Raw genomic sequence first — 55,032 nt, forward strand, 5'->3', positions numbered from 1 at the left:
CCAACCACATATTACACAAAAGACCCCTCCCACACCTCTCTCCCCTCTCGGCTCCCCCCCCCCCCCCCCCTCCCCCGCGGCTGCGCGCTAGCCGAAGTTCACGTCACTGCACCACATGTACGTCTGGTCCTGGTGTGACGCCTGCCAGATCGTGAACACGACGTGGTGCCCCTTGTACGCGCCTGAGGTCTGGACAGTGAAGTTGATGTCCTTGGCCGGGGCGTACCTGCCGGTCTGGGTGATGAAGTCGAGGTTGCCCCAGCCGAGGCGCTGGGTGGTGGGGTCGAACCCGTTCTTGCTGATGTAGACCCGCAGGTAGTCGGCACCGTGGCTGGCCTGGTCGTACAGGTGCATCGAGAAGCTGCTGCCGAGGCTGGTGGTCTTCCACGGGCCGGGGGTGTTGAGGGAGTTGTTGCGTGACAGGTTGTTGCTGCAGAGCTGACCGTCGGGGGTGGCGCCCTGGAAGTTGCCGCCGAGCCCGTCCCGCAGCGCGCTCATCCAGTTCCACATGGTGTCGGCGTTGGCCTGGAAAGCCTGCCAGCACATGGGGTCCTGCTGCTGCATGGCCGGGTTCGTGTGCTGGCTGCCCCAATCCTGCCAGCACTGGTAGGCGCGGGTGGCGGGGCCGACGATGGTGCCGTGCGCCGAAGCTGCCGGCACCCACAGGAACATTCCGGCCAGAGCGGCGACGAGCACCGCGAGGACGCTTCGCCGCCGGGCGGTGGAAGTGGTCCGTGTACGCATGAATGGGCCTCCATTCGTGATGAGTGGTGGTGATCCATTGGGAGCGCTCCCAGCGTGGGTGACAGAGTAGCGGGCATCCGGTAAAAGTTCAACGAACCGGACGAAATGACGGTGGCCCGATCCCGGCCGCGGCCCGGTTGCGGTCGTCGAGGTCCGTGACAGACTTCGCCCATGGACGATCGCGCCGCGCGGGACCTGATCGCCCGGGCCCGCGCCGAGACCGCACGGCTGGCCGAGGCGCTCACCCGGCAGCGGGACGGGATCGTGGCGGCGTCGGAGTTCACCAGCAACGACGACGAGCACGACCCGGAAGGTGTCACGATCGCGTTCGAACGGGCCCAGGTCCAGGCTCTCCTGCGCCAAGCCCAGGACGACCTCACGGACCTCGACCGCGCCGCCGACCGGGTGCGCGCCGGGACTTACGAAACTTGTGAACGCTGCGGCGGGCCGATCGCCGAAGGCCGGCTCGTCGCGCTCCCGGCGACGCGGATCTGCATCACGTGTGCGAGCAAGGCGCGCTGACGGCTTGAAACGTTTTACGAAACCCCGGTTTGCTCGCGGCCTGCCGTGACGCCAGGAATGAGTCATTCACTGCGTCGGGCGAGGTGAATGACTCATTCACTGCATCGCGGCCCGAATTCGCGGCACTGGCCGGCTCGGAACTCGTAACTTCCGGAGCCCACCCGGTACCGCGCATAACCGCCCTGCGTCCCTTCCCACGCCGCCCCGGCCGGAGCCGCCACCTTGCCGCCCCGCCCGACCGGCACGAACACCTCACCCGTCGCACCGACAGGCACGCTGACCCGCAACGTGAAGCCGTTGCGGTCCCGGGTCCACGCCGCCCGCACCTGACCGAGCGGAGACTGGACCTCGGCCGAAGCATTCCGCAGATCCCCCACCGGGAAGGGCTGGATCTTGACCTTCGTGTAGCCGGGCGCCGCGGGCTCGATGCCGGCGACGTTCCGGTACAGCCAGTCGTCGACCGTGCCCATGAACGCGTGCTGGTGGGAGCGGGACCCGGCGGGCCACTCCTCCCACATCGTCGTGGCGCCCAGGGTCTGGAACCAGTAACCCCAGCCGGGGTACGACGGGTTCGTCGCGACGCTGTACGCGAGCTCCGGATTCCCCGTGCCGGTGAGCACCGGGAGGATGAGCTTCGTGCCCAGCGCACCGGTGTTCAGGTGGACGCCCCGGCCCTTGATGTCGCCGACGAGGTTCGCGACGACGCCGGCGCGGGCCGCTTCCGGCACGATGCCGAGGCTCAGCGGCAGCAGGTTGCTGGTCTGGCGGTACCCCGCCGCGGGATCGTCGAAGTACGCGCCCTTGGCCGCGTCGTAGAACGTGGCGTTGAAGGCCTTGGCGATCGTGCCGGCGAGGCTGTCGAAGCGTGCCGCGTCATCGGTGTGCCCGAGGGCGCGGGCGATCGCCGCCATCGTCGTGGTGGTCTTGTGGATGTACGCGGTACCGGCCAGCCGCGCGCCCTCGGGCGGCTGGGCGAAACCGGGGGCGAGCCAGTCGGCGTAGCTGCCGCCCGTGTAGATGTAGCCGGTCCGGGCGATGTTCTTCTCGAAGAACCCGAGCCACGCCTTCATCGCCGCGTAGTTGTCCGCGAGCGGCCGGACGTCGCCGTAGTACCAGTAGAGATCCCAGTCGACGAGCACGAAACTCGCGGACCAGACCGGGTCGATCACCTGCTTGGCGCCCACGGTTCCCGGCACCGTCTGGCCGATGTTCCCTTCCGGGGTCTGGTCGTCCCGGTGGTCGCGCATCCAGTTCTCGTAGAAGTCCCGCATGTCGAAGCTGGCGATGGCGGAGTCGGCGGCCAGGAAGGCGTCCGCGGTGTAGGGCCGCTTTTCGTACATCGGGGTGTCGGTCGGCACCGAGTGCAGGTTGTTGAGGATCGTGTTCGCCTGCGCGTCGTGGTAGCGGTTGAGCAGGTCGCTCGAGCTGCTGAAGTTCCCGGTCCTGGCGACCGCCGTGTGGACGCGCTGCGCCGTCACCGATTCGACGGTGACGCCCGTCGGCGCGACGACCTGGACGTATCGGAACCCGGCGTAGGAGTAGCTCGGCGTGAACGTCTCCGGTCCGCTTCCCTTCAGCACGTACGTGTACTTCTGCAGCTGCATCCCGAAACCGCCGATGTTGTCGACGGTTCCGTCGGCTTTCAGCTTCTCGCCGTAGGTGATCGTCACGGCGGCGCCGGCCGGTCCGCGCACGGCGACGCTGGCCCAGCCCGCGGTCGGGGTGCCGTAGTCGTGCACCGTCGTTCCGGGAGCGGGGGTGGTCACCTTCCCGGGCTCGAGCGTGTCGGTCACCTTGATCGGCGGGAACGACTGCGCCCGCAGCGCACCCGCGGGCGCCGGGACGACGCGGGCCGGGCGCCAGCCGGAGTCGTCGAACCCGGTGTCGTTCCAGCCCGGCTGCTCGAGCCGGGCGTCGTAGGTTTCGCCGAACCACAGCGATTCGGACGTCGTGGGGCCGTCGGCGAGCGTCCAGCTGCCGTCGCTGACGACGCGCCCGCTCGTGCCGTCCGCGTAGGTGATGTCGAGCTCGAGCTTCAGCTTCGGCTCACCGTGCCAGGGCGAGCTGTTCCACTCGTCGGGGTTCGTCATCGCGTAGTAGCCGCGTCCCAGGCTCACGCCGATCGCGTTGTCGCCGGAGCGCAGCGCCTGGGTCACGTCGTAGGTCGCGTAGAGGTCCGTCTTGTCGTACACCGTGAACGCCGGGTCGAGCTCGTGGTCGCCGACCCGCCGGCCGTTGAGGTAGAGCTTGTAGTAGCCGAGACCGGCGATGTAGGCGCGGGCGGACCTGATCCGCTTCTTCGCCGTGAAGTCCTTGCGCAGCAGTGGTTCCGGCTGCGGCGTCGTCGTGACCGAGTTTCCCCACGGGCCGGATCCGTAGGCGGCGGCCACGAGCGCCGCCGGCCACGCCGAGTCGTCGAAGCCCGGCTGCTGCCAGCCGGCGGTGTCGGTGTCGGACGACTTCCAGGTGGTGTCGGTGACGATGTCGACCGGGTTCGCGTTCGCCATCTCGATGTGCAGCTTGCCGACGAGCCCCGACGGTCCGGGCTGGGCGTTGGCGGCCTGGATCGCGAGGACGTTCCGCCCGGCACGCAGGTCGGCCGTGAGGTCGACGTCGACGGCGGTCCGCCACGAGTCGGTGACCTGGGGCGAGGCGGCGACCTGCTTTCCGTTGACGTGCAGCACGAAGTTGTCGTCGGCGGTCAGCTGGAAGCGGGCCGCCGTGACCTGGGCGTCGGCGGGCAGGTCGACCGTCCGCCGGAAGTACCGGGTGCCGACCGGCGCGGAGTCCGCCGGATTCCCCTGCGGGTACCAGATCCAGCTCGCGCCTTGCAGCGAGGTGGCGGCCGGCTCCGCGCGCGCCCCGATCCAGTCGCCCCGGAAGTCCTTGCCGTCCAGGAACGCGGTCTCGAACCACGCGGCTTCGCTCCACGCCGACGCCCGCCGGTCGGCGTCCCAGACGCGGACCCGCCAGGAGTACCGGGTGCGCGGACGCAGGGCGGCTCCGGCGTACTCGACGTCGAACGACTTCGCCGACGTCACCCGGCCGCTGTCCCACACGTCGCCCGCCCGGCCCGGCGCCGACGACACCTGCACCTGGTACGCCGACTGCCGGGCCCCCGGCCGGTCCGAGTCCAGTATCCAGCCGAGCCGGGGCCGGGCGACGTCGATCCCGAGCGGATCCTCCTGGTACTCGACCGTCAGCGGCCCGACCCGCAGCCCCCTCGCCCCGGCGACGGTGCCCGGGTCGGCCAGCACCGGAGCTGTCCCCAGGACGGGCATGGCCAGCATGACCACCAGCGCGGCCGAGATTCCCGCCATCCGCGATCTCATCGCACTTTCCTCCGTCGTCGCAGGGGAGCGTTCGGGCTTGAATCGTTTCAATCCGTCGCGATGGAGAAACGATATAGCGCTTCTCCCGACGTGACAATGGCCCGTTGCCCTTGCCAGTTGTTTGACATCTGTCTATAAAGTTCAAGTGAGCATCGACACCACTGACGGGCGCGAACTCCGGGCCGTGCGTTCCCGGGCGGTGTTGTTCGCGGCCGCCGTGGAGCTGGTGTCCGGACGCGGGAGCGCGAACATCCCGGTCACGGACCTCGCCGAGGCCGCCGGGGTCAGCCGCCAGCTCGTCTACCTGCACTTCGGTGACCGGGACACGCTGCTGGTCGCCGCCGCGATCGACCTCGCACGGCGTGAACTGGCGCTCGGCGAGCAGTCCGGCCGCGCCGCGGTCCTGGCCACCGCCCGGCACTTCGCCGCCCATCGCGCGTTCTACCGCGCGCTGCTCACCGGCCCGTGCGCGTTCACGCTGACCACTGCCCTCACCGACCTGATCGCGCCGGCCAACCGCCACGTGGTGCTCGGGCTCTTCGGCGACCGGGTACGAGCCGGAACCGTCGACGACCTGGCGGTGTTCCTCACCGGCGGCGCCGGCGCGCTCATCAACGCCTGGCTGCTCGGCGACGAGGAGTCACTCGATCCCGAGGAACTGACCGACCGCCTGGTCCGGCTCCTCCACACCCTCGGCGGGCTCCCGGAAGAGGACCGATGACCCACCCCGAACTCACGATGGAACTGGTGGCCCGGCTGGAAGTCCTGATCGCCGAGCCGATCGACGCCGGGGTGACCCCGGCCGGGCACCGCCGGGTCATCAACGACGCCGTCTTGTCGGCACGCTCGTCCCGCGGCCGGCCGGTGCCCGGCCGCCCGGCGTCTCGCTCGAGTTCCACCAGATCCGCGTGAAGTGAGGTCGTTCGTGTCGATCCTGTCGAATCCGTTCGTCGCTGATGGTGTGGCCCGTTTGATGGCCGCGGCCGCCGCCCGCGCGATCAAGCCACGCCCGTTGTTTCCCGAAATTCCCGGCCGCAGCAAGGAAATCACGGTCCCGACCCGGCATGGGCCGATGCCCGCCACGCTCTACCGCCCGCCGGAGGGCACTCCGGCGAACGGTGTCTACGTCAACGCGCACGGCGGCGGGTTCGTGGTGGGCGGCGCGATCGGGGACGACCCGCTGTGCCGGTACCTCGCCGAGCACGCCGGGGTGTTCGTGGTCAACATCGACTACGCGCTGGCGCCGGTGAAGCGGTTTCCCGTGCCGTGCGAACAGGTTCACGACGCGCTCAAGTGGGCGGCCGCACCCGAACGTGAGTGGGCGGGCGCGCGGCTGTGCGTCGGCGGGCAGAGCGCCGGCGGTGCGCTCGCGGCCGCGGCGTCCCGGCTCGCGCTGCGCGAGGGCGGGCCCGGGATCGCGTTGCAGGTCCTGCACTATCCGCCACTGGACCTGGTCACCCCGGCCGCGGCCAAGCCGGCGCCGCCCGGCCGGCGGGTGGTGATCCGGCCGTGGATGGGGGAGGTCTTCGACACCGCCTACATCCCCGACGCCGCCCGCCGCGGCGACCCGCTGGCGTCCCCGGCGTGGGGCAGCAACGGCGACGGCCTGGCGGGGATCGCACCCGCGCTGGTGCTCACCTGCGAGCACGACCGGCTGCGCGCCGAAGCCGTCGCCTACGCCGGCAAGCTCGAGGCGGCCGGCGCGCTGGTCGAGCACTACGACATCAGGGGCGTCGACCACGGGTACGACCTGATGGGCGGGGACCCGGAGCTGGTCCGGCGGGTGTACGCGTTCCTGGCGCTGCACGTCGAACGCGCGGTGACCGCCTGACCGCGCGTCAGCGTCAGCGCCAGGGCATGTGCTGCAGGCACCAGGTGTTGCCGTCCGGGTCGGCGAAGTAGGCGTAAAGCACGCCGCCCATGTCTTCGACGGGACCGACCTCGACCCCGCGGTCGACGAGCTGGGCGCGTGCCTGCTCGATGTCGGCGACCACCAGGTGCAGCCCGCGCATGGCACCCGGCGGCAGGGCGAGGGGCTGGACTCCCTCGGTGAGGGAGATCGAGCAGGCCGAGCCGGGCGGGGTGAGCTGGACGATGCGGACGCCCTCGGCCGGGCGGACGTCGACGTCGAGGGCGAAGCCGGCCTGATCCCGGTAGAAGGCGATGGCCCGGTCGAGGTCCGCGACCGGCACGGGGACGAGCTCCAGGAGGAACGCGCCGGCGGGCACGGGCGGGTTGCCGGGGTCGTTGGTGACCTCGGAGGCGTGGGGGATCTTGGTGGTGGGGTCGTTCATGAGTGGTCTCGTTTCTCTTGGTCGAGCAGGTCGAGCAGGGAGGCGAGGCGGTCGTAGGCCTCTCCGGCGCCGCGTCGCATCGGGGTGCGCACGACCTGGTCGCGGATTTCCGGTGACGGGTACCGCACGGTGACGGTCATGGTGGTGTGGCCGCCGGTCTCGGCCAAGACGGTGGTGACGAGCGCGGCGCTTTCGGGCCAGCCGCGGTGGATTTCGGTCTGCACGAGCCGTACGGGCGGCTCGACTTCGCGGAACTCGCCGGACATCTCCATTTCCGCGCCGCCGGGACCGCGGGAGACGAACCGCCAGGCGCCCCCGGGGCGCAGGTCGACTTCGCAGCCGGTCAGGTGCCAGCCGTGGGCGCCGTGCCAGCGGCGCAGCAGCTCGGGCCGGGTGAGCGCGGCGAACACGAGGGGAGCGGGCGCGGCGAAGTCCCGGGTGAGCACGAGCCCGGTGGCGCCCGCCTCGGTGACCTGGAGTCCCGGGCTCCGCAGCGGCGGCGTCACGGTTGCAGGTCCTTCAGCAGATCGTCGAGCTGCCGGTAGCTGGCTTCCCAGTAGTCGCGGTAGCCGGCCAGCCAGGCCGTGGCCGCCTTGAGCGGTTCGGCGACCAGGTGACACGGCCGCCGCTGGGCGTCCCGGCCGCGGCGCACCAGCCCGGCCCGCTCGAGCACGCGGAGGTGTTTCGACACGGCGGGCTGGCTCATCGCGAAGGGCGCGGCGAGCTCGGTGACGGTGGCGTCGCCGGTCGCGAGCCGCGCGAGGATGGCCCGCCGGGTGGGGTCCGCGAGTGCGGCGAAGGTCGCGTCCAGGGTGCTGCTCGTGCCCATTGATAACCTTTCGGTTTTGAAACCGATTGGTTTATATAGGCTGTTCAGGGCGGTGTCAAGCGATGCTGGGACACGAGAGCGCCGCCCTGCCCGGGGTGGGCAGAGCGGCGCCGGGTTCGCGTACCTCAGGAGGCGCTGCAGCTGACGCTGGGCCAGTTCCAGTTCCCGTTGTGCTGGATGGTGACGCCCCAGTTGTTGCCGTTTCCGTTGGGCGTCGCGACGAGGACCTGGCTGCTGGGCCACGTCCCGCTGATGTTCCAGGTGGCGCTGATCCTCGCGGGGCTCGGCACGGTCATGGTGACCGTCCACGAACTGGAGCCGCTGACCGAGACGTTCAGGTTGTACCGGTCGCTCCAGCTCTGTCCGGCCGAAAGCGTCGCGGAACAGCTGCCCCCGCCCGGGGTGGTGGGCGTGGTGGTCGGTGTCGTGGTGCCCGTGCCCGTCGGGGTCGTCGTCGGTGTGGTGGTCGTCCCTCCGGAGTTGAGGACGTTCAGCACCGAGTTGTACGCGGCCTTCTTGTTCCCGCTGCCGTCGAACAGAAGGGGACTCTCGTTGGAGCGCCAGGAATCGCTGTCCCGCACGCCCCACACGGTGATGCCGACGCAGCGCGCGACGTTCATGCACGCCTGGGTCAGCGCCGCGTACTGCGAGGTGTTCGAGTTGGTGACGTCGACCTCGGTGAGCGCCACGTCGACGCCGAGCGCCGCGAAGCTGGAGATCGTGGTCTGGAGGTTGCTCGGGACCGAGCTGCCGCCGGTGAAGTGGGCCTGCAGGCCGACGCAGTCGATCGGCACGCCGCGGGACTTGAAGTCCCGCACCATGTTGTACACGCCCTGGGTCTTGGCGTAGTTCCAGTTGTCGATGTTGTAGTCGTTGTAGCAGAGCTTCGTCGACGAGTCGGCCGCGCGGGCGGTCTTGAACGCGACCTCGATCCAGTCGTTGCCCGTGCTCTGCAGGTTCGACGACCGGCGGCTGCCGTCTTCGTTGAAGGCTTCGTTGACCACGTCCCAGTAGGCGAGTTTGCCTTGGTAGTGGGCCATCACCTTCTGGATGTGGTTGATCATGGCGTTGCGCAGCGAACTGCCGCCCATGTTCTGCATCCAGCCCGGCTGCTGGGCGTGCCAGGCGAGGGTGTGGCCGCGGACCTTGGCGCCGTGGCCGACCGCCCAGTTGTAGATCTGGTCGCCGGCGGAGAAGTTGAACTGGTTCTGGTTCGGCTCGGTCGCGTCGGGCTTCATCTCGTTTTCGGCCGTCACCATGTTGAACTCGCGCGACGCGATGGTGGTGTAGGTGGAATCACCGAGCCTGCTGCCGGCGATCGCGGTGCCGAAGTACCGGCCGGACTGCGCGGCCGCGGCTCCCAGTGTGCCGGCCGCGGCATCGGCGCCCGGGGCGGTCACCAGGACAGCGGCGGTCGCGGCGACGGTGGCCGCTGCCGCCAGCACGCGACTCGCCGACGACTGCCACCACCGTCTGCCGCTCCGGTCCGACGAACTTCTTGCCATCCGTGGTCTCCTTCCAGGCGCACGCCCAGGAAAGCCCGCCGGCGACGACTTCCGGGCAGAGCCGGGAAACCTGGTCGCCGGTGACCTGGACGATCCGATGATGTTCACTTGCTGTGAGCAGCAGAGCACGGAGCTTCCACGCCAGGCAAAGAGTTTCGAACGACTTTCGGACTCCAGTCCGAAACTCGCGCCCGTCCGTGCGACCCGGGAAGTGCCGCTCTTAGCGGTGGCGCGCGTCGTCCAGGCGGCGGGCTTCGGCGGCCTGCTCGAACGGCGTGTCGCCCGCCGGGTGGCGGTCGCCCAGGCCGGCGAACAGCTCGGCCACCTTCACCGAGTCGTGGTGGGTGGCGAACTCGGCCAGCGCGGGGTCGGTGGCGGCCAGCAGCTGCCGGAACCGGAGCTCGGCGAGCGGGCCGAGGCGGTCGTAGATCTGCAGGAACACCTTCTGCGCCCGGTCGCGCGCCCAGTCGGCCGGCAGCAGCTCGGCGGGCAGGTCGGGGTCGGTCTCCGGGAACCGGCGCCAGTCCACCCGCAGCTCGGTGCGGGTGCGCAGCGCCTGCGCCGGGCTGATCAAGCCGGCGTCCAGGCCGGTGAGCACCTGCTCGTAGCGCTCGACGAACTGCTCGTACTCCCGGGCGAGGGGCTCGAGGTCGAACGCCGCGACGGCCGCGCCCGAACCGGGCACCTCGGTGGCGCGGAAGACCGTCGCGCTGCGGAGATCGAGCTCGCGCAGCGCCGTGAGCGCGGGGCCGGTCAGGTCGTGCGGGCTGACCCACACCCCGTCGTAGAGGGCGGCGAACCGCAGGACCCGCAGCCGCGACCGCAGCGCCGTGCGCAGCCCGCGGTCCTGCTCCGGTACCGAGAACGTGACGACGGTCCACTGCCCGTCCCACTCGGGCGCGGTGGTGCCGAAGGTCAGCATCCGGTGCGTGCGCTCGATGATCACTTCGGACGTGCGCGCGGGGATCCCGTACGCCGTCGTCCGCCCGCTGCGCGACACGGTGAGCAGGCCGCGGGCGGCGAGCCGGCGGATCGCGGCCCGCGCGCTCGCCGGGCTGATGTCGAACTCGCCGAGCAGCTCCACCAGGGCGGCCGAGGGGATGTGCTCGTCGCGCCAGTACCAGAAGTCGCCGAGCAGGGATGTGAGCAGCAGCTGGGGTTCGGCTCCCTGCTGGGAGCGGGGCAGCGGCCCCGAGGACGTTGCTGTCATCGCGCGCTCGCCTCTTCCGGGGTTCGCTCCGGCGGCCGGCCGGGGGCGCCCGCCGCGGGTGTCCATGGTGGCAGTGCCGTCCGGGTGAGCGCACCGAGGGGTTGAATCACGCGACACATCATGCGACGATCGGCGCCCAGATAGCAACCAATCGATCCTTCAGGTTCCCGCGCCGCCCGCTGGGGTGGCCTTCCGCAGGAAGAAAACGACATGGGTTCCTCACTTCGTCAATGGCGTCGAAGCACGCTCGCCGCGGTCGCCGCGGGACTCGCGCTGGCCGGGTGCACGGTCGACGACGGCGCCGCCACGGCCCCCACGGCCGCGGCTCTCACGACCGACCAAGCGCTGCACGACCAGCTTCCGCAAGCGGTCAAGGACGCCGGCGTCCTCCGGTTCGCCGGGGACTCCCACCCGCCGTACCGCACCGTCGGCCCGGACGGCAAGACCGTCACCGGCATCGACCACGACTTCCAGGAGGCGCTCGGGCAGCTCTTGGGCGTGCGCACGGAGACCACCATCGTCAGTGGTCTGCCGGCCGCGCTGCAGGGCATGCTCAGCGGCCGCTACGAGGCCTTCAACGGGCCGGTCAAGGCGACCGCCGAACGCGAGAAGCAGTTCGACACCGTCACGTGGATGACCACCCGGACCTCCTACGTGATCCCCACCGGCTCGGCCGCGGGCATCAAGCAGACCGCCGACCTGTGCGGCAAGCGCGTCGCGGTGGTCACCGCGAGCGTCGTGGAGGACCAGCTCGCCAAGCTGTCCGCCTTCTGTGAACGTTCGCAGCGCCCGGCCGTGCAGGTGGTCGGGCTCGACGACACGAACGCCACCCTGCTGGCCGCCAAGTCCGGCCGCGCCGACGCCGCCGGGATGACCCAGGCCGCCGCGATCGACGTGACCACCCAGCAGAAGGGGCAGTACGACTACGTGACGCAGACCGAGGAACAGGGCGCCACGAAGGACAACCTCGCGCTCTACACCCCGAAGGCCGGCAAGCTCGGCCCGGTGCTGCAGAAGGCCTTCGAAGAGCTGTTCCGCAACGGCACCTACACGCGGATCATGCAGAAGTGGGGCCTCACCGACGTCACGGTCCCGCAGCCCCTGTTCGACGCGGCGTCCGCGAAATGACCGCGATGTCCACTGTGGAGGAGACTTCGGCGGCCCACGACGACGTCGCCGAAGCCCGCGGCCGGTTCCGCCCGTGGCGCTGGCTGTTCGTGCTCGTGCTGGCGGTGCTGGCCGCGCAGCTGGCCGTCTTCCTGGCCGGCAACGACCGGTTCCAGTGGGACGTCGTGGCGAAGTACCTGTTCGAGAAGAGCGTCATGGCCGGGCTGGGCACCACGGTGCTGCTCGCGGTCGCGGCGATGGTCCTCGGGTCGCTCGCCGGCGGCGTGGTCGCCGCCATGCAGCTGAGCGGGTTCGGCCCGGCCCGGTGGGTGGCGACGCTGTGGGTGGGCCTGTTCCGCGGCATCCCGCCGCTGGTGCAGCTGATCTTCTGGTTCAACCTCGCCTACCTGCTCCCCGAATTGTCCCTCGGCATCCCGTTCGGCCCGGTCTTCGGCACCTGGGACGCCAACACGGTCATCACGCCGTTGACGGCCGCGGTGATCGGCCTGTCGCTCGTGGAGTCGGCCTACCTGGCGGAGATCTTCCGCGCCGGGGTGACCTCGGTCGACCCCGGCCAGCGCGACGCCGCGCGGGCGATGGGCTACCCGCCGGGGCAGACGCTGCTGAGGATCGTGCTGCCGCAGGCGATGCGCGTGATCATCCCGCCGGCGGGCAGCCAGTTCATCAACGTGCTCAAGGGTACCGCCCTGGTTTCGGTCATCGCGATGTCGGACCTGCTGCACGCGGTGCAGATGATCTACAACCGCACCTACGAGATCGTGCCGATGCTGCTGGTCGCCTGCTTCTGGTACCTCGTCGTGGTCACCGTCCTGACGGGCCTGCAGCGCCGGCTGGAGCGCCGGTTCTCCCGCGGCCACCTCGTCGTGGGGCGGGCCCGATGACCGCGCCGGTGCTGCGGATCAGCGAGGTCCGCAAGGAGTTCGGGTCGGTGACCGCGCTCGCGGGCGTCAGCCTTGACGTGCGCGAAGGGGAAGCGGTCGTCGTGATCGGGCCGTCGGGCTCGGGCAAGTCGACGCTCGTCCGCTGCGCCCACCAGCTGGAGCCCATCGACGGCGGGGCGATGTACCTCGACGGCGAGCTGCTGGGCCACCGGCGGTCACCGCGCGGCCTGCGCCCGCTGACCGAGCGGGGGATCGCCGCCCAGCGCCGCCGGATGAGCATGGTCTTCCAGCAGTTCAACCTGTTCCCGCAGTTCACCGTGCTGCGCAACGTGACCGACGCGGCGATCCGCGTCCACGGGCGTGACCGGTCCACTGTGGAGCGTGAAGCGCGTGAACTGCTGGAGCGCATCGGCCTGGCCGGCCGGGAGGACCACTACCCGCGCCAGCTCTCGGGCGGGCAACAGCAGCGCGTCGCCATCGCCCGGGCCGTGCTGGTCCGGCCGCGGATCATGCTGTTCGACGAGCCGACCAGCGCGCTCGACCCGGAGCTGGTCGACGAGGTCCTGGCCGTGCTGCGGACCCTCGCCGCGGCGGGGACCACGATGGTCGTGGTCACCCACGAGATGGCCTTCGCGCGGGAAGTCGCCGATCGGTGCGTGTTCATGGAGGCGGGCCGGATCATCGAGGAAGGCCCGCCGGGTGAGCTGTTCACCCGGCCCCGGACGGATCGGCTGCGTGCCTTCCTGTCCCGTCATCTGTCCGAAAAGGAGGGTGCTTCGTGATCACTGTCGGCGCCGTCGGCGACCTCATCCTGGACGAGCCGGACCCGGAGTCGTTCCTCGCCCCGGCCGCGCCCGTGCTGCGCGGGATGGACCTGGCGATCGGGCACGTCGAAGTGCCGCATTCGACCACGGCGGTGCAGCACAGCACCGACGTCCCCGCGCCGCCGGCGGACCCCGAGGCGCTGAAAGCGGTGGCCGGAGCCGGGTTCGACGTCGTCACGCTGGCGGGCAACCACGTGCTCGACGCCGGGGACGGCGGGCTGGCCGACACCTTGGCGTACTCCCGGGCGGCGGGCATGGTGACGGCCGGTGCCGGGGCGAACCTCGCCGAGGCCCGGCGCCCGGCGGTCGTCGAACGCGGCGGCCTGCGCATCGGCGTGCTGTCGTACAACTGCGTCGGCCCGCGCGAATCCTGGGCGGCTTCCCGCAAGCCCGGCTGCGCGTACGTGCACGTGCTCACCCACTACGAGCTCGACCACGCGAGCCCGGGCGGGCCGCCGAAGATCTACACCTTCGCCGATCCCGACAGCCTCGAGGCGATGGCCGACGACGTCCGCCGCCTGCGCGCGGAGGCCGACGTCGTGCTCGTGGCGCTGCACAAGGGCGTCGGGCACACCCCGGTCACCGTCGCGATGTACGAAAGCCCGGTCGCCCGCGCGGCGATCGACGCCGGTGCCGACGCCGTGTTCGCCCACCACGCCCACATCATGCGCGGCATCGAAGTCCACAGAGGACGGCCGATCTTCCACGGGCTCGGCAACTTCGCCACCGTCACCCACGCCCTCACACCGGGAGCGGGCGTCGGCGCGGACGAGCTGCGCGCGTGGGCCGAGCGGAGGACGAAGCTCTACGGCTTCGCGCCCGACCCGGACCTGCCGTTCTTCCCGTTCCACCCCGAAAGCCGCAACACCGCCATCGCCTTCTGCCGCTTCGACGAAACCGGGCTGCGCGAAGCCGGCTTCGTCCCGTGCCGGATCGACGACCACGGCCGTCCGGTCCCGGTCGGCGGGACGCCGGAAGGCGAGGCCGTGACGAAATACGTCGAGGACATCACCCGCGGGGCCCGCCTCAACGGCCGGTTCACCACCCGCGGCACCGAAGTGCTCGTCGATCTCTCCGAAGGGGTTTCCGCATGACCGACCAGCCGCTGGCCGGCCGCACCGTCATCGACCTGACCACCGCGCTCGCCGGGCCGTACGCGACGCTGCTGCTCGCCGGGCTCGGGGCCACCGTGATCAAGGTCGAAAACCCCGCCACCGGCGGGGATTCGTCCCGCAACAACGCACCCTACGTCGGCCGCGACGGGCTCAACCTCGCCCGGCGGCACGACGACGACCTGTCCGTGTCGATGCTGCTGCGCGGCCGCAACAAGCTCAGCGTCACCCTGGACCTGAAGAACCCGCGGTCCCGTGCGGTGTTCACCGACCTCGTCCGCGACGCCGACGTGCTGGTCGAGAACTACAGCCCGGGGGTCACCGACCGGCTCGGCATCTCCTACGCGCAGGTCCGGGAGATCAACCCCCGGCTCGTCTACACCTCGATCAGCGGGTTCGGCGCCCAGGGCGGCCCGGGGTCGGGCAAGGCGATGGACTCGATCATCCAGGCACTCAGCGGCGTGATGATGACCGCCGGTGAGCCCGACGAGGGCCCGGTCCGGTTCGGCCTGCCGATCGGCGACCTCCTCGCCCCGCTGTTCGCGGTGGTCGGCACGGTGTCCGCGCTGCTGCAGGCCGAGCACACCGGCGAGGGCCAGCGCGTCGACGTGTCGATGCTCGGCGCGCTCACCTCGCTCGTTGCGTGCGAGCCGTTCGACGCCTTCGACGCGGTCGGCCTGCCCCAGCGCACCGGGTCGATGGTGCCGCGGCTGGCGCCTTTCGGAATCCTGCCCGCCTCCGACGGCTACCTCGCGCTGTGCGCGCCGACCGACGCGTTCGCGCACGGCGTGCTGCGGGCGATCGGCCGGCCGGAGCTGGCCGAGGACGACCGCTACCGCACCCGCGACCAGCGGGTCCGGGCCGCCGACGAGCTGCACGACCTCATCCGGGAGTGGTGCCGGGTCCGGCCACTGGCCGAGATCCTTGCCGCGTTCACCGCCGAAGGCGTGCCCGCCGCCGAGGTCCGCGAGCCGCGTGAGGCCGTCCGCGACCCGCTGGTGCTGGCGCGCGAGGAAGTCGTCCCCTTGACGCACCCGAAGCACGGCGCCGTGGCCGACCTCGCGGGGACCGGCGTGCCGATCCGCTTCTCCGCCGCCCGAGTCTCCCTCGACCGGCCCGCGCCGGGGCTGGGGGAGCACAACGAGCACGTCTACCGCGAACTGCTCGGCTACACCGAAGAGCAGGTCGCGGAACTGGTGGCGGAGGCCGTGATTTGAGCGCCGTCGGGTACGTCGGCGCGGACGTGCCGGTCGAACTGATCACCGCGGCGGGCCTGCGACCCCTGCGGCTGACCGGGAACCCCGGCCGGGACAGCGCGCTCGGCGACCGCTACCTCGGCCGAGGGGTGGACCCGGTCGCCCGGTCGATCCTGACGCGGATCCTCACCGGCGACTACGGCCCGCTCGAGGCCATCGTCGTCTCGCGCGACTGCGAGGCGTCCTTGCGCCTGTTCTACGCCTTGCGGGAGCTGCACCGCGTCGAACCGGCGCTGGGGCTGCCGCCGGTGCGGCTGGTGGACGTGCTGCACCTGCCGCACCACACGACCACCCGGTACGTCCACGCGAAGATCGCCCAGCTGCGCGAATGGCTGGGACGCTGGCGGCCCATCGGCGACGACGACCTCGCCGCGGCCATCACCGCGCACGACACCCTGCGCCGGTCGCTCGGCCGGCTCGCCGCCCTGCGCCGCGCGAACCGGCTGAGCGGCACGCGGTTCCTCGGAACCGTCGCCGCGACCACCGGGGTGCCGGTCACGGAGGCCATCGCGCTCGTCGAGCGGCTGCTCGCGGAAGACCTGCCCGAGGTCGAAGGGACCCGGCTGTTCCTCACCGGCAGTTCCCACGACCACCCGGCGGTGTACGAAACGGTGGAGCGCAACGGTTTTCTCGTCGTGGGGGAGGACCACGACTGGGGCGAGCTGCTCTTCGCCCGCACCTGCGCGGCGCCGACGGAACTCGCGCTGGCCGAGCGGTACCAGCACAACGGCCCGTCCGCACCCCGCGCGTCCATCCGGCAGCGCGCGGCGCACACCGCCGCGGCCGCCCGGGCTTGCGGCGCCGAGGTCCTGCTGTCCTACGCGCGGATTCACGACGACGCGCCGCCGTGGGACTTCCCGGAGCAGCGGGCCGCCACCGGGCTGCGGGCCGTCCTGGCCGAGCGGCAGCCGTACGGCGAGCTGACTCCCGAAGCGCTGGCGGCGCTGGTCCCGGCCGGAGCGGCGGCATGACGGCCCGGCTGGCGTCGGCCACCACCGCGACCGCCTACCAGCGCGCATGGTTCGCCGGGGTGCGTGCCGAGGGCGGCCCCCTGGCACTGGTCAACGCGGACGCGCCGCAGGAGATCTTCCGCACGATGGGCATCCCGTACGTCGTCAACCAGTGGTGGGCCTCGATCGTCGCGGCGAAGCGCCAGACCCAGCGCTACCTCGGCCTGCTGCGCGAACGCGGGTACCCCGACTACATCGAGCAGTACAGCGCCACTTCGCTCGCGTCGGCGTTCGAGACCGACCCGGACCAGGCGCCGTGGGGTGGCCTGCCGAAGCCGTCGATCGTGCTCGGCGAGACCACCGGCGACGCGTCCCGCAAGATCTTCGACGTCTGGGACGCCCAGCCCGGCGTCACCTACTACCCCCTGGAAAGCGCGGCGGAGGACGCGGTGCCCGAGCGGTGGTGGGAGCTCATGCCGCACCGCTGGGAGGAGGCCATCGGGAGCGACCGGCTCGACCTGCTGACCGGCGAGCTGACCGGCCTCATCCGGTACCTCGAGCAGACCACCGGCCGGGTGTTCTCCGAAACCCGCTTCCGCGAGGTCCTGGACCTGGTCAACGAGCAGCAGGAGTGGAACCGCCGCACCCGCGACCTCATCGCCGCCGCCCGGCCCTGCCCGATCGCCGTCACCGACGGCATCCCGAGCGTCATGGTGCCGCAGTGGCACCGCGGAACCGAGTGGGCCCGCGACGCCGCCCGCGCGTTCCACGACGAGGTGCGCGACCGGGTCGACACCGGCGTCGCGGTGTGCCCGGACGAGCGGCTGCGGCTGATGTGGGTCGGCCGCGGCCTGTGGTTCGACCTCGAGTTCTACCAGCGGTTCCAGCGCTCGCACGGCGCGGTCTTCGTCTGGTCGATGTACCTGGCCATCGCCGCGGACGGCTACCTGCGCTACGGCGACGACCCGCTGCGGGCCCTCGCCGCGCGGTTCGCCGCCTTCGGCGACCAGCTCTACACCCCGCCGTGGTCGGCCGAGTGGTACGTCAAGGAAGCTCGGCACCACGGCGTCGACGGCGTGGTGCACCTCGTTTCCGACGACGCCCGCGGCAGCTACTTCACCACCCGCGCCCTGCGCGCCGCGGGCATCCCCGTCCTGGAGCTGCACGCCGACAACGTCGACGCGCGCACGGGCGACGACCTGACCGCGCGGATGACCGCGTGGCTCGACGAACTGACCTGACTGCCGGAGAAAGGACTCCAGTGCGATCCCCACTTCGCCGACGAAGCCGAAGTGCGATCCTCGTGACCGCCGCCCTCGGGCTGACCGCCGCCGGGTGCACGGTGGAAGCCGGCTCGCCGCCGCTGGCCACCGGGACGAACCTCCCGGTGGTGCAGTCCCTGCACGACGCGCTCCCGCAGGCGATCAAGGACGCCGGGGTGCTCAGGTTCGCCGGGGACTCCCACCCGCCCTACCGCACGGTCGCGCCGGACGGGACGGTCACCGGGATCGACGCCGACTTCCAGGCCGCGATCGGCCAGGTGCTCGGCGTCAAGACGCAGACCCTCGTCGTCGCCGGGCTCCCGGCCGCGCTCCAAGGCATGCTGAGCAACCGGTACGACGCGTTCAACGGCCCGGTCAAGGCGACCGCCGAACGCGAGAAGCAGTTCGACACGATCACCTGGATGACGACCCGCACGGCCTACCTGTTCCCCGTGGAGTCGACGGCCGGGATCACCCGGACCGAGGACCTCTGCGGCAAGCGCATCGCGGTGGTGACCGCCAGCGTCGTCGAAGAGCAGCTGAACAAGCTTTCCCGCTTCTGCACGGGAAGCAAGCGTCCGGCCACGCGGACCGTCGGTTTCGACGACACCGACGCCACGCTGCTGGCCACCCGCTCGGGCCGGGCGGATGCCGCGGGGATGACCGAGGCGGCGGCGATCGACGTCACGCAGCGCCGAGGCGGGAACAAGTACGTCACCCAGACCGAGGCGCAGGGGGCGACGAAGGACGACCTCGCGCTGTACGTACCCAAGTCGTCGAAACTCGGTCCGGTGCTGCAGCAGGTGTTCGAAGAGCTTTTCCGGAACGGCACGTACGTCGGAATCATGTCCCGCTGGGGACTCAACCAGGTCTCGGTCCCGAAGCCGGTCTTCAACGCGGCCACCCGGGGATGAAGCTTACTGTCCGGAAAGGACTTTCGATGGGCAAGGGGATCCTCAAGCCGGCGCTGGTCGCCGCCGCGACGGTGCTCGTCGCGATCACGGCCGCGGTCGTTCCCGGTTCTTCCGGCGCGGACGTCGCGACCCCGCCACCGACGCCCGCGCCGCCGGCGTCCACGGTGTTCCACCCCGTGGTCCGCGAAGCCGCGGCCCGGACCGGGAACTACGCCGCCGAGTACACCGTCTATCGGCCCGCGGACCTGGACCGGGTGCCCGGCCGCCTGCCGGTCGTGGTGTTCGGCAACGGCGCGTGCCGGCACACGAGCAACGACGAGCTGCTGACCCTCGAGACGCTGCTCGCCGCGCACGGCTTCGTCGTCGTGGCCGTCGGCGGGTTCGACGAGCCCGCCCTGACCGAGAACGGCAGCCCGGTACCGAAGGTGATCACCGACGCGATCACCTGGGCCGAACGCGAGAACGACCGCCGGGGGAGCGAACTGCGGAACCGGCTCGACACGCGCCGGATCGGCGTCACCGGCCACTCGTGCGGCGGCATCGAAGCCCTCGTCGCCGGTGCGGATCCCCGCGTGAAATCGGTGCTGTCGCTGGACAGCGGGTTCTTCGCCGACGGCACCCTCGGCTACGGCCGGGAGAACCTCCGGAACCTGCACACCCCCACGATGTTCGTCGACGGCGGCCCGGCCGACGTCGCCTACCCCAACAGCGGCGAGAACTACGACCTCGTCACCGTCCCCGCGATCCGGGCGACCAACCCGGCCGCCGGCCACACCGGGTTCGTCTACGGCCAGCGCGACGGCAACCCCGACCCGAGCGTCCGCGAGGAAGCCGTGCGGGTCCTGGTCGCCTGGTTCGACTTCACCCTCAACGGCAACCGCACCGCGCGGGCCTACCTCCTCGGCGCGGGCTGCGGTCTGTGCGGCACCCCGGGCTGGACCGTCACCAGCAAGAACTTCTGACAGGAGCCGTCCATGAGATTCACGACTTTGCGCGGGCTGGCCGTCGCCGTGCTGCTCTCCGCCGGGGTGCCCGCGGCGGCCCAGGCGGCGCAAGCCGGGATGCCGTGTCCGGGTCTGCCGGCGCGCTGCGCCGACGGGCAGCTGACCGATGGCACGCCGTACACCTTCGCGAAACCGGACCGGTGGAACGGCACCGTGCTGGTGGACCTCGACTTCGCCGCGGGTGGCCTGACGAGCCCGCTGACCGCGAGCCTGCTGGACCGCGGCTACGCGGTGGGCGGCACCACCCGCACGATCAGCGGCTGGAACATCGCGCGGGCCATCGACAACCAGGCCGAGGCGCTCGGCCGCTTCGAAACCGCGTTCGGCCGGGCCCGCTACGCGATCGCCGAAGGCCGCTCGATGGGCGGGATGGTCGCCGCCGGCGTCGCGCAGGTGCACCCCGGTCGCTTCGCCGCGGCCATCCCGATGTGCGGCGGCCTCGGCGGTGCCGTGGGCCAGTGGAACCAGAAGCTCGACACCGTCTTCACGCTGAAGACGTTGCTGTTCCGAGACTCCGCCCTGCCGGTGACCGGCATTCCCGCCGATGTGCCGGGACTCCAGCAGCAGTGGGTTTCGGCGATGACGGCGGCTCAGGCGACTCCGGCGGGCAAGGCGCGGATCGCCCTCGCCGCGGCGATCGGCCAGCTGCCGGGCTGGGGGCTCGCCGCCGACGGCACGACGACCCCGGTCCCGGACGGCCGCGACGTCGACGGCGTCGAGCGCGGGATGTTCCTGGCGCTCGCGGGCGGACCGCTGCCGTACCTCGGGCAGGCGGTCAGCAGCCGCCGGGCGATCGAGCAGCTGGCGGGCGGGAACCCGTCCTGGAACACGGGAGTCGACTACGCGCGCCAGCTCGCGACGGCGGAGCCGAGCCAGCAGAACGCCGTGCGGCGGCTCTACGAGCGCGCGGGGCTCGACCTGCGCGCCGACCTCGGCCGGCTCGCCGCCGAACCCCGGGTGTCCGCCGATCCCGGCGCCGTCCGCTACCTCGAGCGAGGCATCGTGTTCACCGGCGACCTGCGGATCCCGGTGCTGACGGTCAACGGCACCGGCGACCAGATCTCGACCGTGGCCCAGCAGCGGTCCTACGGCGCGCTGGCCGCCCGGGCGGGTGACGCGTCCCTGCTCCGGCAGACGTACGTCCAGACGGCCGGCCACTGCACGTACACGACCGGCGAACAGCAGGCGGCGATCGACCGGATGCTGACCCGCCTGCGCACCGGTCACTGGCCGGACACGGCTCCGGCGACGATGAACCGCCTGGCGGTGGCCGTGGACGGCGTGCGGGGGCGTTATCTGCCGTACACGCCGCCGCGGTTCAACCGGATGTACCCGGCGGTCGACGGACCGAGGCGGTGACCCTGCGCCCCAAGGCGGCCGTGGTTGCGTTCAACGCACCGAAGGCCGCCTTGGGTGCGTCAGACGCACCGAGCCGGCCGGCGTGAGCGTGGCTTCGTCATGCGGGCTCCCGATCCGGGGTGGAGCGACGGCGGGGTGCCGCGACGATCCCGGCGTCGACGTCGGCCGCGTGGGAGCGGAGGAGGTCGGCCACGTCGTCGAGCTCGTCGGCGACCTCGCGCTGCTCGTCCGTCGTCGCCGTGCCGTCGTGCAGCCGGACGGCGAGCACGCCGAGCCGGACCTGCGTGGCGCCGAGGACGTGGACGAGCCGGGTCGTTTCGCGGGACATGGCAGCTCCGGGGGTGACGGTGGGCCGGTCCGTCGTCGAGAGCCGGCGCATTCCGGCGAGGACACGGCAGAGGTGGACGTAGTCCGGGTGCTCGGTGAGCCTCCGGTCGGCTTCGGACGGCCAGGGGCTGCCGGGTTCCGGCGACGGCGGCGACGATCCGGTCATGACGGCGCCCCGCCGGACCGGCTGACGACGTGGCGCCACCAGCCGGCCCGGCGCCGGCGTGACGTGCGCGCCGGGGCGACGACCGGGCGGCACCGGGCGCACGTCCTCTTCGGCGCCTCGACCATCGGCGCGGCCGGGAACCGCACGCCGCAGACAGCGCGGTAGGAACCCGAGTCCGCGAGACCGGCGACGAAGGCCGCTTCGGTGACGAGGTGGTTGATGCCGGTCGGTGTCTCGACGACCCAGAACAGCAGGGACGCCGGCCGGCGTTTCGGCGGTGCGGTGGCCATCACGGACCTCCGTGGTCGTGCCCGGCGGCGGGCGGTGGACACCTGGCCGGTGCGCGGGTCGGGGCGCGCGCACCGGCCAGGCTGATCAGGGGCCGCGAAACCGGCGCGTCATCTCCGGTCGCCGGGAAGCTCCCGGACGACCATGGCCCGCGCGTGGCCGACCAGCTCCGTCATCGCCTGGCGGGGGAGGATCGCCGGGGAGCTGTCGGTGCCGACGCGGATGGCGCGCCGGAGGCCGTCGCCGGTGTCCACCAGGCCGAGGGTGACCTGGGTGGCCAGGCCGGTCACCGTGCGCGCGGGGACGATGAACGGTGCTTCGTGCCAGCGGTGGTCTCGCATCTGTGTCTCCCCGTTACGCTGTCAGGGCCATAAGCTGCACGCTGACAGTGCTACCGAATGTTGGTAGCAAGTGTCAGCGCTGACAGCGGGCTGGGCAATGCCCTGATCAGGTGACCTCGGTCGCGGGGTGGACCTGCACTAGCATGTGCTGCATGGCTGGTAGCACCCGCGAGGCGCGATGAACCTCGGCGACGCTCTCAAGGAAGCGCGCACGTCCCGCGACATCTCACTGCGGAAGCTCGCCGTGCTGATGGGACGCAAGGAGTCGGACTCCGGCCTGATCTCCCGCTGGGAGACCAACGAGCGCACGCCGAAGCCGGACGACGTCGCCACGATCATCGAGGTCCTCGAGATCGGCGACGACGAGGCGACCGAGCTGATGGCCCTGGCCACCAACGCGGGACTCAGCGGCCGGTGGCATGCGGTGACCGTCGCCGAACGCCGGCAGCAGATGAACGCGCTGCTGGCCGCGGAGCGAACGGCAACGACGGTCACGCACCTGGCTCCGCTGCTGATTCCCGGCGTGCTGCAGACCAGCGACGTCATCCGCGCGATCATGGTCGACGCCGAGACGCCCGCAGACGAGATCGACGAGCGGGTGGCGATCCGCATCGGCCGCCGTGACCTCATCACCCGCAAGAATCCGGCGACGCTGGATGTCCTGCTGGGCGAGGCGGCCATCCGCCACGTCATCGGCGGCCGCGATGTCTGGCTGGAGCAGCTGGACTACCTCGCGGAGATGACCGAACTGCCGAATGTCGAAGTGCGGATCATCCCTTTCACTGCCGGATGGACCCCGGCTCACACCGGGCCTTTCATCCTCTTCGACTCCGATCAATCGCCATCGATAGTCAGCCTCGAGCTGCACCGCGACGGCTTGATGCTGTACGCCGACGAAGACATCGCGGCTCATCGTGCGCGGGCGGAGGCAACGCGGCGCAAAGCGTGGAGCACGGCGAAGAGTCTCGATCTGATCACGAAGGTCCGGAGCGAGATTCGAGAGGAGAAGAAATGACGAACGGTTGGTTCAAGTCGAGCTGGAGTGACCAAACCCAGGACTGCGTCGAGGTTCGGCTCGGCGACGAAATCGGGGTACGAGACTCGAAAAGCCCCGCCACCGGGCAGCTGTCGGTCGATCAGGCCACCTGGACCGCTTTCCTGACCGGCCTGAAGGACTGACTCAAGCGCGCTGTCCCCGGGCGCGGTCCAGCACCGCCCGCGGGTCGCCGGGAGAGGTTTCGCCGCGCCACGCGATGTACCCGTCGGGCCGGACCAGGACGTACCGGGCGGCGTAGAGGCCGTGCAGGTCCGGCCGGTTGAGCCGGTACCGGGTCAGGGGCACGCCGGCCGCCGCCGCGGCGGTTTCCCATTCCGGCGCGGGCGGTGCGGCGACCTCCAGCAGCGTGAAGCCGGGGCCGAGCTCGTCCTGCAGCGACCGGCTCCGGCCGAGCCACTGGTGCGGCAGCCGGTGGCCCGGGGCGGCGGAGGGCCGGTACTCCGTCCCGGTGGACACCGGCGCGGGGCCGTCGTCGGCGAGCACGAGGGGCGAGTCGGGGTACGCCGTGCCGAGCACGAAGCCGAGGGTGTACATCTCGGCGGTCTTGGCCTGCCGGATCAGCTCGGCCGTCTTGGCGCGCAGGGTCCGGCCGTCCGGGCCGTCGCCGTCCAGTCCCGGCACGGCGAGCTCGCCGGTCAGCACCCGCATGTTCCGCTCGGCCTCGGCGATGGCGCGCCCGGCGATGGGACGGCGTTCGGTTTCGTAGGAGTCGAGCAGGCCGTCGCCGGCCCAGCCGCGCAGCGCGGCCGTGAGCTTCCAGCCGAGGTCCGCGGCGTCCCCGATGCCCGTGTTGGCGCCGAATCCGCCCCAGGGCGGGTTCTGGTGGGCGGCGTCGCCGGCCAGGAAGCAGCGGCCGTCCCGGTAGCGGTCGGCCACCAGCATCCGCGCGGTCCAGGGATCGGTCGCGGTGACGGTGAGGGGCGCTTCGGCGCCGATCATGCGGTGGACCGCCCGCTCGTACCATGCGGCGTCGGCGGCGTCAGGGTCCACGGGGGCGTTGATGATGATCGCCCACCACCGGTCTTCGGTGTCCAGCGTGCCCATCAGGCCGTTGACGTCGGGGTTGACCACCCAGTACTGCACGGCGCGGCCCAGGTGGTGGCGGGCGGAAAGCCCCGGCGCGTCGAAGATCACCTGCACGTTCCGGATTTCGTGGCTCCGCCCGGTCAGCGGGATGCCGCAGGCCCGGCGGACGGCGCTGCGGGCACCGTCGGCGCCGACCAGGTAGCGGCCCCGCACGACGCGCTCCCGGCCCGCGTCGTCGGTCGCGGTGGCGGTGACGCCGGTGGCGTCCTGGGCGACGCCGGTCAGGGTCCAGCCCCAGCGCGCGCTGACCGTCTCGCGCCGGGTGAGGGTGGCTCGCAAGGCCTCCTCGACGTGGTTCTGCGCGCACCACAGCGCGGGTTCGGCGAGTTCGGTGCGCTGGACGTCGCTGAGAGCGAAGACCCCGTCGAAGCGTTCCAGCCGGTGCCCGGTGAGCGAGGTGCAGAAGACGGCCGAGTCGGACCAGCCGAAGGGCAGGCCCGCGGTGCCGCGGACCGCGTCGGCGATACGCAGGCGCCGGAAGATCTCCATCGAGCGGGGGTTCATCTGCTTGCACCGCGGTGAAGCGAGGCTCGGTTCCGGGCGCGGTTCGAGCAGGACGCAGCCGATGCCGCGGGAACCCAGTTCGTGGGCGAGGGTCAGCCCGACCGGGCCACCTCCGGCGATGACGACCTCGGTGGTCTCCTCGGTCCTGCTCGTCATGACGGAGCCCCCCAGTCGGCGTGATCGTCTCGGCGCAGACTACGGCGAGGCGCCCGCCTCCGGAAGACGTCGCACCGGCGAGCCTAAAGGTAGGAACTCTCCGGCCTCCGGAGCGATCAGCTATACCGCTGGACCCCATCGCGGCCTATATTCATCTGATGTCTGTCCGCTGACCCGCCGGAGATCCCCGATGCGAATCGCCACTGTCGTCGCGCACCTGGTCACCGCCGCAGCCGTCGTCGCGGCTGTCGGCGCCACTCCCGGAAGACCCCCGGACGTCCTCTACGCCGCCCCGTCCGGCCACGGCGCCGCCTGCGGTCCCGTCGCCCCGTGCGCCCTGGCCACGGCGCGCGACCGCGTCCGCGAGCTCGTCCCGCGGGCCGCCGGGGACGTCGTGGTCGAACTGCGCGGCGGGACCTACTCGCTGACCACGCCGCTGCGGCTGGGCGTCCAGGATTCCGGGAGGCCGGGCCACCGGGTCGTCTACCGCGCGGCCGCCGGTGAGACGCCCGTGTTCAGCGGCGCGCTGAAGGTCGGCGGCTTCCGGAAGACCGACGCCGCCAAGAACATCTACCGCGCGCCGGTGCCGAAGGGGACCGCGAGCCGGGAGCTGTTCGTGAACGGCGTCCGCGCGGTGCGCGCCCGCACCGCGCAGGACCCGGGCGGGTTCTCCGTGTCCGCCACCGGGTTCACCACCGCCGACGCGTCCTACACCTCCTGGACGAACGCCGCCCGGGTCGAGGTGGTCGCGAACAACGGCTGGAAGCAGCTGCGCTGCCCGCTCGCCTCGATCACGCCCGGCGCGTCGGGCGGTTCGGCGCTGACCGTCGATCCCGGGTGCTGGGCCAACAACCACACCTCGGTCCCCAACCCGAGCTTTCCCTTCAACGGCGCCGGTCTTCCGTCCCTCGACCGCGTGACCTGGCTCGAGAACGCCTACCAGCTGCTCGGCACGCCCGGCCAGTTCTACCTCGACGGCGACGCCGGATTCCTCTACTACGTGCCCAGGCCCGGCGAGGACCTCGCGAAGGCCGACGTCGACCTGCCCGTCGCGCCGGAACTGCTCGACCTGGCCGGCACCCCCGGGCACCTGGCGCCGCTCGACGACACCGACTGGCGGGCCACCTACACCGGCAGCTGGAACTACTCGAGCGGCCGGCACCTGGGCGACCTCGGTGCCGACGTGCACTACACCCAGAACGACGGCGACGCGGTCAGCTACGCCTTCACCGGCACGGGCCTCCAGGTCCTGACCGAAACGAACGCGGACGAAGGCGACATCGACGTCTACGTCGACGGCGTCAAGAAACAGACCGTGTCCGCCAAGAGCTCCGAGCGGCTCGCGCAGCAGGCCGTCGTCTCGGTCACCGGGCTGGCCCAGGGCACGCACACCGTCCGGGTGGTCAAGGCCGGCGGTGACTACCTGCTGATCGACGCCTTCACCGTCATCCCCGACGTCGTCGCGCCGGTGCACGACATCGCCTTCGAGGGCATCACCTTCGCCTACACGACCTGGACCGCCCCGAGCACCGCGGGCTACATCGACAACCAGGCCGGGATCCTGTGGGACCCGGCCACCCGGACACCGACCCGGATCCCCGCCGCCGTGCAGGTGCACCGCGGCGCGCGGATCGCGTTCACCGGCGTCACCGTGCGGCACACCGGGACCAGTGGCATCGACCTCGCCGACCAGACCCAGGACTCGGCAGTGTCCGGCGGCTCGATCACCGACGTCGGCGGCAGCGGTGTCACCGTGGGGGAGGTCGACGACTACTACCAGACCCAGCCCGCGCTGATGACCAGCGGCAACACCGTGGCCGGCACCGTCGTGCAGCGGCCGGGGCAGGAGTACCAGGACGCCGTCGGCGTCTGGGTGGGCCACAGCCGCGGGACCACGTTGTCCCACAACGACATCGGGTACACGCCGTACTCGGGCGTGTCGATCGGCTGGGGCTGGGGCTGGGCGTCGAGCTGCGCGCTGCAGGCCAAGCAGGGACTGCCCGACCCGTGCCTGCACGGCACGACCTACACCGGTGGCAACCACGTCGTCGGCAACCACGTGCACAGCGTGATGGGCGTGCTGTTCGACGGCGGTCCGGTCTACACGCTCGGCGGACAGGCGTCGCCGTCGGAATTCACCGGCAACGTGCTCGGCGAGTGCATCAACGGGTGCAACATGATCTACCACGACGAGGGCAGCTCGCTGTGGAACACCCACGACAACGTGGTGGAGTTCAGCAACGGCTCACTGTGGCTGAACCTGTGGACGCCGACCATCCACGACGACTCCATCCACGGCAACTTCACCGACACCGGCCGCTACAACAACAGCGGCACGGACATCGACCTCGAACCGTCCACTGTGGTCACCGACGGCCGCTGGCCGCCCGCGGCCCAGGCGATCATCGACGCGGCCGGGCCGGGCACCCCGCCGGGCCCGGTGCTCGACGACGACGACCTGCGGATCGCCTACACCGGGAGCTGGGCCTCGAGCGGCTCGCGCACCTACGGTGACCTCGACGGCGGCGTGCACTACACCCAGCAGAACGGCGACGCGGCGTCGATCACCTTCACCGGAACCGGGATCAGCCTCCTCACCGAGACGAATTCCGATGAAGGGGATATCGCCGTCACGCTGGACGGAGTCGCGAAGGGAACGGTCAGCGCGAACACCGCCCAGCGGCAAACCCAGGTCCCCGTTTATTCGGTGACCGGGCTCGCCGCCGGACGGCACACGCTGACCGTTTCGAAACTGAGCGGAACCTATTTCCTGGTGGACGGGTTCCGCATTTATTAGCGGTCGAGCAAGCGCAGGTCGACCGCGTCGGCCATGGCCTGCATGCCGGCTTCGTTCGGGTGGAGGTGATCACCCGAATCGAAGCCGGCGCGCAGCGCCGCGGGATCGGAGGGGTCTTGCAGCGCCCGGTCGAAGTCGACGACGCCGTCGAACTGCCCGCTCGTGCGGATCCACGTGTTCGCCGCTTGGCGGATCGCCTCGGCGGGCTCGCTGTAGTAGCCGGCTCCCTTGTCCGGCAGCATCGTCCCGCCGAGGATCCGCACCCCGGCCGCGTGCGCCTGGCGGATCAGTTCGCGGTAGCCGTCGATCAGGTGCTGCGCGGTCAGCGGGCCGCCGTCCGGGCCGGCGTTGTTCCCGATGTCGTTGATGCCCTCCATGAGGATCACGGTCCGCACGCCGGGCTGCGCCAGCGCGTCGTGGGCGAACCGCTTGAGCGCGCTGACGCCCTGCCAGATGTTCGGCACGTCGGTCAGCACCCGGTTGCCGCCGAGCCCGGCGTCGACCACCGCGGTCGGGTGCGGCCCGGCGAGCCGGCGCGCGAGGTCGTCCGGCCAGCGGTGGTAGACGCTCGCGGGGGTGTTGTAGCCATCGGTGATGGAGTCACCGAAGGCCACGACGGTACCGCGCGCGGCGGGCGAGACGACGTCCAAACCGGACAGGTAGTACCAGGAAGTCGTGGCGGTGACGTAGTTTTCGTCACCGGTGTCGGCGGAGTGGTCGCCGGGCTTCGAGAGGTAGGAGACGTCGAAGGCGTCGGAGTGCCAGGTCGCCGAGCTGGTCGCCTGGGGCAGGTACAGGCTCACGAGCAGGTTCTGCTCCGCACGCACGGGCAAGGGTACCGGGTCGCTGACGACCTCCCGGCCCGCCGGGATGGTGAGCGTTTTGGCGCGCGAGAAGGTGACTTGGCGCTGGGTTCCATCGACGGCGGTCGCCTGTCCGGCCTGCAGGGCGAGGCTGACGGAACCGACGGCGAGGGGGGTGGTGCCCCGCAGGTTCGACAGGTGCAGCCGTAGCGCGTCACCGCCGACGCTGGGGTGCACGACCATCCGCAGCGTCCGATCGGTGAAGTTCGGCCCGCCGATCGTCATGCTCGGCGACCAGACCGAAATCGGCCGGTGCGCGGAGGAATCGCTTTCCGCGGCGGCGGTATTCGTGCTGCCCGAAATCAGGGAAATGAGTGCTGTCATGGCGATGAGTGTCTTTTTGGTCATTACCGGAAATCACCTCTTCGGTGGGGGAGTCCCAGTATTGCCAGGTCTTGATGGAAATGGCCAGAGGTGAGTACGATTTGGTCGACGGCAGCAGCGGTACGGACTCGGATGTGGTGGATGACCTTTCGCCGAGCGCGATTTCCGGGTTTCCGCCGCCGGGCTGGGGCCTGGCGGGCTGGTGACCGTCGAGGCCGCCGACGAGACGGACTCTCCCCGGCTCGAATTCGTGCCGGAGGCTTCGGGTCCGAAGGTCGAGAGCCGGCGCCTGTTCGCGCTTGGGGACAGCGACGAGCACCACGTGTACCCGGAAGCCGCTGGTCGTGACTGACCCGGAAAGGGCAACACCGGCGTATCTCACTCTTTGGAGTGGATTCTCGGTTACGAAGGGTCGTCCGGGCGGAAGGCGGTAACTCCGATGGTGGAATCCGCGACTGTCGAGGCGTGTCCCATTCGTGATCGGTCACGGCACGTGCCTGATCCCGGACGAAAGGTCGCCCGTGGGTGCTCATGGTCCGATGTCCTTGGCCGCCAGGAGAGAACTCGCCGGCCGTTGGCGGGTCCGGCCCGCCGCGCGCGATCGGTGGCTGCTGTTCGCCGTGGTCACCGTCGCCGTCGTGCCCGCCGACGACGGCGGGGGTGACCTGTGGGCGATGGGAGCCGTGTTCGCGCTCGTGGCTGCCTCGGTGCTCGCCTACCGGGCGCTGGTCCGCGCGGCGGCGAAGGTCGAAGCCGCGCTGGACGACGAACTCGACTCCCGGTGACCCTCCGCGGCTCGGCTTGGCGCGGGTTTCGTGGCGTCGAACCGGAAAGTGAGCCTTGCTGCGGGATGCGGGCGCCGCCGGCCGGCGGCGCCCGCACCGTCAGCGGCCGGCGGGGCCCAGCTGCAGGACGACGGCCGTCCAGGTCATGCCCACCCCGATGCCCAGCAGCAGCACGTGGTCGCCCGCGCTCGCTTCGCCCGTCCGGAGCAGGTGGTCGAGCGCCACGATCTGGTCGCTGGCCCCGAGGTGTCCCACCCGCAGGCCCAGCTCGGTCATCGTGCGGTGTTCAGGGACGCCGAGCGGGCGCAGGATCTGCGTCTGGACCAGGCGCCGGCCGTAGTGCGGGGCGCAGATCTTCGCGATGTCGGGCAGGTCGATCCCCGCTTCGGACAGGGCCGTCTTCACGACCGTCGTGACCCCGTCGGCGTTGCGGGTGTCGACGTGCGCCGGACCGCCGTGGCGGCCGAGCCACTGGCGCTTGCGGCGCCGGATGTCCAGCGACCGGTGGGCCGTGACGCTGGCCGTGCGGAACGGTTCGTCGCCGCGCTGCAGTCCCTCCAAGGACGGGTCGGTGAACGACGCGATCGAGCGGATCCGCGCCAGGCCGGGCCGGCGCGAGAGGACGACCGCGCTGCCCGCGTCGCCGTAGACGATGCCGGTGTCGGTGCTCCAGTGCGGGAAGCCCGGCGCGCCGAACCGGTCGCCGGCGGTGATGAGCGCGGCGTCGTGGTCCGGGCGGCCGCGCAGCACGCTCGCCGCGATGTCCAGGCCGGCCACCAGGCTGTTGCTCATCGCGCCGAGCTCGAGCGTGAGGCCGGGACCGGCGCCGAGGCCGAGCTGGTCGCGGACGTAGGACGCGGCGTGCCAGAAGTCGATGCCGGGGTGGTAGATCCCGGCGTGCAGGCACAGCGTCGGCCACGCGGCCCCGCCGGTCGTGAGTTCGCTCTGCCGCAAGGCTTCGCGGCCGGCGCGGACGGCCAGCTCCGGGCCCGGCAGCGTCGAGACGGCGGTGGACAGCTGGCCGGTGCGGTCGGCGTCGGCGGAGCTGAACTCCCCGGCCGCGAGCGGCACGGCGACCGGCGTCAGCGCGCCGACGTCGGTGCCGATTCCGGTGAGGTGCAGGTCATCCACGCGCATCGGGGGTCACCTCCGGAAGCACGGCTTCGATCTCCGAAAGCGTGTCGTCGAGGTGGAGCGGGGGAGCGGACACGCACCCGGCGGCGGCGAGCTCGGCGGCGACGGCTTCGGCGCTTCCCCCGGAGAACCGGTGGAAACCCGCGAAGCAGACCGGGCCGGAGCCAGGAACGGCGATGGCCAGGTGCGCCCAGCCGGTCTCGCGGTCCCAGCGGACGACCAGTCGGGTGGTCCGGGCGGCATGGGTTTCGCGCAGCACCTGTGTCAACGTCGTGGCGGTCAAGAAACTTCCTTTCGGCACGGCGGACAGCACGCACCTCGGGGGCGCGCGCTGCTGAGGGGGAAGGCGGGAACCGCGTCGTCGGGGCCCCTGGAGACGCTGTCAACCTATCGCGATGATCATGCGCGCCGAGTCACCCCCTGATACACAGAGTGATCGGCGAAGCTGGTAGAGAAGCCGGTTTCCGGAAAACAGCTCGGTTTTCGCCGAGGCCGGTCGTGAGATTCCTTCGGTTTGTGGTTACTCTTCGTGTAGCTGCTCGCCGGCTCGAGAGCCGGGGGTCGCGACGCGGAGGTGGTCTGCCTTCACCCGTTCGGGCTGGGGGTCAGCATCCGCGCCGCCAGTTCGGCGTACGACTCGCCGAGGGCTTCGGGGGAGTCCGCGCCGTCGAGGCGGTACCAGCGCACCAGATCGATGCCCAGCGACAGGATCGCGCGCACCGAGCGGTCGATGTCGGGCACGTCGAAGACGCCTTCGCGGACTCCGCGTTCCACGACCTCCTGCACCATCGCGGAAAAGCGTTGCCGGAGAACGAGAATCTCGTCGAGGTGCTCCGGCGAGAGCGCCGCCAGTTCGTACTGGCAGACCCGGGCCACGGTGTGGTGGCGCGCGTGCCACGACACGTGGGCCGCCGCCAGCCGCCGGAGGTGGCTCGGCGTGTCGCCGTCGTCGTGCTCGGCCGACAGGGCCGCCAACGCGCGCTCGTGACCCGTCCGGGCGATGCGGAACAGCACGGCTTCCTTCGACGGGAAGTGCACGTACAGCGAACCGGGGCTCAGGCCGACGACGGCGGTGATGTCGCGCGTGGTGGTCGCGTGGAAACCCTTGCGGGCGAAGCACTGCACGGCCGACGACAACAGCGCGCGGGCCACCGGGGAGGTGTCCGCTCCCCAGAACTCGGCGGGGACCGTCTCGGGGCCGAGGCTGGTCGTCAGCTCCATCGCGGCCGCCACCGGGTGCCTTCCGCCGCCGCGCTTCTTCTCCGGCATCGCTGCTCTCCCCTCCGCGGGTGACGACTCGGGCTTGACACCTCCCGGCCTCGCGGTCATGGTAACTGGGCGCTCAGTTAGCCGGCGTGGAAACGCCGCGGAACGGTCGACGATGATCGAGGACGGTCGCGATGGGACAGCCGAAAGTCGTGCTCGAAGGCTTCTCCTACCTCGAATGCCCGAGGTGGCACGACGGGCGGCTGTGGGTGTCGGACTTCTACACCGAGCGCGTCGTGGCGACCGACGGCCGCGGCGGCACCGAGGTCGTCGCCGAGGTCCCCGGCCAGCCTTCGGGCCTCGGGTTCCTGCCCGACGGGCGCCTGCTCGTCGTGTCCATGCGCGACCACCGCGTCCTCGTGCGCGATGAGCAGGGACGGCTCGAAGAGCACGCCGACCTGTCCGACGTGGTGTCCGGGGTGCTCAACGACATGGTCGTCGACGACCGCGGCCGCGCCTGGGTGGGCAACTTCGGCTTCGACCTCATGGGCGGCGCTCCCTTGCGCTACACCACGCTGACCCGCGTGGAGCCGGACGGGACCGTGGCCGTCGCCGCCGAAGACCTCGGCTTCCCCAACGGCATGGTGATCCTGCCCGGCGGGGTGCTGGTCGTCGCCGAGACCTTCGCCGGGCGGTTGACCGCCTTCGACATCGGCGAGGACGGCGAACTGAGCGGACGCCGCGTGTGGGCGCAGTTCGGGGAGACTCCCCAAACTGACGACGTCGAAGCGGCGGTTCAGCTTCTCCAAGTGGCGCCCGACGGCATCTGCGCCGACGCCGAAGGCGCGATCTGGGTGGCCGACGCCGTCCACAACCTCGTCCTGCGGGTCGAGGAGGGCGGCCGGGTCCTCGACGAGATCGACGCCGGCACCGGGGTGTTCGCCTGCATGCTCGGCGGCGACGACGGACGGACGCTGTTCCTCTGCGCGGCGCCGTCCTTCCCCGAACACGAACGCCGTCCCGTGCGCGAGGCGCAGCTCCTCGCGGTCGATGTCGAGGTCCCGCACGCCGGCCTGCCCTGACGAACGAAGGTCCCCCATGGACGTCTCCTGCGCCTTCCCGACCGCACTGTCCACTCCGGACGACATCGTCGTGGCCGAAGAGCTGGGCTTCAAGCGGGCGTGGGTCTACGACACCCCGCAGCAGAGCCCCGACGTGTGGATGACCCTCGCGCGGGCCGCCGAGCGGACCGACCGGATCGGCCTCGCCCCGGGCGTGCTGGTGCCCAGCCTGCGGCACCCGATGGTCAACGCCGCGGCGACCGCCACCCTCGCCGCGCTGGCGCCCGGGCGGGTCGCGGTCTCCTTCGGGACCGGCTTCACCGGCCGTCGCGCCATGGGCTACCGCGCGATCACCTGGTCCTACATGGAGGATTACATTCGCGCCTACCGCGGTCTCCTGCGCGGCGACGTCGTCGAATGGGAAGGGGCGCGGATGCGGATGCTGCACCCCGACGGGCACGCGCCCGCCCGGCCCGTCGACGTCCCCGTCCTCATCGGGGCGCTGGGGCCGAAGGGCCACCGGGTGGCCAAGGAGCTCGGCGACGGGCTGTACGTCACGCTGCAGCTGCCCGAGTTCATGAGCGAGTATTCGTGGGTGCCCTACCTCGTGTGGGGCACGGTGCTCGACGAAGGAGAACGCACCGACAGCGAGCACGCGCGCCTCGCCGCCGGGCCCGGCTGGGCGCTGGCCTACCACGGCGCCCACGAGTTCGGCGGCCCTTCCGCCGTGCGCGCGCTCCCGGGTGGCGCGGAGTGGCTGGACGTGGTGGAGCGGACGCCGCCGGAGCTGCGGCACCTCGCCGTCCACGCCGGTCACTGCGTGGAGCTGGGGGAGGCCGACCAGGCGGCGTGGCAGGCGGGCGGCCACGAGATGCTGCGGGAGGTGACGATGAGCGGCACGCCCGAACAGCTCCGGCAGCGGCTGGACGACATCGCCGCCCGCGGGGTCACCGAGATCGTGTTCCAGCCGTGCGGCCCGGACACCCGGGCCGAGCTCGGGCGGTTCCACGACGCCGTGACCGCCTGACTTTCCGCGGGGCCCGCGTCCGCGGTGGCCGATCGCGAGCGGTTAGGGTATCGGTATAACTATACCGACACTCTGGGACGCGAGGTACTCGTGATCGAACTGAAGACGCCTGCGGAGATCGACCGCATGCACGTGGCCGGGCGGTTCGTCGCGGAGGTGCTCTCCGAGGTCGGCCGGCTCGCCGACGTCGGCGTCAACCTCCTCGACCTGGAGCACCACACGCGCGGCATGATCAAGCGGCGCGGCGCGGAGTCGTGTTACTGGGACTACGCGCCCTCCTTCGGCAAGGGGCCGTTCCGCAACGTCATCTGCCTCTCGGTCAACGACGCCGTCCTGCACGGCCTGCCCCACGACTACGTCCTGCGCGACGGCGACGTGCTGACCGCGGACATCGCGGTCAGCATCGACGGCTGGGCGGCCGACTCGGCGCGCACGGTCATCGTCGGCACGGCCGCCGAAGAGGACCAGCGGATCATCCGCGCCACCGAGGAAGCGCTGGAGGCGGCGATCGAGGCGGCGCGCCCGGGCAACCGCCTGGGCGACATCTCCGCGGCGATCGGCGCGGTGGCCGCCGGCTACGGCTACCCGGTCAACACGGAGTTCGGCGGCCACGGCATCGGGCGCACCATGCACGAGGACCTCCACGTCCCCAACAAGGGCGCGCCGGGCCGCGGCATGAAGCTCCGGCCGGGGCTCACCCTCGCGCTCGAGCCGTGGTTCGCGCGCTCGACCGACCGGATCGTCTTCGATCCCGACGGCTGGACGATCCGTTCGGCGGATGGTTCGCGCACGGCCCATTCCGAGCACACGATCGCCGTCACCGAGGACGCGCCGTTGGTGCTCACGCGGCGCGAAGGGGAACTGGCGGGGTAGCGCCGGGCCCGTGGCGGTGTCCGGGCCGGTGGCCTTTCGCGCTCCCGTGTGGGTGTGCGTGGCGGGTCGTGGTTCGAGGTTGCGGCCGGGACTCACCACTCACCGGCGCGAGGCGGAACTGGCGGGGTAGCGCGGGTTGCTCCTGGCCGGGCTCGCCGCCGGGCGCCTTTCGCGCTCCCGCGTGGATGTGCGCGGCGGGCCGCGGCCTGAAGCTCCGGCCGGGACCCACCACTCACGCGGCGCGAAGGCGGCACTGGCGGGGTAGCGCCGGGCCCGTGCGGCGGTGTCCGGGCCGGTGGCCTTTCGCGCTCCCGTGTGGGTGTGCGTGGTGGGTCGTGGTTCGAGGTTGCGGCCGGGACTCACCACTCACCCGGCGCGACGCGGAGCTGGCGGGATAGCCGCGCCTCACCCGCGGACGACGGCGGGCGCGGGCTCGCGGGGCCGGGTCGGATCGGGGAGTCCGTAGCGGGCGTTGAGCACCTGCATGGCCGCGCCGGCGGCCACGACGTCCGTGCCCAGCGACGTCAGGGAGACCTCGACCGTGAGCCAGCCCGCGCCCGGCAGCTGGGTGCGTACGGCGTGTTCGACGGCTTCCCGGTAGAGCTCGCCGTGGGGGAGCAGGTCGGCGCCGCCGAGGACGACGTGGCCGAGGTCGAGGGTCTGGAGAAGGTTGACCACGCCGGTCGCGAGCACGGCGGCGGCCGCGGCGGGGTCGGCCGCCTGCTCGTGGACCGCTTCCAGGCAGCCGCGCCGGCCGCAAGCGCAGTGTGGCCCGTCGAGCTGGACGACGGCGTGGCCGAACTCGCTGGCGTTGGTGTGCGCTCCGCGGTGGGCGGCCCCGCCCAGCCACAGCCCGGCGCCGACTCCGGCGTCGACCACGACCAGGGCCGCGTCGCGGAAGGTGGTCCCGCGGCGCCAGGCTTCGGCCGTGACGCCGGCGGTGACGTCCTTGTCCACGAGCACGGGCAGGCCCAGGCGCTGCTCGGCGAGCCCGGCCAGCGGGACGTCGCGCCAGTGCCGCAGCCGGTGGGCGCCGCGGACGGTGCCGGTCGACTGGTCGAGCGGCCCGATCATGCCGATGCCGACGCCGGCGAGCCCGGGAGTGCTCAGGTCGTGCCCGGCGATCATCGTCGTGACGCCGGCCGCCAGCTCGCTCAGCAGCTCGTCCGGCGTGAAGTCGGCGGGCAGGGGCGTCGCGATCGACGCGAGGACGGTGCCGGCCAGGTCGGCGAGCACCAGGCGCAGCTCACGGCGGGTGACGTGCGCGCCGATCGCCCGGCGGCTGCCGGGGACGAGCCGGTAGACCGCGGCCGGCTTGCCGCGCGCCGGGCGCCGCACGCCGGCGGGTTCGAGAAGGCCTTCGTCGACCAGCCGGGCGAGCACCTTCGACACGGCCTGCGGGGTCAGCCCGGTGAGCTCGGCGACGGTGCCGCGTTCGAGCGTGGGCGCGGTCCGGGCCAGCGCGATCACCAGCGCTTCGTGGTAGTCCCGCAGGAAAGCCAGGTGCACGGCGTCACCCTACCGCCGGGATCTGGTATTAACGCAACAGCGTTGCTAAAGTCGCCGGAATGGACGACCTCTCCCGGCGGCGCCGATGGGCGGCCCTGCTGGCCCTGGCCCTCGGCTCGGTCGCGATCGGGCTGACCGAGTTCGTGCCGGCCGGGCTGCTGCCCGAGATCGCGCACAGCGTGCTCGGGAACACCGAACCGGATTCGGTCGCGCGGGCGGGGTGGATGATCACCGCGTACGCGCTGGGCGTGGTCGTGGGCGCGCCCGTGCTCGCCACGATCACCGCGCGGATGCGGCGCAAGCGGCTGGTGCTCGGGCTGCTGGTGCTGTTCGTGCTCGGCACCGTCGCTTCGGCGGTGGCGTCGAGTTACGGCCTGGTGCTGGTGGCCCGGTTCGCCGCGGGCCTGCCGCACGGCGCGTACTTCGGGGCCGCCGGCCTGCTGGCGGCGACGCTGATGGGGCCGGGCAGCGAGGGGCGCGGGTTCGCCGTGGTGCTGAGCGGGCTGGCCGTGGCCAACGTCGCGGGTGTCCCGCTGATCACCCGGCTCGGGCAGGCCGCCGGCTGGCGGACGGCGTACCTGCTGATCGCCGGGGTCTTCCTGCTCGCCCTGCTGGCGGTGGCGGTCACGGTGCCGGACGCGCCGGCGGCGGGCGGATCACCGGCCGACGAGCTGCGCGCGCTGCGCAGCCCGCAGGTGTGGCTCGTCGCGGCGACGGCGTCGATCGGGATCGCCGGGTTCTTCGCCGTCGACAGCTACCTGGCGCCGATCACCACCTCGGTCACCGGGCTGTCCCCGGGCGCGGTCCCGTGGGCCCTCGTCGCGGTCGGGCTCGGCATGACGGCCGGCAACTTCCTGGGCGGCTGGCAGGCCGACCGCGACCTCCGGCGCGCCATGGTGGTGGGCTTCGCCGCGGTGATCGCCGCGAACGTCTACTTCGGACTGACGGTGGGTTCGGCGTTCGGCCTGTTCACCGGCGCGTTCCTGATCGGCGGGACCATCCTGTTCCTGGGCCCGGTGCTGCAGGCCCGGCTGATCGCGGTGGCCCCGGGCGCCCAGCTGATGGGAGCGGCCCTGAACCAGTCGGCGTTCAACACGGCCAACAGCCTGGGCGCGGCGCTGGGCAGCGTGGTGATCGCGACGGGTCTGGGTTACCGCGCGACGGCGTGGGCCGGGGTGGCGGTGAGTGCGGTGGGGTTGGTGTTGGCGGTGGTCGGGTTCGCGGTGGATCGCCGTCGGGGTGCTCGGGTGGGTCAGCTCGTGCGCTGACTGGTGGCTCAGTGGGGCCCGTCGCGCAGGACGCCGCGTACGTGGTCGACCGAGAGCGATTCGGGGGCGAAGGCGGTCAGCAGCCAGGTCGCGCCCACCCGCGTGTACGGCGAACCGTCCTCGCCGGGCTCGAGCTCCGCGACGTAGTCGTACGGCCCGGTTCCGGTGCGCAGTGCCTCGACCTGCGCCACGGCCTCCGCGAAGCGGTCGGCCGAGTCGAGGTTCACCGGGAAGTAGCCGTCGAGGCGCGCGGCCCGGCGCATCGGGTTGATGTTGCCGGGGAAGCCCGCCGCCCAGACCGGGATCCGCCGCGCCGGTGTCGGCAGGAACCGGATGCCGGCCACCGTGTAGTGCTCGCTGTGGTGGTCCACGACCTCGCCGGACCAGGCGGTCGCCAGGATCTCCAGCGCCTCGTCGAGCATGCGGGCGCGCACCCGGTCGTCGCACTCCTCGCCGAACCGGGAGAACTCCTCGCCGAACCGGTCGCTGCCGAGGCCGACGCCGAGCGTGAGCCGGCCGCCGCCGAGGCAGTCGAGCGTCGCGGTCTCGCGGGCGAGCTTGGCGGGGCGGCGGCGGGTGATCGCGCTGACCATCGGCCCGAAGCGCACCGTCGACGTGGCGGTGGCGATCGCGGCCAGGGTGATCCAGGGGTCGGCTGCCGCGGCCACCGGCTCGCGCCAGCGGAGGTGGTCCCAGACGAAGACGCCGTCCCAGCCCGCTTCTTCGGCCTCGGCGGCGAGGCGGGCGACGAGCCCCGGGTCGGCCAGAGCGTCGAAGAGCGGGAGCCAGAGCGCGTGCTGGGGAGTCATGCCCGGCACGCTACCCAGGCGGGCGCCGTTACGACATCCGGTGGTGATTCGCGCACCGGAAAGCGAAAATCGCGGTTCCTCCGCCGTCAGGGCGATACTCGTGGTGCCGGAAAGCGCGATTCCCGTCGCTCTTGAGCGTGACGCTCTCCCGGCGTTTCCCGTCCTTCGGCCTATTCCCGCCATGATCTGCGTAGGCCGAATTCAGGCTCAGTAACCCGTTGAGCGCCTTGACACAGGGCGCTCCGGGTGACGTTCGCGGACCCTGCTAACGAATTCCTGCCCATTTCGTCTTCCCCAGGCAACCCCGTACCGAATCCGGCCGTCCGCCGGTGCTCGAAAGGGAAATCCATGTCACGAAGATCAGTTTTCGTCGCCCTCACCGCGGCCGCCGCGCTGCTGGCCCCGGCCGCGGTGGCGGCCGCGGCGCCGCCGGGCGTCGACCCGGCCACCGTCGACCTCACGCTCGCCGCCGGGCAGAGCACCACCGTCACCAAGCACGTCACCACCTCCGCCGTCCCGCCGAACCCCGACCTCGTCCTGCTCGCCGACACCACCGGCAGCATGGGCGGCGCCATCACCAACGTGCGCACCAACGCCAACGCCATCACCGGGGACGTGCTCGCCGCGCAGCCGACCGCGCAGTTCGGCGTCGCGGAGTACAAGGACTTCAGCGACTCCGTGCCGTTCAAGGTCAACCAGGCCATCACCGCGGACACCGGCGCGGTCCAGGCGGGCATCAACCAGTGGGCCGCGGGCGGCGGGGGCGACGGCCCCGAAGCCGACCTCAACGCCCTCTACGAACTGGCCACCGGCGCCGTCTCGTTCCGCCCGGACGGGACCCGCATCGTCGCGTGGTTCGGCGACGCGCCGTCGCACGACCCCAGCGGCGGCCACACCCTGGCCGACACGATCGCCGCGCTGAAGGCGGCGAACATCCGCGTCGTCGCGGTCAACGTCGGCGCGCTCGACGCCACCGGCCAGGCCACGGCCATCACCGAAGCCACCGGCGGCGTGCTGCTCAACAACGTGCCCTCGAACCAGGTGTCCCAGGCCATCCTGGACGGCATCAAGTCCATCGAGGTGACGGTGACCCCGCACGTCACCAGCTGCGACCCGCAGCTGACACTCACCAACGCCCCGGCGAGCGTCAAGGTGACCAGCGGTGACGTCGCGACGTTCACCGAGACGATCGCCGCCGCGGCCGACGCCGCTCCGGGCACCTACCACTGCTCGGTCGACTACCTGGTCGACGGCGTGTCTCGCGGCTTCGTCGAGACGACGACCGTGCGCGTGCTCGGCTTGGCCGTCAACGACGTGACGGTCACCGAAGGCTCCGGCGGCGCGCCGGTGCCGGCCACGTTCACCGTGTCCCTGCTCGGCGGGGCCGGCCCGAACCCGGTGACCGTGCACTACGCCACCGCGAACGGCAGCGCCACCGCACCGGCCGACTACGCCGCCGCCAGCGGCGACGTCACCTTCGCCCCCGGTGAGACCGCCAAACCGGTGACCGTGCTGGTCAACCCGGACACCGTCGACGAGCCGGACGAGACGTTCACCGTGAACCTCTCCGCCCCGGCCGGCGCCGGCCTGGTGGACCCGACGGGTATCGGCACGATCGTCGACGACGACCGCGACGGCGCCTTCTCCTGCACCGGCACCGCGGCGAACGTCCTCGGCATCACCGCCGCCGTGGCGAACCCGCAGAACCTGCCCTGCGCCGACGACAGCAAGACCGTCCTCGACGCGACGCTCAACGCCGGCCTGATCAAGGTGCAGACCCACGCGCTGACCTCGTCGACCGACCTGACCCCGGACAACCAGTCCGCGGCCCCGGCGGCCGGTGACCAGGCGCGGGCGTCGGCCAAGATCGACAAGACGGTGATCAGCACGATCGGGCTCACGATCGAGCTGGGCGTGATCCAGTCCCAGGCGGCGGCGACCTGCCAGCCGGCCACGGGCGGGCTCGCCCCGGTGCTGACGGGCAGCTCGAACGTCACCTCGCTGAAGATCAACGGCGTCTCGGTCACGGTCGGCTCGGCGCCGCTGACCATCCCGCTGGTCATCGGCTCGCTGAAGCTGAACGGCCAGACCGTCTCGGGCGGCGTCGTGAAGCAGCAGGCGGTGGCGCTGGACACGGCGTTGGCGAAGATCGTGCTGGCGGAGTCCCAGGCCGACGTGCACGGCAGTGCGGCGCACCCGGCGGGCAACCCCTGCCGGCGCTGATCCGGTGAACACCCGGGGCGGGCGGTTCGCCGCCCGCCCCGGCCACTGTTCGGCAGGGCTTTCCCCGCCGGCGCGGTTGCCCTCCGGTGCGTGGGTCGGCGACGATGGCGGCCGTGCCCGGCGACCAGTCGAAAGCCATCCCGCCGCTGGCGGGGGAGGATCACGTCTGCGCCGAGTGCGGACTTTCCTTTCCCGCACTCACGATCGAGACGGCCACCGCGATCATCGCGTCCCTGCCCGGCGCGGTGGACTCGGTGCTCGGGGACGCGCCCCCGCCGGACCTCCGGCGCCGCTCGCGGCCCGGACACTGGTCGGCGCTGGAGTACGTCTTCCACCTGCGCGACGTCTGCGTCACCTACACGGTCCGGGTGCACCGCGCCCGGACCGAGGACCGGCCCGTCCTCGAGCCGATGCTCAACGACCTGCGGGCACGGCGTTTCCGCTACAACGAACGCTCCCTCGACGGAGTGCGCGAGGAACTCGCGGCCGGCGCCGCCGGGCTCGGCGAAGAGATCGACCGACTGACCCCGCCGGACCTCGAACGCACGGTGACCCGCTTGCCGGGCGAGTACCGCACGGCCCGCTGGCTGGTGCGCCAGGCCGCCCACGAGGTCACGCATCACCTCGAAGACATCCGGCACTGCCTGGCCGAGGCCGCGGCACAAAAGCCTCGGCACGGTGCCGGTCGAAACCGGCACCGTGCCGAGGATCCCGCGTAACCCTCAGTCCGTGATGTGGTGCTCGCCGTCGATCAGCGACCACGGGCCGTGCTGGAGGTCCGCACCCAGGTACGTGTGGATCAGCAAACCCAGCGTGTCGCGGGCGTAGACCTCGACGGAGCCGGAGCTGGGGTTGTACACCGACGCCGGCTTGCCCACGATGTGCCAGTCGCCGTGGGTGCTCCAGGCACCCGACCGGCCGTCCGGGCCCAGGTAGGTGTGCGCGAGCGGGCCGTCGGTGTCGCGGGTGACCATCTCCACCGACGCCGTCAGCCCGTTGAAGGTGCCCTGGCCACCGGGGGTGGGCGCGAGGCTCGCACGGGCCGCTGACGGTGGTCGAAGGCGGGCACCCGGTCGTCGGCGACTGAGGCGCGCATCGGTGGGGCGCCGGGATTCCGGCGCCCCACCGCTCGCCTCGGACAGCGGTCATCGAGGCCCTGTCACGATCGGTGAACGCAGGGCCCGCACTTCCGGGACCGGGCCCTCGAAGCGTTCGACGTCCACGGCCGCGTGCTGGCCCGCGCAGCCCTGCGACAGCCGGGACGACGGCACGTCGGCGGTCAGGACGTTCGGGTTGCCGTGCGCGCACAGCGGGCCCGACGGGTGGTCCTCCACCGGGTCGAACCACGCGCCCGTGGGGAGCTGGACCACGCCGGGCCGGAGTGCGTTGTCGAGGACCGCGCCCGCCAGGCACGCGCCGCGGGTGTTGAACACCCGGACGACGTCGCCGGTCGCGATGCCGCGGGCCGCCGCGTCGGCCGGGTTGAGCCGGATGCGCTCGCGGCCGGCCACCTTGCCCGCGCGGCTCGTCCCACCGGCGTCGAGCTGGCTGTGCAGGCGGGTGTGCGGCTGGTTCGCGATCAGCCACAGCGGCCCGGACTCGCTCGGCGGCAGCCAGACCGGGTGGCCGGGGCAGTCCGGGTAGCCGAACCCCGCGACGGTCGCCGACGTGATCTCGATGCGGCCGCTCGGCGTGCGCAGGGGATGGGCGGCCGGGTCCGCGCGGAAGTCCGCGAACAGCGTGTGGTGTTCGCGGCCGGGCGGCAGCCGCAGTTCCCCGGCGGCCCAGAACTCCGCGAACGAAGGTGTGTCCCGCCAACCGTTGTAGAGGTGTTCGAGCCACTGCCGGGCCGTCCGGCCTTCGGTGAATTCCGCGGCGACGCCGAGACGCTCCGACAGTCCGGCGAAGATCGCGTAGTCGTCCCGCGCTCCGCCCGCGGGCGGAGCGATCCGGTGCATGGCGATCACGTGCGTGTCCCGGCGGCCGGAGCCGAGGTCCTCGCGCTCCAGCGCGGTCGTGGCGGGCAGCACGATGTCGGCGTGGCGGGCCGTCGCGGTCCAGTGGGGCTCGTGGACGACCACCGTGTCCGGCCGGGTGAACGCGCGGCGCAGGCGGTTGAGGTCCTGGTGGTGGTGGAACGGGTTGCCGCCCGCCCAGTACACGAGGCGGATGTCCGGGTAGCGGCGGACTTCGCCGTCGTAGTCGTACGTCTCGCCGGGGTGCAGCAGCAGATCGGCGATCCGCGCGACCGGGATGAACTCGCGCACCGGGTTCACGCCTTGCGGCAGGGACGGGATCTTCAGGTCTGGTCCGGTGTCGCCGACGTCGCCCATCGAGCCGTAGCCGTGGCCGAACCCACCGCCCGGCACGCCGATCTGCCCCAGCATCGCGGCCAGCGCGATGGCCGCCCACACCGGCTGTTCCCCGTGTTCGGTGCGCTGCAACGACCACGTGACGGTGATCAGCGTCCGGTGCGCCGCCATCTCGCGGGCCAGCGCGACGATGTCGGCGGCCGGGATGCCCGTGAGGCCGGCGGCCCAGGTCGCGTCCTTCGGGTCGTCGAGCAGGTACCGCTCGAACTCCGGGTAGCCGGTGCAGTAGCGCTCGAGGAACGCCCGGTCGTGCCGGCCTTCGACGACGAGCGTGTGGGCCAGCGCCAGCATCAGCGCGGTGTCGGTCGCGGGCCGGATCGGGTACCACCGGGTGTCCATTGTGGACGGGCCGTCGTCGCGCAGCGGGCTGACGAGCGCGACGCGGCCGCCGAACCGCGCCAGGTGCCCGGCGGTCCCGTGGACCGTGACGCCGCCGGGCGTGACGAAGACGTTCTTCTCCGGCACGCCGCCGAACGCGACGATCAGCTCGGTGTGCGCGGCGATCGTCGGCCAGGTGGACGCCCGCCGCAGCACCGCGTGCGTGTCGCCGACGACGTGTGGCAGCAGCACCGACGACGTCCCGTTGCTGTAGGTGTTGCGCGACGCCGTGAAGCCGCCGAGGGTGTTCAGGAACCGGTGCAGCTGGCTTTGGGCGTGGTGGAACCGGCCGGCGCTGGCCCAGCCGTAGGAGCCGCCGAAGATCGCCTGGTTCCCGTGCTCGGCCCGGACGCGGCCGAGCTCGCCGGCCAGCCGGTCGAGCACCTCGTCCCAGGGCACCTCGACGAACTCGTCGTGACCGCGCCGGGAGTCCGGGCCGGGGCCGTGCTCGAGCCAGCCGCGGCGGACCGCCGGCCGGGCCACCCGGGTGGGGTGGTCCAGCGCGGCGCCCAGGTTGCCCAGCAACGGCGACGGCGCCGGGTCCGCCGGATGCGGTTCGACGCGCAGCCGTCCTTCGGCGTCGACCTCGGCGGAGAAGGCGCCCCAGTGCGATGTGCTCGGCTTCATGCCCCGACGGTAACCGCGCCTTGCCGGCTACCGGACCTTCACACCGGTGGGAGGGTCAACCGGGTGTCCGCGGTGGGAGAACACCGCTTCGGCGACCGCGCGCAGCGTCGCGATCGGGTCGTCGCCGAGGGGGTAGACGCCGACGTGGTCCGCGCCCGCGGCCCGGTGGGCCAGCAGCCGCGCCGCGACGGTGGCCGGGTCGCCGTGGGCGACGAGTGCGTCGACGAGGCGATCGCTGCCCGCGCCGGAGAGGTCGTCCTCGGTGAAGCCCAGGCGACGGAGGTTGCTCGCGTAGTTGGCGACACCCAGCGCGGTTCCGGGCGGGGCCGACCGGGCGACCGCGCGGGCTCGTGCCGGGTCGGGCTCGACCAGGGCGAAATGGCCCGGCAGCACCAGTTTGCCCGCGCCGAGGACCGCGCGGGCCTGGCGGGTGTGGTCCGGGGTGACCAGGCACGGGACGGTACCGGCGGTGCGGTCGCGGGCCAGGCGCAGCATCTTCGGCCCGAGGGCGGCCACCACGACCCGGTCGGCCGGCACGCCCGCGTCGGCGAGAGCGTCCAAATAGGACACCAATGTGCCGTACGGCGAGGCGTACTCGGCGTGCACTTCGCGGTGCCCGATCCCGACGCCCAGCAGGAACCGGCCGGGGTGCTTCGCGACGATCCGGTGGTAGGACGCGGCGACCGTCTCCGCTTCGGCGGTCCACACGTTCACCACGCTCGTGCCGACGACCAGCCGCGTGGTGGCGTCGAGCAGCCGTTCGGCGAAGGCGAGATCGGCGGGCGGGGAGGCGTCCAGCCAGAGCGTGCCGTAGCCGGCCCGCTCGACTTCCGCGGCGCTTTCCGGGGTCACTTCGTGCTCGCGCAGGTGAGCGCCGAGCAGGCCGAGGTCGAGGTTCATGCTCCCAGTCCAGCACCGCGGCCCGCCGCGAACGAGGGCCAGGAGCGACGCGCAGCGATAACCTGGAGGCATCGTCCCAGCCCAGGGGAGAACCGGTGGAACTACGGGCCTTGCGGTACTTCGTCACGGTCGCCGACGAGCTGCACTTCGGCCGGGCCGCGCAGCGGCTGCACATCGCCCAGCCCGCGGTCAGCAGGCAGATCGCCCGGCTGGAGCGCGAGCTGGGGGAGCGGCTGTTCGACCGGTCGCCGCGCCGGGTCCGGCTGACCGCGGCCGGGCACCGGGTGCTCGCCGCCGCCCGCGACGCGCTCGCGGCCGCCGACCGCGTCCGGAGCGCGGCGGCCGGACAGACGGGCGTCATGCGGATCGGCACGGCTGCCGGGGCGACCGCGCGGCTGGAGCGCGGGATCGACGCGCTGCGCGAGTGGTCCCCGGCGTTCGGCTTCGTGCTCGTCGACCTGCCGCAGGCCGACCGCCTGGCCGCCCTGCGCCAAGGGGAGATCGACCTGGCGCTGGCCCGGGGCGTGGAAGCGGCGCCCGGGGTGCGGGTGCTGCCGGCCTGGACCGAGCCGCTGTTCGCGGTCGTGTCCGCGCGGCACCCCGCCGCCGGCCGCGACGCCGTGAGCGTGGCCGAGCTGGCCGACGACGGCCTGCGCGTCCACGATCCGGCGGTGCTGCGCGAGGCGGGCGTCCCGGTGCGGCCGGGCCGTCCGGCGGGGACGGTCCAGGACACGATCGTCGAGGTCGGCGCGGATCCGCGGGCCTGGACGGTGCTGCCCGCGGACCAGGTGGCGGAGATCCGGTCCACCCGGGTGCGCGCGATCCCGCTCGCGCCGCGCACGACGATCACCGGCAGCGTGGTCGTCCCGGACGACCTCCCGCATACTTGCGCGGCCGCCCACCAGGCCGCGTTCGGCGACTGACCTCCGGACCACAGCTGGTCGCCCCGGCCGCCGGGATTTCGTCCTGGGTCGTCCAGCTCGACCGGGCTACGGCATCCGGCCCTCCGCGCGCGGCCGCGGCCTGGCGGCGTGTGCCCGGCCGGATGCCGGCCGGAGCCCGCGGCCTCGGCGTGGACCACGGGGCGTTGTGGCATCCCGCTGCCATGACCCGAAGGCTCAGCGGTTCCAGTGCTCGGCGAGCATTTCGCAGGACCGGACGCGGTCGGCGTGGGCGTGCGTGATCGTCGTGCTGACGAGTTCGTCGGCGCCGGTGGCCTCCTGCAGCTGCCGCAGCCGGGCGGCCACCTCGCCCGCCCGCCCCGAGCCGGTCGCCGCGTGGTTCCGGCGGATGGTGACGGCCGCGGAGCTGCCGAGCCTGCACCTCGCGTCCTGCCGGCTTTGCAGGCGGGCGACTGCGTGCAGGACTTCGAGTACCAGCTCGAGCTGCTCATCGCCGGTCTGCGGCGCGGATGACTACCAGGCCAGCTCCCCGTTTTCGTCCTGGAGGGTCCCCGTGGGGCCGTCCGCGCCGAGGGTGGCCAGGCGCACGACAGTCCGGGCGCTCTCTTCCGGGGAACGCCCGATCCCGAACGCCGCGGTCATGTCGGTGGCGGTGGTGCCGGGCTCGACGGCGTTGAACTTGATGCCGGGCTGGGACTTGGCGTACTGGACCGTGAGCATGGTCGCGGCGGCCTTGGACGCGGAGTAAAGCGCGAGGGGCAGCCCGAACTCCGGCCGGTCGGGGTTGGTCACCGCCCAGAACGATCCGGCGCTGCTGGAAACCGTGACCACGGTGGGGTTCGACGACTTGCGCAGCCAGGGAAGCGCCGCTTCGGTGACGCGCACGATCCCCACCGCGTTGGTGTCGAAGACCCGCAGCGCGGTGGGGCCGTCGAGGGCTTCGCTGCCGAGGACGCCCGCGTTGTTGACCAGGACGTCGAGCCGTCCTTCGGCCGCGCCGATCGTGGCCAGCGCGCTGCTCACCGAGGCGTCGTCGGTCACGTCGAGCTGCACGAACCGCGCGCCGAGCTCCGCCGCGGCTTTCTCGCCGCGCTCGGCGTCACGGGCTCCGACGTAGACGGTGTGTCCCAGGGACAGGAGGTGTTTCGCCGTCTCGAAACCGATGCCCTTGTTGGCTCCGGTGATCAGGGTGACGGTCATGGGGGTCCTTCCGGCTGCCGGCTGATCTCGCCGAGTTTCGCATCGATCGATACAGAATCCGACTGTAGCAGATTGCGCAGCGATCGATTCAGAATTACGGACGGCTCAGGTGAGCGGCCAGGCGCGCAACGCGGCGTCGGCCATCTCCTGCAGTTCGGCGCGGCCGACGCCGCTCGCCGCTTGCACAGCGATGCCGTACGCCAGCGCGGTGAGGTAGCGGGCGAGCACCGCCGGATCGGCCTCCGGGGGAAGGTCGCCGTCGTCGACCGCTTGCCCGAACCGGTCGCGGAGGGTGGAGTAGCCGTCGTCGCGCCAGTCGACGAGCAGGTCGCGGGCGCCACGGCCGGCGTCGCCGGTGGCCAAGGCGCCCTGGACGCCGAGGCACCCGTGCGGGCCGGCCGGCCGGGTGGTCGTCCGGATCGTGCCCGCGATGATCGCGGTGGCGACGTCGAGGGCGGTCGGCTCTTCCAGGGCGCGCGCGACGTAGGCGCTCGGGCCTTCGGTGTAGCGCTCCAGGGCCTTGCGGAACAGCTCTTCCTTGTTGCCGAAGGTCGCGTACATGCTGGTGGTGGAGATGCCCATGGCCTCGGTCAGGGTGGCCAGGCTGGCCCCCTCGTAGCCCTGCTCCCAGAACACCAGCAGGGCGCGCTCGAGGGCCGCGTCGGGGTCGAATCCGCGCGGGCGGCCGGCCGCCCGGCGTTTCCCGTTCTCCATCGCCGCAGTCTACCTTTTTTGTATCGATCGATGCGGAACGTGCCCGTCCGGTCAGTGGTGGACGGCGAGCCGCCAGAGCGAGGTGACCTCGGCCGCGCGTGCGGCGTGCAGGGGGTCGTCCGGATCGGACGCGCGGGGGTGGCGGGGCCGGGTGTCGGTCTTGCCGACCACCGTCAAGCCGGCCGCGTCGATCGCCTCGAGGAGGTCGGCGCGGGACCGCAGCCCGAGGTGCTCGGCGAGGTCCGACAGGATCAGCCACCCCTCGCCGCCGGGCTCGAGGTGCTTGCCCAGCCGGTCCAGGTAGCCCCGCAGCATCCGGCTGCCCGGGTCGTACACCGCGTGCTCGATCGGCGAGGTCGGCTTGGCCGGCAGCCACGGCGGGTTGCAGACGACCAGGGGTGCTTCGCCGGGTGGGAACAGGTCCGTCCGCACGAACCGCACGCGCCCGGCGAACCCGAGCCGCTCGAGGTTGTCCTGGGCGCAGTCGAGCGCCCGCTGGTCGAGGTCCGTGGCCACGACGGACTCGACCCCGCGAGCGAGCAGCACCGCGGCGAGCACGCCGGAGCCGGTCCCGATGTCGAACGCGAGCCGGCTCGACGGGAGCGGCGCCGCCGCCACGAGGTCGACGTACTCGCCGCGGGCCGGCGAGAACACCCCGTAGTGCGGGTGGATCCGGGCGCCGAGCCCGGGCACCTCGACCCCCTTGCGCCGCCACTCGTGCGCGCCGATCACGCCGAGCAGTTCGCGCAACGACACGACCGACGGCTCCTCCGCCGGGCCGTAGGCCTCCGTGCACGCCTCCCGCACGTCGGGCGACCGGCGCAGGGGAACGACGTGCCCCGGGTCCACGGGCACCAGCAGCCTGCCGAGCAGCTGGGCCTGCCGGGCCTGCCGCTGGCGGTGCAGGTGGAACGCCTCGGTGGCACTCTTCGCCGGACGTCGCTTGCCGGCCCGGTCGATCCTCCGGTCCACGGCCTTCAGCAGCTGCCGCGCGTTCTGGAAGTCTCCGCGCCACAGCACGGCCTTGCCCTCGACAGCCAGCCGGTAGGCCTCGTCGGCGGTCATTTCGTCGTCGCCGACGACGATCTCGGCGGGCGGCGGCGCGTTGTTCTCCGACCGCCACTCGGCGGTCAGCTCTTCGCCGCCCTCGATCCAGCGGACGAGCATCGATTTCCCCCCGACCACGGTTTTCCCGGCACCCCACGATGTCAGACGCGAGTTCACCGCGGACCGGCGCCTACTCGATGCGCGCCGCGGCGTCGTGGAACGCGTGGCGGACCGCCGAGACGTCCTGGGTCCGGCTCGGGTGCACGCGGTTGGTCAGCAGGACGTAGTAACGGCGGCGGGTGGGCTCCACCCACAGGCTCGTGCCCGTGAACCCGGTGTGGCCGTAGGAATCCGGCCGCAGTGCGGTGCCGACGGGCGAGCCGGGGACGTCCAGGCCCTGCCACGCCAGGCCGCGGCGCAGCCCCCGGGTGTGGCAGGCGATCATCTCCGCGTGCGTCTCCGGCTTCAGCAGCGGGGCCGCGCCCGCCGCCAGGACCCGGCCGAGGCGTGCCACGTCCGCCAGCGGCGCGAAGAGGCCCGCGTGCCCGCAGATCCCGCCCAGCACCACGGCGTTCTCGTCGTGGACTTCGCCGGTCACGACCCGGCCGCGCCACGGGCAGTCCTCGGTGGCCACCGCGTCCGCCACCGGGCCGAATCCCGTGTCCCGCATCCCCGCCGGGGTCGTCACCAGGTCTGCGACCAGGCGGTCCAGCGGCCGCCCCGAAGCCGCCGAGGCGATCAGGCCCAGCAGAACGAACCCCTGCGACGAGTACTCCACGCGGCTGCCGGGCGGGGCCGGCAGCGGGGTCGTCCGGATCGCCTCCAGCAACGCCGCCCGCGTCGGGAAAGCGCGCCACAACGGAGTCCCGCCGGGCAGGCCCGACGTGTGCGTCAGCAGCTGCCGCACGGTGATCGACGCCTTGTCGGTCCCCTCGTACGACGGCAGGTGGCGGGGGAGCGGGTCGTCGAGGGACAGCGCGCCGGCCTCCGCCAGGGCCGCCACCACGAGGCCTGCCACCGGTTTGGTCACCGAGGCCAGGTCCCACCGGCTCGCCTCCGTGACCGGCGGCCCGTCCCACCAGCGCGTGCCCAGGACGCCGCGGTTCAGCACGGCGTCCGCCGTGCCGACCTCCCACGCCGCCGCGGAAAAGACTCGGTCGTCGCGCGCCCGGGCCAGCAGCTCAGCGAGCATCGACCGCTCGCAGCGGGGTCCCGGCGAGCACCGCCGAGAGCCGGTTCGCCGCCTCGGCCACCAGCGGGCCCAGCACGGCGAAGCTCGACGGCTGCAGCGTGAACGTCAGCCCGGACACGCTCACCGCGCCCAGCACCGCGCCGCCGGCGTCGAGCACCGGGGCGCCCAGGCAGCGCACGTGCGCCTCGAACTGCTCGTCGTCCACGACGTAACCCGCGCGGTCCGCCGTGGCCAGCTCGGCCCGCAGCGACGCCGGGTCGGTCACCGTCTTCGCCGTCCGCGCCGCGAGCGGGGCGCGCAGCACCGCGTCCACGTCGGCCTCGGGCAGGCGCGAGAGGATCGCGCGGCCGACGGCCGTGCAGTACAGCGGCACCTCGCCGCCGGGCCGGGTGTTGAGCTGGTACGCCTGCTCCGGCTCGAGCTTCTCGACGTACACCGCCCGGTCGCCGTGGCGCACCGCGTAGTGCACCGTGTGGCCGGTCCGCCGCTGCAGCTCGGCCAGCACCGGCCGCAGCGGCCGCGTGCTCACCAGCGCCGCCGCCGAGAGCCCCAGCAGCCGCGGCCCCACGGCGTAGTGCCCGCTGCCCGCGCCTACGGCGTACCCGGCCTCGGTGAACGTCTGCAGCATCCGGTGCACGGTCGGTTTCGGCAGGTCACAGGCCTGCGCCAGGTCGGCCAGCCGGTGCGGGCCACCGGGGCCCGCGAGCGTCGCGAGCACCTCCAGGGCCTTCTCGACCGCGCCCCGCGAGCCGGGGGAAGCGTTGACAGCGTTGGTCACGGCGCCTAGCTTAGCGCAATCGCGTTCCACCTGACGGAACGCTCTTCCATGAGACGGAAAGGAGGCGCCGTGTCCCCACTGTCGCGCCGCGACGCACTGAGGCTCGGCGGGCTCGCGCTGCCCGCGCTGGCCCTGCCCGGGCTGCTGGCCGCGTGCGGCACCGCCGCCGGCGCCACCGGCAGCGTGCTGCGGGTCGCGCAGATAGCGGACCCGAAGACGCTCGACCCGCAGAAGCAGGGCGACATGACGTCGATGAACGTGCTGACCAACATGTTCGACACGCTCACCACCCGCGGGGCGGACAACCGGCTCGCGCCCGGTCTCGCGCTCGAGTGGTCCTCGCCCGACCCGCTCACCTGGCGCTTCAAGCTGCGTCCCGGCGTCGAGTTCCACAACGGCGAGCCGTGCGACGCGAACGCCGTCGCCTTCAGCATCAACCGGCTGCTCGACCCCGCCACGAAGTCGCCGATCGTCGAGCTGCGCTACGTCAAGCAGGCGGTGGCCGTCGGCGACCTGACGGTGGACCTGCGCTGCACCCAGCCCGACCCGATCATCCCGGCCAAGGTGTCGCTGTTCGGCGGTGTTGCCGTGCCGCCGGGATACCTCAAGCAGGTCGGCAACGCCGGATTCGCCGAGCACCCGGTCGGCACCGGCCCGTTCACCTTCGCCGACTTCCAGCGCGACCACCGGCTGCGGATGCGTGCGAACCCCGCGTACTGGGGCGGCAGGCCGGCCTACGACGAGCTGGTGTTCCTCCCGATGCCCGACCCGTCGTCGGCGCTGGCCTCCCTGCAGAGCGACGAGGTGGACATCGTCGCCAACCTGACCCCGGACGCCGCGCTGCAACTGCAGGGCTACAAGGGCGTCGCCATCCGGAACTTCCCCGGCATCCGCACGTCGTACCTCTCGCTCGACACGACCAGCGGCCCGCTGCGCGACGTGCGCGTCCGCCGGGCGCTCAACCACGCCGTCGACGTGCCGCTGCTGATCAAGGCGGTGCTCGGCGGCAAGGCCCGCGAGGTGCCGACGATGTTCCCGCGCGAGTCGTTCGGCTTCGACCCGTCGATCGCGCCGTTCACCCGCGACGTCGGCCTGGCGAAACAGCTGCTCGCCGAAGCCGGTTTCCCGGACGGTTTCGACACTTCGCTCACCGCGCAGACCGCCGACGGCAATCTCGCCGAGGCGATCTCCGGTCTGCTCGCCCGCGCTGGCGTCCGGGCCCGTGTGGACCTGGTCGACGCCGGCACGTACAGCAGCCGGCTCACCTCCAGCAACCGCGGCGCCCTCGGCCCGATCTACCTGGCCGCCAGCACCGGCTGGACGCTCGACGCCGAAAGCCTCGTGCAGTCCAACGTCCGCCACGACCGGCGGCAGAGCCGCTGGCACAACGCCGAAGCCGACCGCCTCGTCGACGCCGAGGAGCAGTCACTCGTGCCCGCCGACCGGCAGCGGGCCTTCACCGGCCTGCAGCGGCTTCTCAAGCAGGAGGCGCCGTTCGTGTTCCTCTACCAGATCGACAACGTCTGCGCGGTCAACACGCGTCCACAGTGGACACCAGGCGTGGTGGGCGTGCTGAACATGGCGAAAGCGGAGGTGGCTTCGTGAGCACCGTCGCCCTCTCCCGCCGCCCGGCGGCCGGGGCCGGCGTGCTGCGCACGGTCGCCGGCAAGGTGCTGACCGCCGTCATCGTGCTGTTCTTCGTGGCCACGGCGGCGTTCTTCCTGGTCCGCCTCTCGGGCGACCCGGTGAAGCTGATCCTGCCGCCGGACGCCACCGCCCAGCAGGAGTCCACGCTGCGCGCGAGCCTCGGGCTCGACCGGCCGCTGCTCACGCAGTACCTCGACTACCTCGGCGGCCTGCCGCGGCTGCACCTGGGCACGTCGCTCGTGTACGACCAGCCCGTCGCCGACGTGCTGCTCGCCCGCGTCCCGGCGACGCTGGAGCTGGCCGGCGCGGCCCTGCTGCTGGCCCTGCTGATCGCGATCCCGGCCGGCACGTTCGCCGCGCTGCGGCGGGGCCGCGCGGGCGACACCGGCGTGATGACCGGGGTCCTCGTCGGCCAGTCGACCCCGGCGTTCTGGGTCGGGATCCTGCTGATCCTCGTCTTCGCCGTCCGGCTGCAGGTGCTGCCCGCCTCCGGCTACGGCGGTTTCGAGCACCTGGTGCTGCCCGCGGTGACCCTGGCCGTCTACTCGGTCGCGGTGATCGCGCGGCTGCTGCGGACGTCGCTGATCGACGTGCTCGGCGCCGACTACATCCGCACCGCCCGCGCGAAGGGCCTCGGCACCGGGGGCGTCGTGCTCGCCCACGGCCTGCGCAACGCCGCGCTGCCGGTGGTCACGGTCGTCGGGCTGGAGGTCGGCTCGCTCCTCGGCGGGGCGATCCTCACCGAGCAGGTGTTCTCCTGGCCCGGCCTCGGCCGGCTCACCGTGGAGGCCATCCAGAACCGCGACTTCCCGCTCGTGCAGGCCGCGGTGCTGTTCTTCGCCGCCACGTTCGTCGTGGTGAACCTGCTGGTGGACCTGTCCTACACGCTGCTGGACCCGAGGGTGAGGGTGACCGCATGACGGCCTTGAACGCCACCGCGCTGCCCGCCGCCCGGATGGCCCGCCCGAACGTGGTGCGCGCCGTGCTGCGCAGCAAGCTCGGCGTCGTCGCGCTCGCCGTGCTCACCCTGATGGTGCTCGTCGCCCTGCTCGCGCCGCTGATCGCGCCCTACGACCCGGGCGCGCAGGACCTGCTGGTGCGGCTGCACCCGCCCGCGTGGGCCGCCGGGGGCGACGCTTCGCACCTGCTCGGCACCGACCAGCTGGGCCGCGACATCCTGTCCCGGCTCTGCTACGGCGCCCGCGTCTCGCTGCTCGTCGGCGCGTGCGCGGCGCTGCTGGCCGGCGTCGTCGGCGCGGCGATCGGCCTGGCCGCCGGGTTCCTCGGCGGCTGGTTCGACCGGATCCTCATGCGGATCGCCGACATCCAGCTCGCGTTCCCGTCGATCCTGCTCGCGCTGGCCATCGTCGGGTTCCTCGGCTCCGGGCTCTGGTACGTCGTCCTGGTGCTCGGCTTCACCGGCTGGGTGTCCTACGCCCGCGTCATCCGGTCCGAGGTGCTTTCCTTGCGCACCAGGGAGTTCGTCACCGAAGCGCGCGCGATCGGCGTCACGGACCTCACGATCATGCGGCGCCACCTGCTGCCCAACGTCATGGCGCCGCTGGCCACGATCGGCACGCTGCACGTCGCCGCGGCGATCGTGGCGGAGGCGTCCCTGAGCTACCTCGGTCTCGGCGTGCCGAAACAGACCGTGACCTGGGGCGGCATGCTCGCCGACGGCCAGCTGTACCTCGGCACCTCGTGGTGGGTGGCCGTGTTCCCCGGGGTCGCGCTGATGCTCACCGCGCTGGCCGTCAACATCACCGGCGACGTGCTGCGCGACGTCGCGGACCCGAAGGCGTACCGCTCATGAGCCTGCTGGAGATCAACGACCTGCGCGTCGAGTTCCACGTGGACACCGGCGCGGTGACCGCCGCCGACGGCGTGAGCCTGACGGTGGCCGAAGGCGAGACGCTGGCGCTGGTCGGGGAGTCCGGCAGCGGCAAGACGGCGACGGCGCTGTCGGTCCTGCGGCTCAACCCCGAACCGCCGTGCGTCTACGCGGGCGGGGAGATCCTGCTGGACGGGCGGGACGTTCTTCGGCTGTCCGAAAAGGACCTGCGGCGGATTCGCGGGAACGACGTCGCGATGGTGTTCCAGGACCCGATGTCCAGCCTGAACCCGGTGAAGCGGGTCGGTGCCCAGGTCGCCGAAGTCGTCCGGAAGCACCGGGGCGCGTCACGGGCCGAGGCGCGCACGGCGGCCGTGGAGGCGTTGCGGGAAGCCGGCATCCCGGACCCCGAGCGCCGGGCTTCCCAGTACCCGCACCAGCTTTCCGGCGGGCTGCGGCAACGCGTGATGATCGCAATGGCGCTGGTCGGCCGGCCGCGGGTGCTCATCGCCGA

56 protein-coding genes (1 of these 56 running past the window's edge) are annotated in these 55,032 nt (G+C 72.2%); 30 read left to right on the forward strand and 26 right to left on the reverse strand.

Going from position 1 to position 55,032, the window contains the following annotated elements:
- Positions 1–87: 87 nt before the first annotated feature.
- Positions 88–744, reverse strand: a complete 657-nt coding sequence (locus ACZ4TR_RS31300; RefSeq protein WP_465290975.1) for a lytic polysaccharide monooxygenase — start codon at positions 742–744, stop codon at positions 88–90.
- A gap of 171 nt (positions 745–915) precedes the next feature.
- Here ACZ4TR_RS31300 and ACZ4TR_RS31305 point away from each other — a divergent pair, with 171 nt between their 5' ends.
- Positions 916–1,266 carry a TraR/DksA family transcriptional regulator gene (locus ACZ4TR_RS31305; protein WP_465290977.1) on the forward strand — a complete coding sequence of 117 codons (351 nt, stop codon included), beginning with the start codon at positions 916–918 and terminating at the stop codon, positions 1,264–1,266.
- Between the two features lie 92 nt (positions 1,267–1,358).
- Here ACZ4TR_RS31305 and ACZ4TR_RS31310 read toward each other — a convergent pair whose 3' ends face one another.
- Positions 1,359–4,598, reverse strand: a complete 3,240-nt coding sequence (locus tag ACZ4TR_RS31310) for a family 78 glycoside hydrolase catalytic domain (protein WP_465290979.1) — start codon at positions 4,596–4,598, stop codon at positions 1,359–1,361.
- A 145-nt stretch (positions 4,599–4,743) separates the two neighbouring features.
- On the opposite strand from ACZ4TR_RS31310, the gene ACZ4TR_RS31315 reads away from it, so the two are divergent.
- From ACZ4TR_RS31315 to ACZ4TR_RS31325, 3 genes are read left to right on the forward strand one after another with little or no spacing between them, the layout of a single operon-like run.
- Positions 4,744–5,319 carry a TetR/AcrR family transcriptional regulator gene (locus tag ACZ4TR_RS31315; protein WP_465290981.1) on the forward strand — a complete coding sequence of 192 codons (576 nt, stop codon included), beginning with the start codon at positions 4,744–4,746 and terminating at the stop codon, positions 5,317–5,319.
- Positions 5,316–5,510 (forward strand): hypothetical protein, encoded by a 195-nt coding sequence (locus tag ACZ4TR_RS31320; RefSeq protein WP_465290983.1) that lies wholly within the window; start codon positions 5,316–5,318, stop codon positions 5,508–5,510. Before ACZ4TR_RS31315 ends, ACZ4TR_RS31320 begins: the two co-directional genes overlap by 4 nt.
- Positions 5,511–5,559: 49 nt before the next feature.
- Positions 5,560–6,429, forward strand: a complete 870-nt coding sequence (locus tag ACZ4TR_RS31325; RefSeq protein WP_465290985.1) for an alpha/beta hydrolase fold domain-containing protein — start codon at positions 5,560–5,562, stop codon at positions 6,427–6,429.
- Positions 6,430–6,442: 13 nt separating this feature from the next.
- Here the strand turns inward: ACZ4TR_RS31325 and ACZ4TR_RS31330 are convergent, their stop codons facing one another.
- The 5 genes from ACZ4TR_RS31330 to ACZ4TR_RS31350 all read right to left on the reverse strand — a co-directional run bounded on the left by ACZ4TR_RS31330 (position 6,443) and on the right by ACZ4TR_RS31350 (position 10,436).
- Positions 6,443–6,892 (reverse strand): VOC family protein, encoded by a 450-nt coding sequence (locus ACZ4TR_RS31330; protein WP_465290987.1) that lies wholly within the window; start codon positions 6,890–6,892, stop codon positions 6,443–6,445.
- Positions 6,889–7,398: an SRPBCC family protein gene (locus ACZ4TR_RS31335; protein WP_465290989.1), complete on the reverse strand. Its 510-nt coding sequence runs from the start codon at positions 7,396–7,398 to the stop codon at positions 6,889–6,891. Before ACZ4TR_RS31335 ends, ACZ4TR_RS31330 begins: the two co-directional genes overlap by 4 nt.
- Entirely contained in the window at positions 7,395–7,721 is a 327-nt protein-coding gene (locus tag ACZ4TR_RS31340; protein ID WP_364526173.1) for an ArsR/SmtB family transcription factor, read from the reverse strand. The genes ACZ4TR_RS31335 and ACZ4TR_RS31340 overlap by 4 nt, the downstream gene beginning before the upstream one ends.
- A gap of 125 nt (positions 7,722–7,846) precedes the next feature.
- On the reverse strand, positions 7,847–9,226 hold the full coding sequence (locus tag ACZ4TR_RS31345; protein WP_465290991.1) for a glycoside hydrolase family 10 protein: 1,380 nt from the start codon (positions 9,224–9,226) through the stop codon (positions 7,847–7,849).
- A 220-nt stretch (positions 9,227–9,446) separates the two neighbouring features.
- Positions 9,447–10,436 (reverse strand): PaaX family transcriptional regulator, encoded by a 990-nt coding sequence (locus ACZ4TR_RS31350; protein WP_465290993.1) that lies wholly within the window; start codon positions 10,434–10,436, stop codon positions 9,447–9,449.
- A gap of 210 nt (positions 10,437–10,646) precedes the next feature.
- On the opposite strand from ACZ4TR_RS31350, the gene ACZ4TR_RS31355 reads away from it, so the two are divergent.
- The 10 genes from ACZ4TR_RS31355 to ACZ4TR_RS31400 all read left to right on the forward strand — a co-directional run bounded on the left by ACZ4TR_RS31355 (position 10,647) and on the right by ACZ4TR_RS31400 (position 21,126).
- Positions 10,647–11,564 (forward strand): transporter substrate-binding domain-containing protein, encoded by a 918-nt coding sequence (locus tag ACZ4TR_RS31355; RefSeq protein WP_465290995.1) that lies wholly within the window; start codon positions 10,647–10,649, stop codon positions 11,562–11,564.
- A 5-nt stretch (positions 11,565–11,569) separates the two neighbouring features.
- Positions 11,570–12,445 carry an amino acid ABC transporter permease gene (locus ACZ4TR_RS31360; protein WP_465290997.1) on the forward strand — a complete coding sequence of 292 codons (876 nt, stop codon included), beginning with the start codon at positions 11,570–11,572 and terminating at the stop codon, positions 12,443–12,445.
- Positions 12,442–13,227 (forward strand): amino acid ABC transporter ATP-binding protein, encoded by a 786-nt coding sequence (locus tag ACZ4TR_RS31365; protein ID WP_465290999.1) that lies wholly within the window; start codon positions 12,442–12,444, stop codon positions 13,225–13,227. Before ACZ4TR_RS31360 ends, ACZ4TR_RS31365 begins: the two co-directional genes overlap by 4 nt.
- The gene (locus ACZ4TR_RS31370) at positions 13,224–14,363 is read left to right on the forward strand and encodes a CapA family protein (RefSeq protein ID WP_465291000.1); all 1,140 of its coding nucleotides are present in this window, start codon (positions 13,224–13,226) and stop codon (positions 14,361–14,363) included. Before ACZ4TR_RS31365 ends, ACZ4TR_RS31370 begins: the two co-directional genes overlap by 4 nt.
- Positions 14,360–15,598, forward strand: a complete 1,239-nt coding sequence (locus tag ACZ4TR_RS31375) for a CaiB/BaiF CoA transferase family protein (RefSeq protein WP_465291001.1) — start codon at positions 14,360–14,362, stop codon at positions 15,596–15,598. Before ACZ4TR_RS31370 ends, ACZ4TR_RS31375 begins: the two co-directional genes overlap by 4 nt.
- Positions 15,595–16,608, forward strand: a complete 1,014-nt coding sequence (locus ACZ4TR_RS31380; protein WP_465291003.1) for a 2-hydroxyacyl-CoA dehydratase — start codon at positions 15,595–15,597, stop codon at positions 16,606–16,608. Before ACZ4TR_RS31375 ends, ACZ4TR_RS31380 begins: the two co-directional genes overlap by 4 nt.
- Positions 16,605–17,828 (forward strand): 2-hydroxyacyl-CoA dehydratase, encoded by a 1,224-nt coding sequence (locus tag ACZ4TR_RS31385; RefSeq protein WP_465291005.1) that lies wholly within the window; start codon positions 16,605–16,607, stop codon positions 17,826–17,828. The genes ACZ4TR_RS31380 and ACZ4TR_RS31385 overlap by 4 nt, the downstream gene beginning before the upstream one ends.
- A 62-nt stretch (positions 17,829–17,890) precedes the next feature.
- A complete protein-coding gene (locus tag ACZ4TR_RS31390) occupies positions 17,891–18,763 on the forward strand; it encodes a transporter substrate-binding domain-containing protein (protein WP_465291007.1) in 873 nt (290 codons plus the stop codon).
- Between the two features lie 26 nt (positions 18,764–18,789).
- A complete protein-coding gene (locus tag ACZ4TR_RS31395) occupies positions 18,790–19,725 on the forward strand; it encodes a poly(ethylene terephthalate) hydrolase family protein (protein ID WP_465291009.1) in 936 nt (311 codons plus the stop codon).
- A 12-nt stretch (positions 19,726–19,737) separates the two neighbouring features.
- The gene (locus ACZ4TR_RS31400; protein ID WP_465291011.1) at positions 19,738–21,126 is read left to right on the forward strand and encodes a hypothetical protein; all 1,389 of its coding nucleotides are present in this window, start codon (positions 19,738–19,740) and stop codon (positions 21,124–21,126) included.
- 97 nt (positions 21,127–21,223) lie between these two features.
- On the opposite strand, the gene ACZ4TR_RS31405 is transcribed toward ACZ4TR_RS31400, so the two are convergent.
- The 3 genes from ACZ4TR_RS31405 to ACZ4TR_RS31415 form a co-directional block, all read right to left on the reverse strand.
- Positions 21,224–21,619: a hypothetical protein gene (locus ACZ4TR_RS31405; protein WP_465291013.1), complete on the reverse strand. Its 396-nt coding sequence runs from the start codon at positions 21,617–21,619 to the stop codon at positions 21,224–21,226.
- Complete coding sequence (locus tag ACZ4TR_RS31410) at positions 21,616–21,909, reverse strand: hypothetical protein (RefSeq protein ID WP_465291014.1); 294 nt, start codon at positions 21,907–21,909, stop codon at positions 21,616–21,618. Before ACZ4TR_RS31410 ends, ACZ4TR_RS31405 begins: the two co-directional genes overlap by 4 nt.
- Positions 21,910–22,017: 108 nt before the next feature.
- Positions 22,018–22,248, reverse strand: coding sequence for a hypothetical protein (locus ACZ4TR_RS31415; protein WP_465291016.1), 231 nt, complete (start codon positions 22,246–22,248; stop codon positions 22,018–22,020).
- A 178-nt stretch (positions 22,249–22,426) separates the two neighbouring features.
- On the opposite strand from ACZ4TR_RS31415, the gene ACZ4TR_RS31420 reads away from it, so the two are divergent.
- Positions 22,427–23,263: a helix-turn-helix domain-containing protein gene (locus ACZ4TR_RS31420; RefSeq protein WP_465291018.1), complete on the forward strand. Its 837-nt coding sequence runs from the start codon at positions 22,427–22,429 to the stop codon at positions 23,261–23,263.
- A complete protein-coding gene (locus ACZ4TR_RS31425; RefSeq protein ID WP_465291020.1) occupies positions 23,260–23,427 on the forward strand; it encodes a DUF397 domain-containing protein in 168 nt (55 codons plus the stop codon). Before ACZ4TR_RS31420 ends, ACZ4TR_RS31425 begins: the two co-directional genes overlap by 4 nt.
- Position 23,428: 1 nt before the next feature.
- Here ACZ4TR_RS31425 and ACZ4TR_RS31430 read toward each other — a convergent pair whose 3' ends face one another.
- On the reverse strand, positions 23,429–25,051 hold the full coding sequence (locus tag ACZ4TR_RS31430; protein WP_465291021.1) for an FAD-dependent monooxygenase: 1,623 nt from the start codon (positions 25,049–25,051) through the stop codon (positions 23,429–23,431).
- A gap of 190 nt (positions 25,052–25,241) precedes the next feature.
- On the opposite strand from ACZ4TR_RS31430, the gene ACZ4TR_RS31435 reads away from it, so the two are divergent.
- Positions 25,242–27,848 carry a hypothetical protein gene (locus ACZ4TR_RS31435; protein ID WP_465291023.1) on the forward strand — a complete coding sequence of 869 codons (2,607 nt, stop codon included), beginning with the start codon at positions 25,242–25,244 and terminating at the stop codon, positions 27,846–27,848.
- Here ACZ4TR_RS31435 and ACZ4TR_RS31440 read toward each other — a convergent pair.
- A complete protein-coding gene (locus ACZ4TR_RS31440) occupies positions 27,845–29,035 on the reverse strand; it encodes an SGNH/GDSL hydrolase family protein (RefSeq protein ID WP_465291025.1) in 1,191 nt (396 codons plus the stop codon). The genes ACZ4TR_RS31435 and ACZ4TR_RS31440 overlap by 4 nt on opposite strands.
- Before the next feature lie 202 nt (positions 29,036–29,237).
- Between ACZ4TR_RS31440 and ACZ4TR_RS31445 the strand changes: the two genes are divergently transcribed.
- Positions 29,238–29,387, forward strand: a complete 150-nt coding sequence (locus ACZ4TR_RS31445; RefSeq protein ID WP_465291027.1) for a hypothetical protein — start codon at positions 29,238–29,240, stop codon at positions 29,385–29,387.
- A 187-nt stretch (positions 29,388–29,574) separates the two neighbouring features.
- Positions 29,575–29,820: a hypothetical protein gene (locus tag ACZ4TR_RS31450; protein WP_465291028.1), complete on the forward strand. Its 246-nt coding sequence runs from the start codon at positions 29,575–29,577 to the stop codon at positions 29,818–29,820.
- A gap of 99 nt (positions 29,821–29,919) precedes the next feature.
- Here ACZ4TR_RS31450 and ACZ4TR_RS31455 read toward each other — a convergent pair whose 3' ends face one another.
- From ACZ4TR_RS31455 to ACZ4TR_RS31465, 3 genes are all read right to left on the reverse strand, one after another.
- Entirely contained in the window at positions 29,920–30,957 is a 1,038-nt protein-coding gene (locus ACZ4TR_RS31455; RefSeq protein WP_465291030.1) for a ketoacyl-ACP synthase III family protein, read from the reverse strand.
- Positions 30,944–31,237 (reverse strand): hypothetical protein, encoded by a 294-nt coding sequence (locus ACZ4TR_RS31460; protein WP_364518350.1) that lies wholly within the window; start codon positions 31,235–31,237, stop codon positions 30,944–30,946. The genes ACZ4TR_RS31455 and ACZ4TR_RS31460 overlap by 14 nt, the downstream gene beginning before the upstream one ends.
- Before the next feature lie 302 nt (positions 31,238–31,539).
- Entirely contained in the window at positions 31,540–32,223 is a 684-nt protein-coding gene (locus ACZ4TR_RS31465; protein ID WP_465291031.1) for a TetR/AcrR family transcriptional regulator, read from the reverse strand.
- A gap of 131 nt (positions 32,224–32,354) precedes the next feature.
- On the opposite strand from ACZ4TR_RS31465, the gene ACZ4TR_RS31470 reads away from it, so the two are divergent.
- From ACZ4TR_RS31470 to map, 3 genes are all read left to right on the forward strand, one after another.
- Positions 32,355–33,242, forward strand: coding sequence for an SMP-30/gluconolactonase/LRE family protein (locus ACZ4TR_RS31470; protein WP_465291033.1), 888 nt, complete (start codon positions 32,355–32,357; stop codon positions 33,240–33,242).
- A 16-nt stretch (positions 33,243–33,258) separates the two neighbouring features.
- Entirely contained in the window at positions 33,259–34,248 is a 990-nt protein-coding gene (locus ACZ4TR_RS31475; RefSeq protein ID WP_465291034.1) for an LLM class flavin-dependent oxidoreductase, read from the forward strand.
- Positions 34,249–34,338: 90 nt separating this feature from the next.
- The gene (gene map, locus ACZ4TR_RS31480) at positions 34,339–35,121 is read left to right on the forward strand and encodes a type I methionyl aminopeptidase (protein ID WP_465291036.1); all 783 of its coding nucleotides are present in this window, start codon (positions 34,339–34,341) and stop codon (positions 35,119–35,121) included.
- 405 nt (positions 35,122–35,526) lie between these two features.
- Here map and ACZ4TR_RS31485 read toward each other — a convergent pair whose 3' ends face one another.
- A complete protein-coding gene (locus ACZ4TR_RS31485) occupies positions 35,527–36,630 on the reverse strand; it encodes an ROK family transcriptional regulator (RefSeq protein ID WP_465291038.1) in 1,104 nt (367 codons plus the stop codon).
- Positions 36,631–36,689: 59 nt separating this feature from the next.
- Here ACZ4TR_RS31485 and ACZ4TR_RS31490 point away from each other — a divergent pair, with 59 nt between their 5' ends.
- Positions 36,690–37,898, forward strand: a complete 1,209-nt coding sequence (locus tag ACZ4TR_RS31490; protein ID WP_465291040.1) for an MFS transporter — start codon at positions 36,690–36,692, stop codon at positions 37,896–37,898.
- An 8-nt stretch (positions 37,899–37,906) separates the two neighbouring features.
- Here the strand turns inward: ACZ4TR_RS31490 and ACZ4TR_RS31495 are convergent, their stop codons facing one another.
- A complete protein-coding gene (locus ACZ4TR_RS31495; protein ID WP_465291042.1) occupies positions 37,907–38,707 on the reverse strand; it encodes an LLM class flavin-dependent oxidoreductase in 801 nt (266 codons plus the stop codon).
- A gap of 348 nt (positions 38,708–39,055) precedes the next feature.
- Between ACZ4TR_RS31495 and ACZ4TR_RS31500 the strand changes: the two genes are divergently transcribed.
- Both ACZ4TR_RS31500 and ACZ4TR_RS31505 read left to right on the forward strand, forming a co-directional pair.
- Entirely contained in the window at positions 39,056–40,930 is a 1,875-nt protein-coding gene (locus tag ACZ4TR_RS31500) for a Calx-beta domain-containing protein (protein ID WP_465291043.1), read from the forward strand.
- Between the two features lie 104 nt (positions 40,931–41,034).
- Complete coding sequence (locus ACZ4TR_RS31505; RefSeq protein WP_465291045.1) at positions 41,035–41,649, forward strand: DinB family protein; 615 nt, start codon at positions 41,035–41,037, stop codon at positions 41,647–41,649.
- Positions 41,650–41,652: 3 nt separating this feature from the next.
- Here ACZ4TR_RS31505 and ACZ4TR_RS31510 read toward each other — a convergent pair whose 3' ends face one another.
- From ACZ4TR_RS31510 to ACZ4TR_RS31520, 3 genes are all read right to left on the reverse strand, one after another.
- The gene (locus ACZ4TR_RS31510) at positions 41,653–41,910 is read right to left on the reverse strand and encodes a hypothetical protein (protein WP_465291046.1); all 258 of its coding nucleotides are present in this window, start codon (positions 41,908–41,910) and stop codon (positions 41,653–41,655) included.
- Positions 41,911–42,075: 165 nt separating this feature from the next.
- Positions 42,076–44,307, reverse strand: a complete 2,232-nt coding sequence (locus tag ACZ4TR_RS31515) for a molybdopterin-dependent oxidoreductase (protein WP_465291048.1) — start codon at positions 44,305–44,307, stop codon at positions 42,076–42,078.
- Between the two features lie 27 nt (positions 44,308–44,334).
- Entirely contained in the window at positions 44,335–45,207 is an 873-nt protein-coding gene (locus ACZ4TR_RS31520; protein ID WP_465291050.1) for a TIGR03620 family F420-dependent LLM class oxidoreductase, read from the reverse strand.
- A gap of 95 nt (positions 45,208–45,302) precedes the next feature.
- On the opposite strand from ACZ4TR_RS31520, the gene ACZ4TR_RS31525 reads away from it, so the two are divergent.
- On the forward strand, positions 45,303–46,130 hold the full coding sequence (locus ACZ4TR_RS31525; RefSeq protein ID WP_465291051.1) for a LysR family transcriptional regulator: 828 nt from the start codon (positions 45,303–45,305) through the stop codon (positions 46,128–46,130).
- A 195-nt stretch (positions 46,131–46,325) separates the two neighbouring features.
- Here ACZ4TR_RS31525 and ACZ4TR_RS31530 read toward each other — a convergent pair whose 3' ends face one another.
- The 6 genes from ACZ4TR_RS31530 to ACZ4TR_RS31555 form a co-directional block, all read right to left on the reverse strand.
- A complete protein-coding gene (locus ACZ4TR_RS31530; protein ID WP_465291052.1) occupies positions 46,326–46,454 on the reverse strand; it encodes a hypothetical protein in 129 nt (42 codons plus the stop codon).
- Between the two features lie 168 nt (positions 46,455–46,622).
- A complete protein-coding gene (locus tag ACZ4TR_RS31535) occupies positions 46,623–47,309 on the reverse strand; it encodes an SDR family NAD(P)-dependent oxidoreductase (RefSeq protein WP_364518312.1) in 687 nt (228 codons plus the stop codon).
- 105 nt (positions 47,310–47,414) lie between these two features.
- Entirely contained in the window at positions 47,415–48,023 is a 609-nt protein-coding gene (locus tag ACZ4TR_RS31540) for a TetR/AcrR family transcriptional regulator (protein ID WP_465291054.1), read from the reverse strand.
- Positions 48,024–48,074: 51 nt separating this feature from the next.
- Complete coding sequence (locus tag ACZ4TR_RS31545; protein ID WP_465291056.1) at positions 48,075–49,190, reverse strand: methyltransferase; 1,116 nt, start codon at positions 49,188–49,190, stop codon at positions 48,075–48,077.
- Between the two features lie 70 nt (positions 49,191–49,260).
- Positions 49,261–50,262 carry a serine hydrolase domain-containing protein gene (locus ACZ4TR_RS31550; RefSeq protein ID WP_465291058.1) on the reverse strand — a complete coding sequence of 334 codons (1,002 nt, stop codon included), beginning with the start codon at positions 50,260–50,262 and terminating at the stop codon, positions 49,261–49,263.
- Positions 50,252–51,040, reverse strand: coding sequence for an IclR family transcriptional regulator (locus tag ACZ4TR_RS31555; protein ID WP_364518304.1), 789 nt, complete (start codon positions 51,038–51,040; stop codon positions 50,252–50,254). The genes ACZ4TR_RS31550 and ACZ4TR_RS31555 overlap by 11 nt, the downstream gene beginning before the upstream one ends.
- Positions 51,041–51,109: 69 nt before the next feature.
- Here ACZ4TR_RS31555 and ACZ4TR_RS31560 point away from each other — a divergent pair, with 69 nt between their 5' ends.
- The 4 genes in view from ACZ4TR_RS31560 to ACZ4TR_RS31575 are tightly spaced (each overlapping or abutting the next) and all read left to right on the forward strand, a layout consistent with a single transcriptional unit that may run on beyond the window.
- A complete protein-coding gene (locus ACZ4TR_RS31560; protein ID WP_465291059.1) occupies positions 51,110–52,645 on the forward strand; it encodes an ABC transporter substrate-binding protein in 1,536 nt (511 codons plus the stop codon).
- Positions 52,642–53,607 (forward strand): ABC transporter permease, encoded by a 966-nt coding sequence (locus ACZ4TR_RS31565; protein ID WP_465291061.1) that lies wholly within the window; start codon positions 52,642–52,644, stop codon positions 53,605–53,607. The genes ACZ4TR_RS31560 and ACZ4TR_RS31565 overlap by 4 nt, the downstream gene beginning before the upstream one ends.
- Positions 53,604–54,500, forward strand: coding sequence for an ABC transporter permease (locus ACZ4TR_RS31570; RefSeq protein WP_465291063.1), 897 nt, complete (start codon positions 53,604–53,606; stop codon positions 54,498–54,500). Before ACZ4TR_RS31565 ends, ACZ4TR_RS31570 begins: the two co-directional genes overlap by 4 nt.
- Positions 54,497–55,032: the 5' portion of an ATP-binding cassette domain-containing protein gene (locus ACZ4TR_RS31575; RefSeq protein WP_465291065.1), read on the forward strand. Its footprint extends 259 nt past the window's final position; the window shows 536 of its 795 coding nt (coding positions 1–536); its start codon is at positions 54,497–54,499; its stop codon lies beyond the right edge, outside the window. Before ACZ4TR_RS31570 ends, ACZ4TR_RS31575 begins: the two co-directional genes overlap by 4 nt.

The organism is Amycolatopsis sp. NPDC028719, from assembly GCF_055565395.1.

Coding starts and splice junctions, on each gene's coding strand:
- ACZ4TR_RS31360 (WP_465290997.1), top strand. CDS start 11,570: ATGTCCACTGTGGAGGAGACTTCGGCGGCCCACGACGACGTCGCCGAA.
- ACZ4TR_RS31475 (WP_465291034.1), top strand. CDS start 33,259: ATGGACGTCTCCTGCGCCTTCCCGACCGCACTGTCCACTCCGGACGAC.
- ACZ4TR_RS31535 (WP_364518312.1), bottom strand. CDS start 47,309: ATGACCGTCACCCTGATCACCGGAGCCAACAAGGGCATCGGTTTCGAG.
- ACZ4TR_RS31470 (WP_465291033.1), top strand. CDS start 32,355: ATGGGACAGCCGAAAGTCGTGCTCGAAGGCTTCTCCTACCTCGAATGC.
- ACZ4TR_RS31310 (WP_465290979.1), bottom strand. CDS start 4,598: ATGAGATCGCGGATGGCGGGAATCTCGGCCGCGCTGGTGGTCATGCTG.
- ACZ4TR_RS31435 (WP_465291023.1), top strand. CDS start 25,242: ATGCGAATCGCCACTGTCGTCGCGCACCTGGTCACCGCCGCAGCCGTC.
- ACZ4TR_RS31350 (WP_465290993.1), bottom strand. CDS start 10,436: ATGACAGCAACGTCCTCGGGGCCGCTGCCCCGCTCCCAGCAGGGAGCC.
- ACZ4TR_RS31300 (WP_465290975.1), bottom strand. CDS start 744: ATGCGTACACGGACCACTTCCACCGCCCGGCGGCGAAGCGTCCTCGCG.
- ACZ4TR_RS31385 (WP_465291005.1), top strand. CDS start 16,605: ATGACGGCCCGGCTGGCGTCGGCCACCACCGCGACCGCCTACCAGCGC.
- ACZ4TR_RS31345 (WP_465290991.1), bottom strand. CDS start 9,226: ATGGCAAGAAGTTCGTCGGACCGGAGCGGCAGACGGTGGTGGCAGTCG.
- ACZ4TR_RS31375 (WP_465291001.1), top strand. CDS start 14,360: ATGACCGACCAGCCGCTGGCCGGCCGCACCGTCATCGACCTGACCACC.
- ACZ4TR_RS31550 (WP_465291058.1), bottom strand. CDS start 50,262: ATGCTCGCTGAGCTGCTGGCCCGGGCGCGCGACGACCGAGTCTTTTCC.
- ACZ4TR_RS31545 (WP_465291056.1), bottom strand. CDS start 49,190: ATGCTCGTCCGCTGGATCGAGGGCGGCGAAGAGCTGACCGCCGAGTGG.
- ACZ4TR_RS31505 (WP_465291045.1), top strand. CDS start 41,035: ATGGCGGCCGTGCCCGGCGACCAGTCGAAAGCCATCCCGCCGCTGGCG.
- ACZ4TR_RS31330 (WP_465290987.1), bottom strand. CDS start 6,892: ATGAACGACCCCACCACCAAGATCCCCCACGCCTCCGAGGTCACCAAC.
- ACZ4TR_RS31450 (WP_465291028.1), top strand. CDS start 29,575: ATGTCCTTGGCCGCCAGGAGAGAACTCGCCGGCCGTTGGCGGGTCCGG.
- ACZ4TR_RS31305 (WP_465290977.1), top strand. CDS start 916: ATGGACGATCGCGCCGCGCGGGACCTGATCGCCCGGGCCCGCGCCGAG.
- ACZ4TR_RS31515 (WP_465291048.1), bottom strand. CDS start 44,307: ATGAAGCCGAGCACATCGCACTGGGGCGCCTTCTCCGCCGAGGTCGAC.
- ACZ4TR_RS31500 (WP_465291043.1), top strand. CDS start 39,056: ATGTCACGAAGATCAGTTTTCGTCGCCCTCACCGCGGCCGCCGCGCTG.
- ACZ4TR_RS31410 (WP_465291014.1), bottom strand. CDS start 21,909: ATGGCCACCGCACCGCCGAAACGCCGGCCGGCGTCCCTGCTGTTCTGG.
- ACZ4TR_RS31405 (WP_465291013.1), bottom strand. CDS start 21,619: ATGACCGGATCGTCGCCGCCGTCGCCGGAACCCGGCAGCCCCTGGCCG.
- ACZ4TR_RS31395 (WP_465291009.1), top strand. CDS start 18,790: ATGGGCAAGGGGATCCTCAAGCCGGCGCTGGTCGCCGCCGCGACGGTG.
- ACZ4TR_RS31320 (WP_465290983.1), top strand. CDS start 5,316: ATGACCCACCCCGAACTCACGATGGAACTGGTGGCCCGGCTGGAAGTC.
- ACZ4TR_RS31340 (WP_364526173.1), bottom strand. CDS start 7,721: ATGGGCACGAGCAGCACCCTGGACGCGACCTTCGCCGCACTCGCGGAC.
- ACZ4TR_RS31540 (WP_465291054.1), bottom strand. CDS start 48,023: ATGGAGAACGGGAAACGCCGGGCGGCCGGCCGCCCGCGCGGATTCGAC.
- ACZ4TR_RS31490 (WP_465291040.1), top strand. CDS start 36,690: ATGGACGACCTCTCCCGGCGGCGCCGATGGGCGGCCCTGCTGGCCCTG.
- ACZ4TR_RS31465 (WP_465291031.1), bottom strand. CDS start 32,223: ATGCCGGAGAAGAAGCGCGGCGGCGGAAGGCACCCGGTGGCGGCCGCG.
- ACZ4TR_RS31520 (WP_465291050.1), bottom strand. CDS start 45,207: ATGAACCTCGACCTCGGCCTGCTCGGCGCTCACCTGCGCGAGCACGAA.
- ACZ4TR_RS31570 (WP_465291063.1), top strand. CDS start 53,604: ATGACGGCCTTGAACGCCACCGCGCTGCCCGCCGCCCGGATGGCCCGC.
- ACZ4TR_RS31355 (WP_465290995.1), top strand. CDS start 10,647: ATGGGTTCCTCACTTCGTCAATGGCGTCGAAGCACGCTCGCCGCGGTC.
- ACZ4TR_RS31440 (WP_465291025.1), bottom strand. CDS start 29,035: ATGACAGCACTCATTTCCCTGATTTCGGGCAGCACGAATACCGCCGCC.
- ACZ4TR_RS31425 (WP_465291020.1), top strand. CDS start 23,260: ATGACGAACGGTTGGTTCAAGTCGAGCTGGAGTGACCAAACCCAGGAC.
- ACZ4TR_RS31420 (WP_465291018.1), top strand. CDS start 22,427: ATGAACCTCGGCGACGCTCTCAAGGAAGCGCGCACGTCCCGCGACATC.
- ACZ4TR_RS31400 (WP_465291011.1), top strand. CDS start 19,738: ATGAGATTCACGACTTTGCGCGGGCTGGCCGTCGCCGTGCTGCTCTCC.
- ACZ4TR_RS31415 (WP_465291016.1), bottom strand. CDS start 22,248: ATGCGAGACCACCGCTGGCACGAAGCACCGTTCATCGTCCCCGCGCGC.
- ACZ4TR_RS31495 (WP_465291042.1), bottom strand. CDS start 38,707: ATGACTCCCCAGCACGCGCTCTGGCTCCCGCTCTTCGACGCTCTGGCC.
- ACZ4TR_RS31455 (WP_465291030.1), bottom strand. CDS start 30,957: ATGCGCGTGGATGACCTGCACCTCACCGGAATCGGCACCGACGTCGGC.
- ACZ4TR_RS31430 (WP_465291021.1), bottom strand. CDS start 25,051: ATGACGAGCAGGACCGAGGAGACCACCGAGGTCGTCATCGCCGGAGGT.
- ACZ4TR_RS31365 (WP_465290999.1), top strand. CDS start 12,442: ATGACCGCGCCGGTGCTGCGGATCAGCGAGGTCCGCAAGGAGTTCGGG.